General features: G+C 73.3%; 52 protein-coding genes and 5 pseudogenes (1 of these 57 only partly in view). 26 read left to right on the top strand and 31 right to left on the bottom strand.

Annotation, left to right across the window (positions count from 1 at the left end; all coding sequences use genetic code 11):
• Positions 1–356: the final stretch of a pirin family protein gene (locus AB0K51_RS23225; protein ID WP_363458590.1), read on the top strand. 604 nt of this gene lie to the left of the window's left edge; the window shows 356 of its 960 coding nt (coding positions 605–960); the start codon falls outside the window, past its left edge; its stop codon occupies positions 354–356.
• 22 nt (positions 357–378) lie between these two features.
• On the opposite strand, the gene AB0K51_RS23220 is transcribed toward AB0K51_RS23225, so the two are convergent.
• A complete protein-coding gene (locus AB0K51_RS23220) occupies positions 379–1,293 on the bottom strand; it encodes a hypothetical protein (RefSeq protein WP_363458588.1) in 915 nt (304 codons plus the stop codon).
• A 116-nt stretch (positions 1,294–1,409) separates the two neighbouring features.
• Between AB0K51_RS23220 and AB0K51_RS23215 the strand changes: the two genes are divergently transcribed.
• Complete coding sequence (locus tag AB0K51_RS23215) at positions 1,410–1,967, top strand: 1,4-alpha-glucan branching protein (protein WP_363458587.1); 558 nt, start codon at positions 1,410–1,412, stop codon at positions 1,965–1,967.
• Between the two features lie 26 nt (positions 1,968–1,993).
• On the opposite strand, the gene AB0K51_RS23210 is transcribed toward AB0K51_RS23215, so the two are convergent.
• Complete coding sequence (locus AB0K51_RS23210) at positions 1,994–2,815, bottom strand: integrase (protein ID WP_363458585.1); 822 nt, start codon at positions 2,813–2,815, stop codon at positions 1,994–1,996.
• 358 nt (positions 2,816–3,173) lie between these two features.
• Between AB0K51_RS23210 and AB0K51_RS23205 the strand changes: the two genes are divergently transcribed.
• On the top strand, positions 3,174–3,401 hold the full coding sequence (locus AB0K51_RS23205) for a DUF5302 domain-containing protein (protein ID WP_363458583.1): 228 nt from the start codon (positions 3,174–3,176) through the stop codon (positions 3,399–3,401).
• 74 nt (positions 3,402–3,475) lie between these two features.
• On the opposite strand, the gene AB0K51_RS23200 is transcribed toward AB0K51_RS23205, so the two are convergent.
• The 8 genes and pseudogenes from AB0K51_RS23200 to AB0K51_RS23165 all read right to left on the bottom strand — a co-directional run bounded on the left by AB0K51_RS23200 (position 3,476) and on the right by AB0K51_RS23165 (position 9,446).
• Positions 3,476–4,366, bottom strand: a complete 891-nt coding sequence (locus AB0K51_RS23200; protein WP_363458581.1) for an alpha/beta hydrolase — start codon at positions 4,364–4,366, stop codon at positions 3,476–3,478.
• A 70-nt stretch (positions 4,367–4,436) separates the two neighbouring features.
• Positions 4,437–5,060: a TetR/AcrR family transcriptional regulator gene (locus AB0K51_RS23195; protein ID WP_363458579.1), complete on the bottom strand. Its 624-nt coding sequence runs from the start codon at positions 5,058–5,060 to the stop codon at positions 4,437–4,439.
• Positions 5,061–5,158: 98 nt separating this feature from the next.
• Complete coding sequence (locus tag AB0K51_RS23190) at positions 5,159–6,502, bottom strand: amidase (protein WP_363458577.1); 1,344 nt, start codon at positions 6,500–6,502, stop codon at positions 5,159–5,161.
• 15 nt (positions 6,503–6,517) lie between these two features.
• The gene (locus AB0K51_RS23185) at positions 6,518–6,751 is read right to left on the bottom strand and encodes a hypothetical protein (RefSeq protein WP_363458576.1); all 234 of its coding nucleotides are present in this window, start codon (positions 6,749–6,751) and stop codon (positions 6,518–6,520) included.
• A 41-nt stretch (positions 6,752–6,792) separates the two neighbouring features.
• The gene (locus AB0K51_RS23180; protein ID WP_363458608.1) at positions 6,793–6,906 is read right to left on the bottom strand and encodes a hypothetical protein; all 114 of its coding nucleotides are present in this window, start codon (positions 6,904–6,906) and stop codon (positions 6,793–6,795) included.
• Positions 6,895–7,394: pseudogene (locus tag AB0K51_RS23175) on the bottom strand (LysR family transcriptional regulator); the annotation flags it as partial. The pseudogene AB0K51_RS23175 and the gene AB0K51_RS23180, both read right to left, overlap by 12 nt.
• A 29-nt stretch (positions 7,395–7,423) precedes the next feature.
• A complete protein-coding gene (locus tag AB0K51_RS23170) occupies positions 7,424–8,668 on the bottom strand; it encodes an MFS transporter (protein WP_363458574.1) in 1,245 nt (414 codons plus the stop codon).
• A gap of 151 nt (positions 8,669–8,819) precedes the next feature.
• Complete coding sequence (locus tag AB0K51_RS23165; protein ID WP_363458572.1) at positions 8,820–9,446, bottom strand: ATP-binding protein; 627 nt, start codon at positions 9,444–9,446, stop codon at positions 8,820–8,822.
• Positions 9,447–9,676: 230 nt separating this feature from the next.
• Here AB0K51_RS23165 and AB0K51_RS23160 point away from each other — a divergent pair, with 230 nt between their 5' ends.
• The 9 genes from AB0K51_RS23160 to AB0K51_RS23120 all read left to right on the top strand — a co-directional run bounded on the left by AB0K51_RS23160 (position 9,677) and on the right by AB0K51_RS23120 (position 20,114).
• Positions 9,677–10,522: a hypothetical protein gene (locus AB0K51_RS23160; RefSeq protein WP_363458571.1), complete on the top strand. Its 846-nt coding sequence runs from the start codon at positions 9,677–9,679 to the stop codon at positions 10,520–10,522.
• 128 nt (positions 10,523–10,650) lie between these two features.
• The gene (locus tag AB0K51_RS23155; protein WP_363458569.1) at positions 10,651–11,382 is read left to right on the top strand and encodes a YcnI family protein; all 732 of its coding nucleotides are present in this window, start codon (positions 10,651–10,653) and stop codon (positions 11,380–11,382) included.
• Positions 11,383–11,465: 83 nt separating this feature from the next.
• Complete coding sequence (locus AB0K51_RS23150; RefSeq protein ID WP_363458567.1) at positions 11,466–12,149, top strand: SCO family protein; 684 nt, start codon at positions 11,466–11,468, stop codon at positions 12,147–12,149.
• A complete protein-coding gene (locus tag AB0K51_RS23145) occupies positions 12,146–12,622 on the top strand; it encodes a copper chaperone PCu(A)C (protein ID WP_363458565.1) in 477 nt (158 codons plus the stop codon). The genes AB0K51_RS23150 and AB0K51_RS23145 overlap by 4 nt, the downstream gene beginning before the upstream one ends.
• 51 nt (positions 12,623–12,673) lie before the next feature.
• The gene (locus tag AB0K51_RS23140) at positions 12,674–14,683 is read left to right on the top strand and encodes a FixH family protein (protein WP_363458563.1); all 2,010 of its coding nucleotides are present in this window, start codon (positions 12,674–12,676) and stop codon (positions 14,681–14,683) included.
• Between the two features lie 266 nt (positions 14,684–14,949).
• Positions 14,950–16,197 carry a Dyp-type peroxidase gene (locus tag AB0K51_RS23135; protein WP_363458606.1) on the top strand — a complete coding sequence of 416 codons (1,248 nt, stop codon included), beginning with the start codon at positions 14,950–14,952 and terminating at the stop codon, positions 16,195–16,197.
• A gap of 122 nt (positions 16,198–16,319) precedes the next feature.
• Positions 16,320–17,255 (top strand): prephenate dehydratase, encoded by a 936-nt coding sequence (pheA, locus tag AB0K51_RS23130; RefSeq protein ID WP_363458561.1) that lies wholly within the window; start codon positions 16,320–16,322, stop codon positions 17,253–17,255.
• A gap of 737 nt (positions 17,256–17,992) precedes the next feature.
• Positions 17,993–19,270: a serine--tRNA ligase gene (gene serS / locus AB0K51_RS23125; RefSeq protein ID WP_363458559.1), complete on the top strand. Its 1,278-nt coding sequence runs from the start codon at positions 17,993–17,995 to the stop codon at positions 19,268–19,270.
• A gap of 31 nt (positions 19,271–19,301) precedes the next feature.
• A complete protein-coding gene (locus AB0K51_RS23120; protein ID WP_363458557.1) occupies positions 19,302–20,114 on the top strand; it encodes an HAD family hydrolase in 813 nt (270 codons plus the stop codon).
• 27 nt (positions 20,115–20,141) lie between these two features.
• Here AB0K51_RS23120 and AB0K51_RS23115 read toward each other — a convergent pair whose 3' ends face one another.
• Positions 20,142–21,980, bottom strand: a complete 1,839-nt coding sequence (locus AB0K51_RS23115; RefSeq protein WP_363458555.1) for an LCP family protein — start codon at positions 21,978–21,980, stop codon at positions 20,142–20,144.
• Between the two features lie 311 nt (positions 21,981–22,291).
• On the opposite strand from AB0K51_RS23115, the gene AB0K51_RS23110 reads away from it, so the two are divergent.
• Both AB0K51_RS23110 and AB0K51_RS23105 read left to right on the top strand, forming a co-directional pair.
• Entirely contained in the window at positions 22,292–23,014 is a 723-nt protein-coding gene (locus AB0K51_RS23110; RefSeq protein WP_363458553.1) for a FadR/GntR family transcriptional regulator, read from the top strand.
• Between the two features lie 62 nt (positions 23,015–23,076).
• The gene (locus tag AB0K51_RS23105; protein ID WP_363458551.1) at positions 23,077–24,321 is read left to right on the top strand and encodes an MFS transporter; all 1,245 of its coding nucleotides are present in this window, start codon (positions 23,077–23,079) and stop codon (positions 24,319–24,321) included.
• A gap of 108 nt (positions 24,322–24,429) precedes the next feature.
• Here AB0K51_RS23105 and AB0K51_RS23100 read toward each other — a convergent pair whose 3' ends face one another.
• The 11 genes from AB0K51_RS23100 to AB0K51_RS23050 form a co-directional block, all read right to left on the bottom strand.
• Complete coding sequence (locus AB0K51_RS23100; protein ID WP_363458550.1) at positions 24,430–25,146, bottom strand: ABC transporter permease subunit; 717 nt, start codon at positions 25,144–25,146, stop codon at positions 24,430–24,432.
• A 13-nt stretch (positions 25,147–25,159) separates the two neighbouring features.
• The gene (locus AB0K51_RS23095) at positions 25,160–26,077 is read right to left on the bottom strand and encodes an ABC transporter ATP-binding protein (protein WP_363458548.1); all 918 of its coding nucleotides are present in this window, start codon (positions 26,075–26,077) and stop codon (positions 25,160–25,162) included.
• 9 nt (positions 26,078–26,086) lie between these two features.
• Positions 26,087–26,980 (bottom strand): ABC transporter permease, encoded by an 894-nt coding sequence (locus AB0K51_RS23090; protein ID WP_363458547.1) that lies wholly within the window; start codon positions 26,978–26,980, stop codon positions 26,087–26,089.
• A complete protein-coding gene (locus AB0K51_RS23085) occupies positions 26,977–27,996 on the bottom strand; it encodes an ABC transporter ATP-binding protein (RefSeq protein ID WP_363458545.1) in 1,020 nt (339 codons plus the stop codon). Before AB0K51_RS23085 ends, AB0K51_RS23090 begins: the two co-directional genes overlap by 4 nt.
• Positions 27,997–28,168: 172 nt before the next feature.
• The gene (locus tag AB0K51_RS23080) at positions 28,169–29,242 is read right to left on the bottom strand and encodes a hypothetical protein (protein ID WP_363458543.1); all 1,074 of its coding nucleotides are present in this window, start codon (positions 29,240–29,242) and stop codon (positions 28,169–28,171) included.
• The gene (locus AB0K51_RS23075; protein WP_363458541.1) at positions 29,239–30,099 is read right to left on the bottom strand and encodes a hypothetical protein; all 861 of its coding nucleotides are present in this window, start codon (positions 30,097–30,099) and stop codon (positions 29,239–29,241) included. Before AB0K51_RS23075 ends, AB0K51_RS23080 begins: the two co-directional genes overlap by 4 nt.
• Positions 30,096–31,025 (bottom strand): hypothetical protein, encoded by a 930-nt coding sequence (locus AB0K51_RS23070; RefSeq protein ID WP_363458539.1) that lies wholly within the window; start codon positions 31,023–31,025, stop codon positions 30,096–30,098. The genes AB0K51_RS23075 and AB0K51_RS23070 overlap by 4 nt, the downstream gene beginning before the upstream one ends.
• Positions 31,026–31,059: 34 nt before the next feature.
• Entirely contained in the window at positions 31,060–32,031 is a 972-nt protein-coding gene (locus AB0K51_RS23065) for a hypothetical protein (RefSeq protein WP_363458537.1), read from the bottom strand.
• 207 nt (positions 32,032–32,238) lie between these two features.
• Positions 32,239–33,522: a hypothetical protein gene (locus AB0K51_RS23060; RefSeq protein WP_363458536.1), complete on the bottom strand. Its 1,284-nt coding sequence runs from the start codon at positions 33,520–33,522 to the stop codon at positions 32,239–32,241.
• A 118-nt stretch (positions 33,523–33,640) separates the two neighbouring features.
• Complete coding sequence (locus tag AB0K51_RS23055; RefSeq protein ID WP_363458534.1) at positions 33,641–34,528, bottom strand: LLM class flavin-dependent oxidoreductase; 888 nt, start codon at positions 34,526–34,528, stop codon at positions 33,641–33,643.
• Positions 34,529–34,538: 10 nt separating this feature from the next.
• Positions 34,539–35,156 carry a hypothetical protein gene (locus AB0K51_RS23050; RefSeq protein WP_363458532.1) on the bottom strand — a complete coding sequence of 206 codons (618 nt, stop codon included), beginning with the start codon at positions 35,154–35,156 and terminating at the stop codon, positions 34,539–34,541.
• 10 nt (positions 35,157–35,166) lie between these two features.
• Between AB0K51_RS23050 and AB0K51_RS23045 the strand changes: the two genes are divergently transcribed.
• The 3 genes from AB0K51_RS23045 to AB0K51_RS23035 all read left to right on the top strand — a co-directional run bounded on the left by AB0K51_RS23045 (position 35,167) and on the right by AB0K51_RS23035 (position 36,447).
• A complete protein-coding gene (locus AB0K51_RS23045) occupies positions 35,167–35,682 on the top strand; it encodes a hypothetical protein (RefSeq protein WP_363458531.1) in 516 nt (171 codons plus the stop codon).
• Positions 35,683–35,776: 94 nt separating this feature from the next.
• Positions 35,777–36,058, top strand: coding sequence for a hypothetical protein (locus tag AB0K51_RS23040; protein ID WP_363458529.1), 282 nt, complete (start codon positions 35,777–35,779; stop codon positions 36,056–36,058).
• Complete coding sequence (locus AB0K51_RS23035) at positions 36,055–36,447, top strand: PIN domain-containing protein (RefSeq protein WP_363458527.1); 393 nt, start codon at positions 36,055–36,057, stop codon at positions 36,445–36,447. Before AB0K51_RS23040 ends, AB0K51_RS23035 begins: the two co-directional genes overlap by 4 nt.
• Positions 36,448–36,488: 41 nt before the next feature.
• Here the strand turns inward: AB0K51_RS23035 and AB0K51_RS23030 are convergent.
• Positions 36,489–36,653 (bottom strand): annotated as a pseudogene (locus AB0K51_RS23030) (LLM class flavin-dependent oxidoreductase); the annotation flags it as partial.
• Between the two features lie 83 nt (positions 36,654–36,736).
• Between AB0K51_RS23030 and AB0K51_RS23025 the strand changes: the two are divergent.
• Positions 36,737–36,985 carry a type II toxin-antitoxin system CcdA family antitoxin gene (locus tag AB0K51_RS23025; RefSeq protein WP_363458525.1) on the top strand — a complete coding sequence of 83 codons (249 nt, stop codon included), beginning with the start codon at positions 36,737–36,739 and terminating at the stop codon, positions 36,983–36,985.
• Positions 36,982–37,383 (top strand): DNA-binding protein, encoded by a 402-nt coding sequence (locus AB0K51_RS23020; protein ID WP_363458523.1) that lies wholly within the window; start codon positions 36,982–36,984, stop codon positions 37,381–37,383. Before AB0K51_RS23025 ends, AB0K51_RS23020 begins: the two co-directional genes overlap by 4 nt.
• 73 nt (positions 37,384–37,456) lie before the next feature.
• Here AB0K51_RS23020 and AB0K51_RS23015 read toward each other — a convergent pair.
• Positions 37,457–37,654: pseudogene (locus AB0K51_RS23015) on the bottom strand (LLM class flavin-dependent oxidoreductase); the annotation flags it as partial.
• Between AB0K51_RS23015 and AB0K51_RS23010 the strand changes: the two are divergent.
• Positions 37,632–37,814: pseudogene (locus AB0K51_RS23010) on the top strand (hypothetical protein); the annotation flags it as partial. The pseudogenes AB0K51_RS23015 and AB0K51_RS23010 sit on opposite strands and share 23 nt — an antisense overlap.
• Before the next feature lie 31 nt (positions 37,815–37,845).
• A pseudogene (locus AB0K51_RS23005) lies at positions 37,846–37,971 on the top strand (DNA-binding protein); the annotation flags it as partial.
• A gap of 1 nt (position 37,972) precedes the next feature.
• Here the strand turns inward: AB0K51_RS23005 and AB0K51_RS23000 are convergent.
• The 3 genes from AB0K51_RS23000 to AB0K51_RS22990 all read right to left on the bottom strand — a co-directional run bounded on the left by AB0K51_RS23000 (position 37,973) and on the right by AB0K51_RS22990 (position 44,963).
• Positions 37,973–38,359 (bottom strand): hypothetical protein, encoded by a 387-nt coding sequence (locus tag AB0K51_RS23000; protein WP_363458522.1) that lies wholly within the window; start codon positions 38,357–38,359, stop codon positions 37,973–37,975.
• Positions 38,356–42,096, bottom strand: a complete 3,741-nt coding sequence (locus AB0K51_RS22995) for an RHS repeat-associated core domain-containing protein (protein ID WP_363458520.1) — start codon at positions 42,094–42,096, stop codon at positions 38,356–38,358. Before AB0K51_RS22995 ends, AB0K51_RS23000 begins: the two co-directional genes overlap by 4 nt.
• Before the next feature lie 224 nt (positions 42,097–42,320).
• The gene (locus tag AB0K51_RS22990) at positions 42,321–44,963 is read right to left on the bottom strand and encodes a right-handed parallel beta-helix repeat-containing protein (RefSeq protein WP_363458518.1); all 2,643 of its coding nucleotides are present in this window, start codon (positions 44,961–44,963) and stop codon (positions 42,321–42,323) included.
• Positions 44,964–45,229: 266 nt separating this feature from the next.
• Between AB0K51_RS22990 and AB0K51_RS22985 the strand changes: the two genes are divergently transcribed.
• Positions 45,230–47,134 (top strand): hypothetical protein, encoded by a 1,905-nt coding sequence (locus AB0K51_RS22985; RefSeq protein WP_363458517.1) that lies wholly within the window; start codon positions 45,230–45,232, stop codon positions 47,132–47,134.
• 107 nt (positions 47,135–47,241) lie between these two features.
• Complete coding sequence (locus AB0K51_RS22980; RefSeq protein WP_363458515.1) at positions 47,242–48,309, top strand: ParB/Srx family N-terminal domain-containing protein; 1,068 nt, start codon at positions 47,242–47,244, stop codon at positions 48,307–48,309.
• Positions 48,310–48,379: 70 nt separating this feature from the next.
• On the opposite strand, the gene AB0K51_RS22975 is transcribed toward AB0K51_RS22980, so the two are convergent.
• Positions 48,380–49,270, bottom strand: a complete 891-nt coding sequence (locus AB0K51_RS22975; protein ID WP_363458514.1) for a LamG domain-containing protein — start codon at positions 49,268–49,270, stop codon at positions 48,380–48,382.
• Between the two features lie 198 nt (positions 49,271–49,468).
• A complete protein-coding gene (locus tag AB0K51_RS22970; protein ID WP_363458512.1) occupies positions 49,469–50,416 on the bottom strand; it encodes a hypothetical protein in 948 nt (315 codons plus the stop codon).
• 290 nt (positions 50,417–50,706) lie between these two features.
• Here AB0K51_RS22970 and AB0K51_RS22965 point away from each other — a divergent pair, with 290 nt between their 5' ends.
• The 3 genes from AB0K51_RS22965 (at position 50,707) to AB0K51_RS22955 (ending at position 53,021) form a co-directional block, all read left to right on the top strand.
• Positions 50,707–51,135, top strand: a complete 429-nt coding sequence (locus AB0K51_RS22965; protein WP_363458510.1) for a hypothetical protein — start codon at positions 50,707–50,709, stop codon at positions 51,133–51,135.
• A gap of 90 nt (positions 51,136–51,225) precedes the next feature.
• Positions 51,226–52,140, top strand: a complete 915-nt coding sequence (locus tag AB0K51_RS22960; RefSeq protein ID WP_363458509.1) for a hypothetical protein — start codon at positions 51,226–51,228, stop codon at positions 52,138–52,140.
• A 68-nt stretch (positions 52,141–52,208) separates the two neighbouring features.
• Positions 52,209–53,021, top strand: coding sequence for an HAD family hydrolase (locus tag AB0K51_RS22955; protein WP_363458508.1), 813 nt, complete (start codon positions 52,209–52,211; stop codon positions 53,019–53,021).
• Positions 53,022–53,043: 22 nt separating this feature from the next.
• Here AB0K51_RS22955 and AB0K51_RS22950 read toward each other — a convergent pair whose 3' ends face one another.
• A complete protein-coding gene (locus AB0K51_RS22950; protein ID WP_363458506.1) occupies positions 53,044–53,538 on the bottom strand; it encodes a HEAT repeat domain-containing protein in 495 nt (164 codons plus the stop codon).
• The coding region (locus tag AB0K51_RS22945; protein WP_363458504.1) for an RHS repeat-associated core domain-containing protein at positions 53,535–56,058 on the bottom strand (2,524 nt) is incomplete at its 5' end. The genes AB0K51_RS22950 and AB0K51_RS22945, both read right to left, overlap by 4 nt.

The raw sequence follows: 56,058 nt of genomic DNA, 5'->3' as shown, positions 1-56,058 counted from the left end.
CCATGATCCACGGCTCGCTCACCCCGGGCGCCCAGGTCACGCTGCCCTGGCGGTCGGACTTCAACGCCCTCGCCTACGGCCTGGCCGGCTCCGGCTCCGCGGGCGCCGAGCGCCGCCCGTTCCACATGGGCCAGGCGGTGGTCTTCGGCGACGGCGACACGCTGACCGTCCGCGCCGACGAGAAGCAGGACTCCCGCTCCGAGACCTTCGAGTTCGTCCTGCTCGGCGGCCTGCCGATCCGTGAGCCGGTCGCCTGGTACGGCCCGTTCGTGATGAACAGCCACCGCGAACTCCAGCAGGCCATGGAGGACTTCCAGGCCGGCCGGCTCGGCACCGTCCCGGCCGACGAGAACTGACGGACGGTCAGCTCGTAGGGGTTCAGTCCGTCGAAGGGGTTCCGGCCGCGGCCGGGGCCCCTTCGTCGTCCTCCGGCCGCGGCTCGCCCGGCTGCTCGGACCGGAGCTGCTCCAGTTCGGCGAGGGCGGCCGCGCCCAGTTCGGCCTTGGTGGGCTCGTCGGTGGAGTCGGCGCGCAGGCCGCGCAGGGTCTCGGCGACGCGGTGCGAGACGCCGCGCAGTTGCTGGGCGCGCTCGGCGTGGATGCCCGCGTCGGTGTTCTCCACCTCGACGACCGGGATGCCGCGGGCGCGGGCGGCGGCGAGCAGGCTGTCGCCGGCCTCCGGGATCAGGGTCAGCACCGAGGCGGCGAACAGGCCGCCGGGCAGCGGCTTCGGACGGCCGATCAGGTTCTTCGAGACGATCTCGCAGGGCAGTGCGCGCTCCTGCCGCTCGGCCGCGTCGAAGGCCGCCAGCGCCACCGTGAGCAGCGCCTCGACGGCCTTGGTGACCAGCCACCTGCGGCCGGGGACCGGCGGGAACAGCTCGCGGATCCGGTCCACCTCGCGGTCCACCACCACCCCGGGCAGGAAGTCCAGGCTGCTGTGGCAGCGGATCTCCAGCACCCGGCTCCAGTCGACCTGTTCGCCGTCGAAGCCGACCTGCTCCGGCCCGATCGACACCTGGCCGAGGCCGTCCAGCAGGTGCAGCAGCTTCACCGCCGGGCCGGGCACCCGCGGCAGCCGGGCCACCAGGCCGGCCAGCGAGACCTCCCAGTCCTCGGTCGGCGGGACGTCCGGTCGCGGGTGGGTGTCCAGGGCCCGGCGCGCCCAGTCGCCGCCGGCCTTGGTGCGCGCCGAGGCGACCGCCTCCGACACCGCCCCGAGGGCCGCACCGGCCCGCCGCCCGACGCCCTCGGTCACCCGTCCGACGCCCTCGGTCACCCGCTTGATGCCCACGGCCCCCGCCTCCCCCGCTCCGCCTCCGCCCGGTCGTCCGCCGGGTAACGCTACCCCGGCGGACGGCACTGCCTAGGCTGGGCGGGCAGGTCGCGTACGACGACGGGAGTGTTGAGATGGCGACGATCCACCGCACCACGATGGAGCCCACCAAGCTGGAGCTGCTGGTCGACTGGCTGCCCCGGCAGGAGTGGTACCGGACCGACGGCGCCGGGGAGTTGGAGCGGGCCGGCGGGTTCCGGCTGGACGATCCGGCGGGCGAGGTCGGCATCGAGCTGATGGTCGTCACCGACGGGCGGGCCGCCTACCTGGTGCCGATGTCCTACCGCGGCGCCCCGCTGGACGGCGCTCCCGCGCAGGCGCTGATCGGCACCAGCGAGCACGGCGTGCTGGGCACCCGCTGGATATACGACGGCGAGCACGACCCGGTGGTGCGCGAGCAGCTGGCCGCGCTGCTGGGCGGCAAGGCCGAGCCGCAGATGCAGAGCGAGAGCGACCGGCCCGACCCGACGGTGGCGGTGGGCGCCGTCCCGGCGTCGGTCGCCGGGGTGGCGCTGCGGCGGGTGCTGTCGCCGGGCGCCGGGGAGCCGGCCGCGGGCGAGGTGGTGGCCGGGTACACCGCGCCGGACGGCTCGGCGGTGCGCGCCGTGTTCGCGGCGGCGGTCACGGGCTGACGCTCCGCCAGCAGGCCGACGGCGCGTCAGAGGTGCGCGTAGAGCGCCGAGGCGTCGTCGTGGGCCTTGCCCCGGGGCCAGCGCAGGCAGTCGGGGTCGGTGCGTTCGGCGGCCCGCACCTGGGCGATCAGCTCGGCCGGACCGGCCTCGGCGAGCAGGCGTAGGGCGTCGGCCCAACTGCCCAGCCCCAGGCGGTCGGTGAAGCGGGCCGCACCGTCCGAGAGGGCCGCCACCCCGCGCAGGACCGCCAGGTCGGCGAATCCGGTCTCGGCGTGTTCGGCCGCGCGCGGGGTGGCGGCGGCGATCCACGGCCCGTGGCCGGTGTTGCGGGCGGCGCGGACCGCGGTGGCGTACCGCAGGTACAGCTCGGCGCGTTCGGCGGTGCCCGGGACGGTGGACCAGATCTGCCGGCGCAGGCCGTCCGCGCCGGGCCAGCGCTGGTTGTCACCGATCACCCGGGGCGGCCCGTCCGCGGGGTGCAGCACCAGCAGCGAGTCGCCGAGCGCCAGGTACTCCAGCGCCCCGTCGGCGATCCGGGCGGCCACCACCATCGCGGCGGGCGTGTTGGGGTTGGCCAGGTCGCAGCGCCCGCCGTGCAGCGCGGCGGTCTCGGCGATCGCGTCGGCCAGGCACTCGGCGATGCCGCGGTCGACGCGGTCGGTGAGCCGGGCCAGCAGCTGCACGCCCAGTCTGCGCACGTACCAGGCGATCCCGTGGCGGCAGCCGGACTCCAGCGAGGCCGGGGCGCTGGAACCGTCCAGCAGCACCAGGGCCTCCGGGGTGGCCACCGCGAAATCCTCGTTCGCCCGGTCCGGGCGGCGCGCCTCGACTGCCAGCTCTACCCGCATGGCCACCAGTCTGCGACCGGCCCACGGGCGCGGAACAGGGGTCGGAACGTGATCCCTTCGCGGGGGTATCGCGAAGGGATTCAGACATAATGGGCGAAAAGGCTCGGAACTCGCGTCGGGAGAACCCATGGTCTGGCAGTTCTTCGTACTGGTGATCGCCTCGATCGGCTTTCCGATCCTGGCGCTGCTCTACCTGATCGGCGGCCCGCACTACCGCGACGAGCACCACTGACCGGCGAGGACGCCGCCCCCACACCCCCTCCGCGCGCCCTCCACCGGAGGGAAATGGGCTTCAGCCGCCCCGACCGGCATGGCAGGGTGGGCACCAGCACACCAGCTCCCGTCCAGGAGGACCCCAATGAGCAGCGAAACCGCCGCCGAATCCGCCGACTCGGCCGACCCCGCGGAGACCCCCGCCGAGGCCGGGCAGGACGACGTGAAGGCGAAGTTCCTCGCCGCCCTGCAGCGCAAGGACGGCGGATCAGGTCGCGGCGCGGGCAGCGGCCCGGGCGGCGACTCGAAGATCCACGGCGCCCACGGGGCGGCGGGCGGCAAGCGCACCTTCCGCCGCAAGAGCGGGGGCTGACACTCCGTCGGGGTACCAGCCGGGGCCGGGTCCGCATGGTGCGGAGCCGGCCCCGTGGCGTGTCCCGGTGGTCGTCAGGCCGCCCGGACCGGGGCGGGTTCGGCGAGGAAGGCCAGCGCGTTGTCGACGACGGTCGGCTCGGACAGCACCCGGTTGTGGCCCAGGCCCCGGGTGGTGATCAGGCGCAGTTGCTCGCCGTAGGCGTCGCGCAGCCGGTGCGCCTGCGCGAGCGGGACCATCCGGTCGCCCTCGTCGTGGAAGGCGAGGATCGCGGCGCCGATCTCCTCGGGCCGGTGGGCGGCGTCGAAACGCTGCCAGAGTGCCTCGACCTCGGGGAATAGCACCTGCTCGGTGCGGCGGACCAGTTCGCCCTTCAGCCGTGCGTTCAGGCCGAGTTGGGCGGCGAAGCCGTTCACCACGAAGTCGAAGTCGGCCACCCCCGCGACCGCCACCAGGCGCTCCGCCTTGATCCCGTCGCGCAGCGCGAGGAACGCGCAGCACACCCCGAAGGAGTGCGCCACGATCGCCTCGAACGGCCCGTGGCGCTCGGCCAGCTGCCCGATCGCCTCCCGGTAGTCGAGGATCGTGCTCGCCCGGCCGCCCGAGTCGCCGTGCCCCGGCGCGTCGAAGCCGATCGGGCTCATCCCGAGGTCCAGCAGCCCCTGCACGTACGGTGCGAAGCGCGAGGTCCGGGACTGCCAGCCGTGCAGCAGCAGCACCGGCCGGCCGCCGTCGCCCCACCGGTACGCCACCACCCGGCGGCCGTTGACGGCGAGGGTCTCGGTGGCGGCGCGTTCGTGCACCTCGCGTTCGGCGGGGCGGACGCGGCCGCGGCGCAGCGGGTGGCGGAAGAGTTCGAAGGCCACCCGGCCCGGGACGGCGGGGGCGATCAGGGAGGTGGCGTTCAGCGCGGTGCGCACGGCGGCGCGGGCCGCGGCGCTCGGTAGTGCGGCTTTGGATGCCATGCGCAGATATTAGCACGATCGTTCGTTCAGTTTTATGAGCGTCGGTGCGGACCTGCACGGGCCTGCCCGGCTAGGCCGGCGTGGCGAGGAGAAGGAGGCGGCGGATGGCGCGGGCGGTGCGGTCGTAGCGGGACGGGTCGTCGTGCAGCACGGAGTGGACGTTCGCACTGTCCATCAGGCTGGTGAGCAGGAGGGCGAGTTCCTCGACGTCGGTGTCCGCGGCGAGGTCGCCGGTGGCGACGGCGGCGCGGAGCAGGTCGGTCATCTGCGCCTCCCAGTCGAGGGCGGCGGTGGCCAGCGCGTCGCGGACCGGGCCCGGCTGGGCGTCGAACTCCGCCGTGACCGAGTAGAAGAAGCAGCCGCCCTCGAAGACCCGCCCGCGGGAGTACGCGATCCACCGCTCGCACAGCGCCAGCACCTGGCCGGTGCCGGCCGGGAGGTCGAGGACCGGGGCGATCACGTTGTCGTAGAAGATCCGGCGGGCCGCGCGGACGGTGGCGAGCTGCAGCTCCTCCTTGGAGCCGAAGCCCGCGAAGACGCCGCTCTTGCTGAGCCCGAGGTCGGTGGCGAGGCGGCCGATCGACAGGGCGCCGAGGCCCTCGACGGACGCGATCTGCACCGCCCTGCCCAGGACCGCCCGCCGCGTCTCGTTACCCCGCTGGACCCGCCCGTCGGTGGAGGAGCTGACGACCACTGGACACACACCTCCGCGAGACGGCTTGCCCCGCCAGGGTACGACGACGGGTCTTCCGACTCGTACGGTTCCACCCCTCGCCGTGCCGCCCGCGGGCGCTAGTCGGCCATGTGCTGGAGGTGGGCGGCGGTGTGGAGGAGGGCTTCGTCGGCGTGGGGGTGGGCGATGAGTTGGAGGCCCAGGGGGAGGGGGGTGAGGGTGGTGGGGAGGGTGAGGGCGGGGAAGCCGGCGTGGCTCCAGGGGAGGGAGAGGGCGGGGGAGCCGGTGGAGTCGAGGCCGAGGGGGGCGGGGCCGGGGGCGGCAGGGGTGGCGAAGAGGTCGAGGTGGTGGTCGGACATGGTGCCGGTGAGGCGGTGGCGGAAGCCTTCGCGGGCGGCCAGCGCGGCGAGGTAGTCGGCGCGGTCGACGTCCTGACCGCGGCGGATCGCGGCGGCGGTCTCGGGGCGCAGCAGCGCGCCGAAGCGGTTGACCAACTCGCCCAGGCGGTGGGCCAGTTCGTAGTGGTGGATGACGGTCGCGTGGTGCGTGAGGTCGTCCAGGTCGGGGAGCGCGTCGACGTGGCGGACGGTGACGCCGAGGTCGGCGAGGTGGCGGGTGAAGGCGGTCAGGGCGTCGGGGTCGACCTGGTCGAGGTAGCGGCCGGTGGGGACGCCGAGGACGGGCTGGGCGTTCGGGGCGCCGGCGGGCGGGGACCAGTCGTCGCAGAGCAGGGCGGCGGCCAGCTGCAGGCTGGGGAGGTCCGCGGTGAAGCAGCCGACGGCGTCCAGGGTCGGGGAGTTCGGGAGCAGGCCGGTGGTGGGGATGCGGCCGTGGGTGGGGCGGAAGCCGAGGACGCCGCAGTAGGCGGCGGGGCGGATCACCGAGCCGAGGGTCTGGGTGCCGAGGGCGAGCGGGAGCAGGCCCGCGGCGACGGCGGCCGCGGAGCCGCTGCTGGAGCCGCCCGGGGTGTGGGTGAGGGCGCGGGGGTTGCGGGTGGGGCCGGGGGCGGTGAGGGCGAACTCGGTGGTGACGGTCTTGCCCGCGATCAGGGCGCCGGCCGCGCGCAGCCGGGTCACCGCGGCGGCCTCCGGGCCGGCCAGGACGCCGGGCGGCAGCGCGGAGCCGGCGTGGGTGGGCAGTCCGGCGACGTGCAGGACGTCCTTGACGCCGACGGCGGCGCCGTACAGCGGGAGGTCGGCGGGGTCGCGGGCGGCGAGGTCGCGGGCTTCGGCGGCCAGCCGGCGGTAGCGGCCCGGTTCCGGGACGAAGGCGTGGACCGCGGGGTCGAGGCGGTCGATCCGGGTGAGCAGCCGCTCCACGTGGGTGGGCAGGTCGAGGCGGCCGCTGCGGAGGTCGGCGACCTGGTCGAGCAGGGAGAGCGGGGGGAGGACGGCGGCGGCCGGACCCGGGTAGGGGTCCGGCCGCGGGGGGCGGGGCTCGGTGGTGCGGGAGGTGGCGTTCATGGCCGTCGTTGCGGGTCAGGCGGAGTGCTCGTCCGGGAGGTAGGGAGCCTCGCGGAGGAAGAGGGCCCCGCAGGTGTGGCAGTTGTGGTCCGGGTCGACGGTCCAGCGGGCGGCGTCCTGGACCGGGGCCCCGGCCTCCAGTTCCCTGCCGCACAGGGCGACCAGGTCCGCGTTGCGGACGATGTGCCAGCTGACCACGGAGTCCGTGGCGCCGGTCGGGCCGGTCTCGGCGCGCATCTGGTGCATCATGATCACCATGGTCCGCCGACCGGGCATACCCGGCAATTCGATCAGTCGGCGGCCGGCGGGGTGAGGGTGCCGTGCAGGCGGAGCCGGGCGATGCCGCCGTCGGGGAGGACGTCGAGGCGGACGTGGGTGGTCGGGCGCGGGTCGGCGGTGGTGATGTCGTGCCAGGGTCCTTCGGTGCCGTAGATCCACGGCTGGCCGGCCAGGTCGGAGAGCCTCAACTCCGGTGCGGTGGCGAGCGGGTGGTCGGGCGGGAGGGCGGCGTCCAGGACGTCGGCGAGCAGCCGGGTGCGGACGAAGCGGGAGTCCTGGGGGCTCGGGAGTTCGGCGGAGAGTTCCACCGCCAGGTCGACCTCGCCGGCCGCCAGCAGGCGGTGCGCCTCGGCGGCCTCGGCCTCGGTGACGCCGCCTGTTCCAACTGGCCGAATATCCGGTCGGCGTGGGCCAGCAGCGGCCGGGCCGCCGGGGTGAGGCGCACCCGGCGGCCGTACGGCTCGACCATAGGGGCGCCCACCTGCCGGGCCAGCGAGGCGAGTTGCTGGGACACGGCGGAGGGCGTCAGGTGGAGGTGTTCAGCCGCGGCGGTCACCGTGCCGTGCTCGTCGAGTGCGCGCAGGACGCGAAGGCGGCGCAGGTCCCGGTCCATCGGGCGATGGTACGGGCGGCGGTGGCGGGTCAGGTGGTGGAGCGCAGGGCGCGCCAGGCGGTGAGGGTGGCGAGCAGGAGGGCGGCGCCGGAGATGGCGAAGCCGGTGCGGGCGCCGATGTGCTGGGCGACGGCGGTGACGGCGAGGCCGGTGAGCGGGAGGGTGCCGGTCATCGCGGTGCCCCAGAGGGACATCACCCGGCCGCGCATGCCCGGGTCGGAGCGGAGCTGGGCCAGCGTGTTGGCGCTGGCGATGAACCAGATCGAGGTGAGGCCGATGCTCGCCAGGCCGAGCAGGGCGAGCGGGAAGTTCGGGGCGAGCGCGGTGGCGAGGACGGCCGCCGAGGTGGCCAGCGCCAGGGTGCGGACCCGGCGCGGGGTGGGGGCCGGGGCCGAGGCGGCGAGCAGCGCGCCGGGCAGGCCGCCGACGCCGAACGCGGCGACCAGCAGGCCGTAGCCGCCGCCGTCGAGGTGCAGCGAGCGGCTGGCGAGGGTCGGGACGGTGAGGTTCATCGCGAAGATCAGGCCACTGGCGGCGGACATCGGCAGCAGGCCGCGGATCAGCGGCGAGCGCCGGGCGTACGAGAGGCCCTCGCGGGCGCCGGCCTTGGGGCGCTCGGCGGCGCGGCCGGCGGGGTCCGCGGGCCGGGCCGGACGGAGTTTCAGCAGGGCGGCCAGCGGGGCGGCGTACGCGAGGGCGTTGAAGGCGAAGCAGAAGGCCGGTCCGCTGAGGGTCAGCAGGGCGCCGGCGGCGCCCGGGCCGAGCACCCGGGAGGCGTTCAGCGCCACCTCCCAGAGGCCGACCGCGCTGGCCACCGACTCGGCGCCGACCAGGTCGACCACGAAGACCTGGCGGGCCGGGGCGTCGACGGTGGCGACCAGGCCGGAGCACGTGGCGAGGGCGAGCAGCAGCCAGAGGTGGAGTCCGCCGAGCGCGGTGAGGGTGGCGAGGGTCAGACCGATCGCCATCATCAGGCCCTGGGTGACCAGCAGCAGGCGGCGGCGGTCGGAGCGGTCGACCAGCGCGCCCGCCCACGGGCCGAGCAGCAGGGTGGGACCCCAGGTGCAGGCCGACAGGAGGGTCAACCAGACGGCGTCGTCGGTGAGTTCGAGGACCACCCAGGAGAGCGCGACACCCTGGGCGAGGGCGCCGGAGGCGGAGGTCAACTGGCCGAGGAACCAGATGCGGAAGTCGCGTCCCTGCAGCGCTTGGCCCATCCGGGCCAGGCCCCTGCGGGTCGCGGACGTGGGCTCGGGCGCGGCGGTGGTGGTCATCGTCCCTCCGGGTGGGTGGACTAGACCATAGCCGTGGAGGGTGGGTGCGGGGCTAGGGGTTTCGCAGGACGGACACGTCCGACCGGGCCGCAGCGGGCTGGTTGGCCGAAAAGCACGGGGTCGGTGGTCGGCCGAGAAGCGCGAGGTCGGGTCAGGCGCTGCGGAGCAGCGGGGTGTCGTCCCGCCAGGTGAGGATCTTGTCGAAGCTGACGGTGGCTCCGCGCAGCGGGTGGTTGCGGAGTTGGACGTGGTCGGTGAGGGCGTGGATGAGGAACAGCCCGCGGCCGCACTCGGCGGTGAGGTCGGGGACGGTGTCGGGGGCCGGCGCGGGGAGGTGGGGGCGGCCGGGCGGCAGGACGTGGGTGTCGTAGGCGGTGGGGCGGCGGGCCGCGGTGAGGACCCGCGGGGGGAGGGTGGCGCGGCCGCGGCGGGTGCGGCGGGGGGTGGCGGGGCGGGCCCGGCCGGGGACGCCGGTGGGGCGGCGGGGCGCCGGGGGGTCGGCCGTCGCGCAGGTGGCGGGCAGGCCGGGGCCGGTGTCGGTGACCTCGATGCGCAGGCGGTTGCCGGACAGCGCGGCGGTGACCTGGAAGGTGTCGCCGGGGCGGGCCGGGCCGGTGTGCTCGACGGCGTTGGCGCAGGCTTCGGTGAGGGCGACGCCGAGGTCGAAGGCGACCTGGGGGTCGACGCCCGCGGAGTCCATGGCGCCGAGCAGGATGCGGCGGGCGAGCGGGACGCTCGCGGGGTCGCGCTTGAGGTGCAGAGTCCACCAGATGTCCACGGGAGATCCCTCCTGGCTGCGGCTCCACATACAACTAGCTATCTCCTCGGCTACGCGCGGTGAACCGTCCGCACTCACCGGTACCGCTCGTTCGGCGGATGGACTGGTCCCGCCGGTTGTGCCGATCGGCGCACGGTGGTCCGCGCGCGCCGGTCGGGTTCGCGCCAATGCGGACGGCTTTCGGCCCCTGCCCCGGGGGCCGGTGTAGGCGGTGAGATGATGGCCCGGCCATGACTGACCTGACCGCCGCCGCCCGCCGGGGAGCTGTCGTCCCCGCCGGGCGGGCGACTACGGCCGCCTGGGATCTGCGGGTGCTGCGCGCGGCGCCGTTCGCGCTGGTGTGCACGGTGGTCGCGGCGGCGGGGCACGCGTGGGTGGGCGGCGGCGAGGTCGCGCCGGACACCCTGCTGCTGGGCTTCGCGGTGGTGGCGGCGTGCGCCGCGCTGCTCGCCGGGCGGGAACGCTCGCTGGGGGCGATCGCGGCGGCGCTGGGCGCCGGTCAGCTGGGACTGCACCTGCTGTTCCACTGCCTCGCGGGCGGCCTCGGCGGCGGCTTGACGGGCCTGCCGATGGCGGGCATGCAGATGGCCGGAAACAGCCCCTCGGACGGGCTGACCGCCGTGGCGGGCCGGCTGCTCTGCAACGACCTGCCGGGCGACGGGCTGACCGTGGTCCCGGTCGACACCACCGCCGAGCAGGTGGTGAGCGCGGCCGGGCTGGACCCGGCGGCGTACACCGCCGTGGCGGCGCCGCACGCCGGCGGCTGGCTGGGGATGACCCCCGGGATGCTGCTCGGCCACCTGGCGGCCGCGGTGCTGGCGGGCTGGTGGCTGCGGCGCGGCGAGGCCGCGCTGTGGCGGCTGCTGCGCGCCGCGGCGCTGACCGCCCGCGAGTGGGCGGAGCCGCTGCGCACCGCGGTGGCGCTGACCCTCGCGCTGCTGCTCGGCGGCCTGGGCGGGCGTCCGGGTGCGCCGCGGCGGGCCGGACGGGCGGCGGACTGGCCGCTGCCGGTGGCAGTGGCGCTGCGGCACAGCGTGCTGCGGCGAGGACCGCCGAGGGCGGCGTTCGCGCGCTGACCGGCTCCGGGTGAGACGGGGTCGGGGCGCGCAGAGCTGCGCCGTGCCCGCGAAACGCGCGGCCGGCGTCACGTACCCCTTTCCCCGTCGCGCGGCCTCCGCGCGCCCCCTTTCCCAGGAGACCCCTGATGCGTTCGCTTTCCGCCCGTCGCGCCGTCGGCACCCTCGCGGTGGCGGCCTCCGCCCTGCTGGCGTCCGCCGTTCCCGCGTTCGCGCACGTGACCGTCCAGCCGGGCAGTGTCCCGCAGGGCGGCTACACCGCCGTGGCGTTCCGGGTGCCGAACGAGAGCGACACCGCCTCCACCGTGAAGCTGGAGGTCAGCCTGCCGATGGACCACCCGATGGCCTCGGTGCGCACCCAGCCGCTGCCGGGCTGGACCGCCACCCTGGAGAAGTCCAAGCTCGACAAGCCGCTGGACTCGCACGGCCAGCAGATCACCGAGGCGGTCTCCAAGATCACCTGGACCGCCGACGCCGGCACCAAGATCGCCCCCGGTCAGTTCCAGGAGTTCCGGGTGTCGCTGGGCGCCCTGCCCACCGACACCGACAAGCTGACCTTCAAGGCGCTGCAGAGCTACGACAACGGCGAGGTCGTGCGCTGGATCGAGGAGGCCAAGGACGGCCAGCCCGAGCCGTCCAAGCCCGCCCCGGTGCTGAGCCTGACCAAGGCCGCCGCCGCGGCCCCGTCCGCCGCCGCCGACCACCACTCGGGCGACGCGGCGGGCGGCACCGACACCGCCGCGGCCGCGAAGTCCGACGACTCCACCGCCCGCACCCTGGGCGTGGTCGGCATCGTGGTCGGCGTGATCGGCGCGGCGCTCGGCGTCGCCGGGCTGCGCCGCCGCACCCCGCAGTCCTGACCCCCCGTCAGGCGGGGCCGCGCCCGCGGCCCCGCCTGACGTCCCGGCTCCCCCGCACCACTCCGCACGGAACGGAAGAACCCTTGGCATCCCAGCGCAGCACCCGTCCCCGCCTGGCGGCCGCCGCCGCCCTCGCCCTCAGCACCGTCCTCGTGCTCTCCGCCTGCTCCTCCTCCGGCGGTGGCGGCGGTGAGGGCGGCACGGCCGCCAAGGTCAGCAGGGAGGCGCCGACCAGCCAGTACCAGGGCACGGTGCTGAAGAAGAACTTCGAGAAGCCGGACCTGCAGCTCGCCGACACCTCCGGCCAGCCGTACGACCTGAAGGCGAAGACCGCCGGGAAGACCGTGCTGCTGTTCTTCGGCTACACCAGCTGCCCCGACGTCTGCCCGACCACCATGGGCGACATCGGCGTGGCGCTGTCCAAGCTGCCCGCGGAGGAGCGGCAGAAGTTCGACGTGGTGTTCGTCTCCACCGACCCGCAGCGCGACACCCCGCAGGTGCTGCGCACCTGGCTGGACTCGATGGGCAAGGACTTCATCGGGCTGACCGGCGACCTGGAGAAGGTGAAGGCCGCGGCCAAGCCGCTGGGCATCCTGGTCGAGGACCCGGTGGTCAACGCCAACGGCTCGGTGACCTCGACGCACGGCGCGCAGGTGCTGGCGTTCCTGCCCACCGACGACAAGGCGCACCTGCTGTACATGGCGGGCACCTCGGTGGAGACCTACCGGCACGACCTGGAGCTGCTGGCCAAGGGGGTGGCGGTGTGAGCCGGTCGTTCCGGCGGACCGCGCTGATCGGCTCCGGGCTGGCGGCGGTGCTGACCGCGGGCACCGTGGTGGTGGCCTGCCAGTCCTCGGACGGGTCGGCGGCCGCGCCGCGGCTGTCGGTCGCCGACCCGTACATACCGCTGCCCGCCACGCCCGGCGGGATGGGCGCCGGGTACCTGACGGTCCGCAACGAGGGCGGCGCGGACCGGCTGTTGAAGGTGACCAGTCCGGCGGCGGCCTCGGTGACCATGCACCGCTCCACCGACAGCTCGATGGAGGAGGTGACCGCCCTGGAGGTGCCCGCGCACGGCACGCTGGACCTGGCCCGCGGCGGCACCCACCTGATGATCATGGACTGGGCGAAGCCGCCGGCCCTCGGCGAGGAGCTGGAGCTCGACCTGCAGTTCGCCAAGGCCGGCACGGTCGTGGTGAAGATCCCGGTCAAGCCGCTCACCTACCGGCCGGGCGACTAGAAGGCGGATGACGTGGCAGACGGCGCGGTGACGAGGAGAGGCGGGCACGTGGTGACGGTGGCGAGGCGGTCCGGCGGCGGTCGGACCCGGCGGGGGGTCGGCGCGCTGCTCGCCGTGCTGGTGGCGGCGGTGGCCCTGGTGTTCGGCGGGGCGTCGGTGGCGTCCGCGCACGCCACCCTGGAGAGCACCGACCCGACGCAGAACTCGGTGGTGGCGACCGCCCCCGCCGCGGTGACGCTGACCTTCAGCGAGGGCGTGTCGCTCTCCGCGGACTCGGTCCGGGTGCTCGACCCGCAGGGCAAGGCCGTCGACGACGGCAACCCCGGGCACGTCGACGGCAAGGCCGCCACCGCCCGGGTGGCGCTGCGCCAGGGCCTGGGCAACGGCACCTACACAGTGGCCTGGCGGGCCGTCTCGGAGGACTCCCACCCGGTGGGCGGCGCCTTCACCTTCTCCATCGGCGCCCCGTCCGACACCTCGGTCAACGCCTCCGCCGTCCAGGGCGGCAAGGCCGAACCGGCGGTCGGCTTCGCCTACGGCCTGTCCCGGACCGTCGCCTACTGCGCCTTCGCGCTGCTGGTCGGCGCCGCCGCGTTCGTGCTGGCGATCTGGCCGTCCGGCGCGGCGCAGCGCGGCGTGCAGCGGCTGCTGATGACCGGTTGGGTGGCGCTGCTGCTCTCCACCGTCGCGGTGCTGATGCTGCGCGGCCCGTACGAACGCGGAACCGGACTCGGACAGGCGCTCGACCTGTCGCTGGTGCGGGCCACCCTGGACGAGCGGATCGGCACCGCGCTCGCCGCCCGGCTGCTGCTGCTCGCCGCGGCCGGGGTCTTCCTGTCGCTGCTGGTCGGGCAGTTGGGGCTGCAGGCGAAGCCCGCCGTGCCCACCGCGCCCGCACCGGCCGAGGAGTCGGGGCTGGACGCGGAGGAGGCCGAGCTGCGCCGGCTGGAGCAGCGGGCCGCGGAGCGTCCGCAGCACGACACCCGGCTCGGGCTGGGCCTGGCCGGACTCGCGCTGGCCATCGCGCTCGCCGCGACCTGGGTCGGCGCGGACCACTCCTCGGTGGGCATCCAGGTCGCCCTCGCGCTGCCGCTGGCCGCGCTGCACCTGCTGGCGATGGCGTTCTGGCTGGGCGGCCTGGCCACCCTCGCGGTCGGCCTGCGGCACGGCCTGCCGGCCGCGGCGGTCAGCCGCTTCTCGCGGCTGGCGTTCTGGGCGGTCGTCGTGCTGGTGGTCACCGGCGTCTACCAGTCCTGGCGCGGCCTCGGCTCATGGAGCGCGCTGGTCGACACCGAGTACGGGCGGCTGCTGCTGATCAAGACCGGCTGCGTGGCGGGGATGGTCGGCGTGGCCTGGATCTCCCGCGCCTGGACCGCGCGGCTGCGGGTCGCCGACGAGGGCCTGACCGTCGTCCCGGCGCCGCAGAGCCAGGAGCCGGCGGCCGCGGCGGAGGCCGGGGACCCGCTGCGGGCGGCCCAGTTGGCGCGCCAGCAGGCGGTGCGCGAGCGGGCCCGCGAGCAGGTCGCCGAGGGCGCGCCGGCCCGGGCCGGACTGCGGCGCAGCGTGCTGGTGGAGACCGCGGTGGCCGTGCTGGTGCTGGTCGTCACCACGATGCTCACCAACTCCCCGCCCGGCCGGGTCGCCCAGGCGGTCGCCGCGCAGCCGGGCGGCGGCGCGACCGCGCCGGCCGCGGGCGCCTCGGTCGTGCCGGGCCGCACGCAGGAGCTGAAGCTCCCGTACGACACCGGCGGCCGCACGCCGAACGCCAAGGGCACCGCGACGGTCACCGTCAACCCGGTCGGCACCGGCCCGAACGCGGTGACGCTGAAGCTGGCGGACGCCACGGGCCAGCCGGTCGAGGTGCCGGAGGTCCAGCTCGCCTTCACCCTCCCGGACCGCGACCTCGGCCCGCTCCCGGTGACACTGAAGCCGGAGGGCACCGGCAGCTGGTCGGGCACCGCACAGCTACCGCTGGCAGGCGTGTGGGTGGTGTCGGTGACGGTGCGGTCATCGGACATCGACCAGGTGACGGTTACTCAGCAGCTGAAGGTCGGGCAATGAGAGAGGGCCTGCGGCGCAACGACGCCGACGAGACGGTCAGCGGCGGAGCCGCGGGCGGCACGGGGCAGGGAGAGAAGAGCCAGGGCCTGCCTCACGACGAAGCGCTCAGTGGGCAGCGGGGTGCGGAGGACGGCGGAGCCGCAGGCGGCACGGGGCAGGGAGAAAAGGGCCAGAGCCTCCCGCGCGACGAAGCAGTCAGCGGGCAGCGACGCGCGGGCGGCGGCGGAGCCGCGGGCGGCACGGGGCACGGAGAGAAGGGCCAGAGCCTGCCGCGCGGCGAAGCGGACGGTGAGGGGCGGTCGGTTTCGCGGCGGGCGGTGCTTGGTGGGGCGGGGGCTGGGCTTGCGGTGGGGGCCGTGGGCGGGGTGTGGGGCGGGCGGGCTTCGGCTGCTGCGCCGGCGCCGGCGCCGGCGCCGGTGGGCCTGGGGGCGGGGCGGGTGGCGTTCCACGGGGTGCGGCAGGGCGGGATCGTCGAGGCCGGGCAGGCGTGGGTGGAGTGGGTGGCGTTCGACCTGCTGCCCGCGGCCGGGCGGTCCGGGCTGGTGACGCTGCTGCGCGGCTGGTCCGCCGCGGCGGAGCGGATGGCGGCGGGCGAGCCGGTGGAGCAGGGCGAGAACCAGATCGCCCTGGACGCCGGACCGAGCTCACTGACCGTCACCTTCGGCTTCGGCGCGACGCTCTTCGACAAGACCGGCCTGGCAAACCGCCGCCCCGAGCAGTTGGCCGCGCTGCCCGCGTTCCCCGGCGACGCGCTGGATCCGGCCCGTTCGGACGGCGACCTGTGGGTGCAGGTCGGCGCGGACGACGCGCTGGTCGCGGTGCACGCGGTACGGGTGCTGCGCCGGCTGGCGGCGGGGCTGGCCGCGCCGCGCTGGCAGATGTCGGGCTTCGCCCGTACGCCGGGGGCGGCCGCGCGTCCGGTGACCGGGCGCAATCTGATGGGTCAGATCGACGGCACCAACAACCCGAAGCCCTCGGACCCGGACTTCGCCGCGAAGGTGTTCGCCACCGGCCCGGGCTGGCTGGACGGCGGCAGCTACGTGGTGCTGCGGCGGATCCGGATGCTTCTGGACGACTGGGAGAACCTGCCGACGGACCGTCAGGAGCGGCTGGTCGGGCGCCGCAAGCGCGACGGCGCCCCGCTCTCCGGCGGACCGGACGCGGGCGAGCACACCGCCGTCGACCTGGCCGCGACGAATCCCGACGGCACGCTGGCGATCGCCCCGGACGCGCACGTCCGGGTCGCCGCGCCCTCGGTGAACGGCGGGGCGGCGATGCTGCGGCGCGGCTTCTCCTTCCACGAGGGACTGCTGCCGGACGGCTCCCCGGACGCGGGGCTGCTGTTCGCCGCGTTCCAGGCCGACCCGGCGCGCGGCTTCGTCCCGGTCCAGCAGCGGCTGGCCCGCGGCGACGGCCTGTTCCGGTTCCTGCGGCACGAGGCGAGCGCACTGTTCGCGGTGCCGCCGGGCGCCCCGGCGGGCGGGTACGTCGGGCAGCCGCTGCTGGAGGGCTGATCCGCCGCGGGTCGTCCGGCGGCCTGCTCGCTGGGCGGAACGCGGCACGGCCGCGCGGCGGAAGTGGCTAAGGTGGCAAGCCGAGTCCTGCTCTGCACCACGCTGTTCGTTCGGAGGCGGTCATGTCGGCGACCCGTTACACCTACCTCGGTCCCGCGGGCACCTTCACCGAGGCGGCGCTGCGTACGCTGCCCGAGGCCGCGACCCGTGAGCTGGTGCCGGTCGCCTCGGTGTCGGCGGCGCTGGATGCGGTGCGGGCGGGCGAGGCCGCGGGCGCGATGGTGGCGATCGAGAACTCGGTGGACGGCGCGGTGACCACCACCAGCGACGAGCTGATCAACGGCTCCCCGCTGATGATCTACCGCGAGGTGCTGCTGCCGATCTCCTTCGCGGTGCTGGTCCGCCCGGGCACCGCGCTCGGCGACGTCAAGACGGTCACCGGCCACCCGGTCGCCCAGCCGCAGGTGCGGCACTGGCTGGCCGCCAACCTGCCCGACGCGCAGTGGGAGTCGGCGGCGTCCAACGCGGAGGGCGCGCGGCTGGTCCAGGAGGGCCGCTACGACGCGGCGGTGGCCGGCGCGTTCGCCGCCGAGCTGTACGGGCTGGACGTGCTCTCCGACGAGATCCACGACGCCGCGGCGCCGACCACCCGGTTCGTGCTGGTCGGCCGTCCCGGCCGGGTCTCCTCGGCGACCGGCTGGGACAAGACCTCGATGGTGGTCTGGCTGCCGGACGACCACCCGGGCGCGCTGCTGGAGCTGCTGCAGGAGTTCGCGGTGCGCGGCATCAACCTGATGCGGATCGAGTCCCGGCCGACCGGCGAGGGCATGGGCAACTACTGCTTCGTCTTCGACTGCGAGGGCCACCTCAGCGAGCGCCGGGTCAGCGAGGCGCTGATGGGCCTGAAGCGGATCTGCCCGCAGGTGCGTTTCCTCGGTTCCTATCCGCGCGCCGACCACGGCACCGCCGCGCCGCTGCGCCCGGGCACCTCGGACCTGGACTTCGCCAACGCCGCGGACTGGCTGTCGCGCTGCCTGGACGGGCGCGGGGAACTCTGAGCGGCTGCACCGCGGTGTGACGCCACCGCGGTGTGTTGATCGTTCGGATCGCAAGGAACCGAATCCGGCCGGAACGGGATCGAAAAGGAACCCGTTTCGTTCATTTTCGACACGCCGGAAGGTCACCTGCCCGGACGAGAACCGTTCACCGGGCGGGTGTGAGGCCACCGATCAGGCGGGGAGCGGGCCATGGGCTTCATCCACAGGGCCGCGCCCGGCATCCACAGGCGGAGTTGTCCCCAGGTTGGGGGTAGTTATCCACAGGACTGGGGACGAGTCGACAAACCGGTAAAGACATCCCCAGTGCCGGTCAGATCATCAGCTAGGGGCACAGGGTGGACTAATCGCACCAGAGTCACCCCTGCGCCAACAAATCACCTGTGCGAGCGAGCGAATTCCCTCACTCGGGAAGCCGAATCGAGGTTTGAAACATGGAATTCTCGGTTCAGCACCCGGCGGACCGGCGGTTTTCCACTGTCCACAGCCCCTCGCCCGAGCCTGTGGATAACTCGTCCACCGGGCGATTGTCCACCTGGGTTATCCACAGGCCGACCGGAGTTATCCCCAGGCCTCGGACGGCTTTCCCACACCCCCGCCGCCACCGGCCGGGCACAGGATGCCAGATTCCGGGACAGAAAGCGACATACCCGCCCAAGCTTCACCTGGCCGGAACCGCGCCGCTCCGGCCGCCGAGCGGCGGTCCCGGAGCGCCCCCGCTCCCCCGGTAGGCTGGATCCGTGATCGACCTCCGCCTGCTCCGTGACGACCCCGACCGAGTGCGTGCCTCGCAGCGCTCCCGTGGCGAGGACGTCGACCTGGTCGACGCCCTGCTCTCCGCCGACGAACGCCGCCGCACCTCCGGCACCCGCTTCGACGAGCTGCGCGCCGAGCAGAAGCAGCTCGGCCGGCAGGTGGCCGCCGCCAAGGGCGAGGAGAAGGCCGCGCTGCTCCAGCGCACCAAGGAGCTGGCCGCCGAGGTGAAGGCCGCCGACGCCGCACAGGGCGAGGCCAAGGACGAGGCCGAGCGGCTGCTGCGCTCGCTGGCGAACCTGATCGACCCGGCCGCCCCGGTCGGCGGCGAGGAGGACTTCGTCACCCTCGAGGAGATCGGCACCCCCCGCGACTTCGCCGCCGAGGGCTTCGAGCCCCGCGACCACGTCGAACTCGGCCAGCTGCTCGGCGCGATCGACACCGAGCGCGGCGCCAAGGTGGCCGGCGCCCGCTCCTACTACCTCACCGGACCCGGCGCGCTGCTCGAGCTCGCGCTGGTCAACATGGCGATGGCACAGGCCTCCGCGGTCGGCTTCACCCCGATGATCACCCCCGCGCTGGTCCGCCCGGCCGCGATGGACGGCACCGGCTTCCTCGGCCAGGCCGCCGAGAACGTCTACTACCTGCAGGACGACGACCGCTACCTGGTCGGCACCAGCGAGGTCCCGCTCGCCGCGTACCACATGGACGAGATCCTGGAGGGCGACCGCCTCCCGCTGCGGTACGCCGGCTTCTCGTCCTGCTTCCGCCGCGAGGCGGGCACCTACGGCAAGGACACCCGCGGCATCATCCGGGTCCACCAGTTCGAGAAGGTGGAGATGTTCGTCTTCACCGCCCCCGAGGACGCCGAGGCCGAGCACCGCCGCCTGCTCCAGTGGGAGAAGGACTTCCTCAACGCTCTGGAACTCCCGTACCGGGTCATCGACGTCGCCTCCGGCGACCTCGGCGCCTCCGCCGCGCGGAAGTTCGACATCGAGGCATGGATCCCCACCCAGGGCAAGTACCGCGAGGTGACGTCCACCTCCAACACCACCGAGTACCAGGCCCGCCGGCTGTCCATCCGGATGCGCGACGAGAACGGCGTGCGCCCGCTCGCCACCCTCAACGGCACCCTGGTCGCGGTCCCGCGGGTGATCGTCGCGCTGCTGGAGAACCACCAGCGCGCCGACGGCTCGGTGGTCCTCCCGCAGGCCCTGCGCCCCTTCCTCGGCGGCCGGGACGTCCTGGAGCCGGTCAGCAAGTAAGCCCGCCCCCTCCCCCGGAGACACCTCGCACATGAGCACCGACGCCCTGCCCTACCGGCTGGTCGCCACCGACCTCGACGGGACGCTGCTCACCAGCGCCGAGACCGTCTCCGAGCGGACCCTGCGGGCGCTGGCCGCCGTCACCGCGCGCGGCGCCCAGCACATCATCGTCACCGGCCGCTCGGCCGGCTGGACCCGACCGGTGCTCGACGAGATCGGCTACACCGGGATAGCGGTCTGCGGCCAGGGCGCCCAGGTGTACGACGCCGGGGCGCACCGGCTGCTCACCTCGGTCACCCTGGACCGGCAGCTCGCGGCGATGGCGCTGGCCAAGATCGAGGCCGAGGTCGGCACCCTGGCGGTGGCCGCGAACCAGGACGGGCTGGACGGCGAGGTGCTGGCCGGGCCCGGCTACCGGCTGAAGATCGGCGCCGAGCTGCCGGTGCGCCCGGTGCCGCCGGAGGAGCTGCTGGCCTCGCCGGTCAGCAAGCTGTACATCCAGCACCCCGAGTTGACGGACGATCAACTCGCTTCCGCGGCCGAGGCGGTGGCCGGTCAGCTGGTGGGCGTCGTGATGGCCGGGGCGGGCATCGTGGAGCTGCTGCCGCTGGGCCTGACCAAGGCCACCGGCCTGTCGATCGCGGCCCGCCGGCTCGGCGTCACCGCCGCGCAGACCATCGCGTTCGGCGACATGCCCAACGACGTGCCGATGTTCCGCTGGGCCGGCCACGGCGTCGCGATGGGCAACGCCCACGAGCAGCTGCGCGCGGTCGCCGACGAGGTGACCGTCAGCAACGACGAGGACGGCGTCGCCGTCGTGCTGGACCGGGTCTTCGGGCGGTAGCCGCGGCGCCCCTCGCGGGGCGCCGGGTCACCCGTAGCTGACGTTGGAGCAGGGGTCGTCGTCCGCGGAGCGGGCGTCGTTGGCGACCGAGCTGGGCAGCGGGCCCGGGGCGGTGGTGCCGGGGGCCGCGCCGCCCGCGGAGGCCGCGTAGTCCTTGCCGAGCACCAGGGCGATGCCGGCGCTGGAGGAGGCCTCCAGGGTGGAGCCGGGAAAGAGCGCGGCGACGGCCTGGGCGTTGGTCTTCTGGCCGGGGCCGTACTGGACCACGGTGGTGGAGTGGTTCTGGTTGCTCGCGTTGGTGGTCGCGGTGACGGTGAACTTCGCGGCCTTGAGCGCGTCGGCGGCCTTGGTGCTGAGCCCGGCGGTGGTGGTGCCGTTGTAGACGCCGACCTTGATGCCCGCGCCGTTGGCCGACGGGACCGCCGGGGCGCTGGAGGCCGGCGCCGCGGGACTGGCGGGGGCGCTGGCCGGGGCGGAGGCGGCGCCGCCGCTGGCGTCCTGGCCGTCGAGGGTGCGGTCGGCCTTGAGCGCGGCCCAGAGCTGTTCGACCTCGGGGTGGTTGAGGCCGATCCGCTCGCCCTCGTAGTGCCAGGGGGTGGTGAGGAACTTGACGTCGTGCAGGTCGAGGTTCTTCATCGACATGGCGAAGTCGAGCAGCTTGGCGGCGGAGTCCAGTCCGGAGTCGACGACCAGCGACTTGGTGGCGGCGTCGGCGAGGGGCAGCAGGGTGGTCGGGTCCATGCCCTTGGACTTGACCTCCTTGATCAGCGAGGACATGAAGGCCTGCTGACGCTTCATCCGGCCGACGTCGGAGCCGTCGCCGATGCCGTGCCGCAGCCGGACGTAGTCGAGGGCGGCCTGGCCCTCGACCTTCTGGGTGCCCTTGGGGTAGATCTCCTTGCCCTTGCGGGGCAGGTTCGGGTTCAGGTCCTTCTCGTAGATGGCGTTCGGCAGGCAGACGTTGACGCCGCCGACCGCCTTGGTCATCGCGGCGAAGCCCTCGAAGTTGACCACGATGGTGTGGTCGACCCGGATGCCGGTGATCTTCTCGACGGTGTTCTGGGTGCAGGCCGGGTTGCCCGCGTCGGTGTTGCCGACCGAGAAGGCGCTGTTGAACATCACGTTGTTCTGCGGCTTGGTCCAGGTCTTGTTGGGCAGCATGCAGGCCGGGATGTTGACCAGGGCGTCGCGCGGGAAGGAGACGCCGACGGCGTGCTTGTGGTCGGCGTAGACGTGCAGCAGGATCGTGGTGTCCGAGCGGGCGCCGCCGTCCTCGCCGCCGGCCAGGCTCTTGTTGTCGCCGGCGCGGGAGTCGGAGCCGATCAGCAGGATGTTGACGGGCGTGCGGCCCTGGGCGTCGGCCTGGGCGGCGTCGGGGCGGTCCTTGCTGAGGCCCTCGTCGCCGAACGAGGTGATGTTGCCGTTCAGCTTCAGGTAGATCGCGCCGCCGGCGGCGATCACGGTGGCGACCGCGCCGACCGCGATCCAGGCGACCAGCTTCTTCTTGTTGCGCGGCTTCTTGCGGCCCTGCGGGCCGCGGCCCTGCGCGGCGCGGCGGGCCTCGGCACGGCCGCCGCCCCCGGCGGCTGCCGGGTCGGGGCCACCGTTCGGGGAGCGCGGCGGGGTGCCGGGAGTGCGGTTGCCGGAGCGGGGCGGGGTGGCGGCGCGGCCCTGGGCGGCGCGGCGGGCCTCGGCGCGACCGCCGGAGGGGACGTCGTCGTGGCCGCCGGAGCGGCGGCGCGGCACACCCGGGGTCGGCACGTCGTCCCGGTGGGGCGCGTCCTGACGGTACGGCTCACCCTGCGGGGAGTCGTTCTCCCACCAGCCGGCGTCCGCGTCGGACGCCCCCGCCCTCTGGCCTGCCATACGTACACCCTTCACCGGAGGCGGCCGCTGGGCGCCTCAGCAAACGCTCCGTCTGCTCAGCGGACGGATGAAGCTTGAGAGCGGAGCATATAAAGGGATCATTTCCGAGTCACGGCCTGGGTTCCCTCTCCGAGGATGGGAACGCCGTGTGCGGAGCGCCGGTTCCGGTCAGCGGACCAAGGTTGCGGAAAACCGGGGAGACACAGCTCACTTCGGGCTCTCCGGAACCTCGGAGGGCCGGTTGTAGGATGACCGGGCAAGCGGTTGTAGGATGACTGCCGTCGACGAGGCGTGGAGAGGGGTGTCCGGACGTGGGTGAGGGACTGCAGGCGGCCGGGCGGCGTTCGCTGGTGGACGCGGCGATCGAGCAGCTGCGGGAGCAGCTCGCGGCGGGGGCGTGGCCGGTGGGGTCGCGGATCCCGACCGAGCACGAGCTGGCGGAGCGGCTGCAGGTGGGGCGCAACACCGTACGGGAGGCGATCCGGGTGCTGGTGCACGCGGGGATGCTGGTCTCCCGGCAGGGCGAGGGGACGTTCGTCCGGTCGACCAGCGACCCGGCGGCGGTGCTGCGCGGGGTGCAGCGGTCGGGGGTGCGGGACGTGCTGGAGGTGCGGGCCGCGCTGGAGACCGAGGCGGCGCGGCTGGCCGCGCTGCGGCACACCGCGGCGGACCTGGAGCGGATGCGGGCCGCGCTGGCCCGGGAGGCCGCCGTGATGGCGGCGCACCCGGAGCGGGCCGGCCGGGAGGACACCGTCGAGCACGACCTGGAGTTCCACACCGCGGTGGTGGAGGCGGCGCACAATCCGGCGCTGACCGAGGTGTACCGCTACTTCGGCGCCTCGGTGCGGGAGTCGATGCGGGCGGCCTTCGGCGACCAGGAGATGCCCGAGGTGGTGATCGCCACCCACGAGGCGCTGGTCGCGGCGATCGAGAGCGGGGACCCGGACCGGGCCGAGGCGGCCTGTCGCGAGCTGCTGGCCGAACCGTCCGCGGCGGTGGAGCAGTTGCTCGCCGAGATCGCGGCGCGGAAGTGACCGGCCCGCCAGCCCGCGCCGTCCCCGTCCCGTACCACCCGCACAGAGAGCTTGCCCCTGCCATGTCGGTCACCCGTGCCGCGCAGCCCGTCCTCGATCCGAGGACGGGCGTCCGAACCGCCCGGTTCGCCCACCCCGCCCTGCTGCTGGCGGGGATCGTGCTGGTCGCGTTGAACATGCGGGCCTGCCTGGCCGCGATCTCGCCGATGGTCGACGAGATCCAGCGGACCTTCGGCCTGTCCGCCGCCGCGAGCGGTCTGATCACCACCGTTCCGGTGCTGTTCCAGGGCGTCGGCGCGCCGCTGACGCCGCGGCTGACCCGGCGGTTCGGCACCGAGCGGGTGGTGCTGGGCGCGGTGCTCGCGCTGGGCGCGGGCGTGCTGCTGCGGGTGCTGCCGTCGGTGGCGGCGCTGTACGCGGGGTGCATGGTGATCGGCGTGGCGATCGCGGTGCTGAACGTGTCGATGCCGGGCCTGGTGAAGCGGGAGTTCCCGCACCGGGCGGCGGCGATGACCGGGGTGTACTCGACCACCATGCTGGTCGGCGCGACACTGGCGGCGGGCCTGTCGGTGCCGCTGGAGCACGCCCTGGGCGGCGGCTGGCAGGCCTCGCTGGGCGCCTGGTCGCTGCTGGCGCTGGTCGCGGCGGTGGCCTGGCTGCCGCAGGTGCTGAGGGCCCGTCAGGAGCACACCGCGCCGCTGCGGGTGGCCCCGGCCGCGACGCCGGCCGCCCCGGCGGGCAACCCGTGGCGGTCCGGGCTGGCGTGGCAGATCAGCGCCTTCATGGGCATCTCCTCGCTGCTGGTGTACGTGATGGTGGCGTGGCTGCCGACCGTGCTGGCCGACCACGGGATGCCGCGCGGCGAGGCCGGCCTGGTCTTCGCGTTCAGCAACCTGGTGCAGGTCGCGGGCGCGTTCCTGGTGCCGCTGGCGGCGGGCCGGATGACCCGGCAGCGCGGGCTGGCGGCGGCGATGGCCGTGCTGAACGGGGTCGGCCTGGCCTGGCTGCTGCTCGCCCCGGTCTCCGGCGCCTGGTTCTCGGCGGCGGTGCTCGGCCTGGCGCAGGGCGGTTCGCTCGGCCTCGGCCTGGCGTTCATCGTGCTGCGCACCGACAGCGTGCTCGGCGCGGCGCGCCTGGGCGGGATGAGCCAGGCGGTGGGCTACCTGGTGGCCGCGGCCGGTCCGGTGGGCGCGGGCGCGCTGCACCAGCTGACCGGCGGCTGGGACGCCACCCTGCTGGTGATGCTGGCGCTGGCCGCGGTGGCCGGCGTGGCGGGCTGGGGCGCGGGCCGCAACCGGACGGTCTGACGCCGCGTCAGGCGCGGGGGATGCGAAACGGCGGGGAGCGTGGGTGCTCCCCGCCGTTTCGCGTGTCCGGCGGGCTGTTCGCCGCCGTTGCGGGTGTCCGGTGGGCTACTACTCCTCGCCGCTGAGGGTGAGGCCGGCGAGCTTGACCGCGGCCAGCGCGGTGGCGGCCAGGCTCACCAGGATCAGCAGCGGCACCGCGACGGAGAGCGCCACCGGGGCGGTGACCATGCCCTCCCCCGCGACGGTGTGGGCCAGCGAGAGGCCCCACTGCTGCACCGAGAGGGTCTTGGCGCCCTTCACGTAGTTGCCGACCAGGCTCTCCCAGATCAGCGCGTACGCCAGACCGGCGATCACGGCGTGCCGGGTGACCACGCCGAGCAGCAGGAACAGCGCGCTGTAGGCGGCGCCGGAGGCCAGCGTGGCGACCGCGTAGCCGAGGGCGACGTTGTCGGCCGAGCCGTAGACGATCAGCCCGGCGAGGTAGGTCGGGACGGCGGCCAGCAGCCAGGTGGCGCCGATGGCGACCGCCAGCTTGGTGGTGATGATCTGCCAGCGCGGCAGCGGCTTGGACAGCAGGTAGACGATCGAGCCGTCGTCGATCTCGGTGGCGATCACGCCGGTGCCGGTGATCAGGCCGAGGATCGGGACGAGGGTGCCCAGGGCGAGGGTGCCCAGGACGCTGTGCGCGAGGTCGAGCGGGTCCTGGTCGGAGTTGCCGGCGACCAGCGCGATGACCAGCAGCAGGACCGGGACGGCCAGCAGGACCAGGACGCGCCGGCGTCCGAACAGGCCGCGGGCGGTGAGCCTGGCGACGGTGGTGTTCATCGGGTGTGGCCCTTCAGGACGAGACCAGGTAGGAGAAGACGCTTTCCAGCGACTCGTCGGCCGGGGAGACGGTGTACAGCCGGATGCCGGCCTCGCGGGCGACCTTCGGCAGCAGGGTGGTGAAGCCCTGGAAGTTGATCGCCTGGATGCGCAACGCCTTCTCGGTCCAGTCGAGTTCGATGCCCGCGGTGGAACCGTCGGCGATCAGCGCGGCGGCCAGCCGCCGGTCGTCGCTGGAGCGGACCAGGTAGCGGTGCGGGCGGTCGGTCATCAGCCGGCGGATCTCCCGGAAGTCGCCGGAGGCGGCGTGCCGGCCGGCCACCACCACCTCGATGTGCCGGGCGAGTTGCTCGACCTCCTCGAGGATGTGCGAGGAGAACAGCACGGTGCGCCCGTCCGCGCCGAACCGGCGCAGCAGCTCCATCAGGTGCAGGCGCTGGCGCGGGTCCATGCCGTTGAACGGCTCGTCGAGGAGCAGCACCGCGGGGTCGTGGACCAGCGCGGAGGCCATCTTGACGCGCTGCTTCATGCCCTTGGAGTAGGTGCCGGTCTGCCGGTCCTGGGCGTACTCCATCTCGACCAGGGCGATCGCCCGCTGAGCGGCGGCGCCGGGGTCGGCGAGGCCGTGCAGTTCGGCGTTGGCGAGGACGAACTCCCAGCCCGTCAGGTAGTCGTACATCGACTCCCGTTCGGGGACCAGGCCGATCTGGCGGTACACCTCCTGGTTGCGCCAGATCGCGGCGCCGTCGAGGGTGACGCTGCCGGAGGACGGGGCGAGGAAGCCGCTCATCATGTGGATGAGGGTGGACTTCCCGGCGCCGTTGGGGCCGAGCAGGCCGGTGATGCCGGGTCCGATGGTCATGGTGACGTCGTTGACGGCGACCACGTTCCCGAACCAGCGGGAGACCTTGTCGATGGTGATGACGGCCATGGCTGCCTCTCAGACGTTCCGGTAGCGGCGCAGCAGCAGGCCGTAGCAGGCGGCTGACACGGCGGCGAGGACGGCGGCGAAGACCGCCGCGCCGAGGCTGCCGGGGGCGTGCAGGACCCCCGGGTTGTCGGCGAGGCCGAAGAGCTGGTTGACCAGGGAGGAGACCAGCTGGGACGGGGAGATCAGCAGCGCCCAGGACGCGGACTGGTCCGGGACCGGCTGCGCTCCGCCGGACAGGCCGTAGAGGATCAGCGCGATGGCGCTGGTGATCATCAGGGTGCCCATGATGGCGGCGACGCCGAAGCCGCGGCGCGGGGTGGCCGCGGCGATCAGCAGGCCGATCGCCGCGTACAGCACCGCGTAGAGCACCGCCGCGACCAGGCCGTACAGCAGGTGGGTGGCGTTCTCGCCGGTCGGGAGGCCGGCCAGCAGCGCGCCGATGAACAGGATCAGCAGCGGCAGCACCAGCAGCATCAGCAGGGCGCTGACCATCGCGGCGGCCTTCGCGTTGACGTAGTCGCGGCGGGTCAGCGGCCGGGAGAAGTACAACGGCACGACGTGGTGCCGCAGGTCACGGGACATCAGGACCGGGGCCTGCGCGGCGAGGAAGATCTGCGGCAGCACCCCGAAGCCCGCCAGGTACTGCGGGTAGTCCATCGGGAACTTGGGCATCCCGACGAAGACCGCGATGGCGACGATCGCCACCGCCGGCGCGGCGAAGCCGCCGACCAGCAGGAACGGCAGCACCTTGGACTTGCCGGAGCGGCCGAGGCCGAACGCGGCGCGCAGGCTCTGCACGTACAGCGAGCGGGTGGCGTAGCCGCGGCCGAGCCGGGGGCCGGTGTACGGGCGGTAGCCGATGTCGTGGATGACGCCGGTCTGGGCGTCGGCGTGGGTGGTCATGCGGGCTCGCCTCCGGCCGGCTGCTCGACGACGGCGCGCTCGGCGTCGTCGCGCGGATCGGTGCTGTCGACGACGTCCGCGTCGTCGGGGGCGTCGGTGCTGAAGATCTCGGCGACCCGGTGGCGGCGCTGCTCCAGCCGGACCAGGCCGAGGCCCAGGTCGTCGACGGTGTCGCGGACGGTGTCGTAGGTCTCGTCGCCGGCGAGTTCGACCAGCAGCACCCGGCTGCCGTCGGCCCGCACGCTCAGCCCGGCGGTGGTGAGCCGCTCGCGCAGTGCGGCGTCCGCGTCGAAGGACAGGTCGCCGGGTCGGTCGGTGACCTCGACGGCGAGCAGCTGGGTGGCCTCGGTGAACGAGGCGGTGGACGACGAGCGCAGCAGCCGGCCGCCGTCGATCACCACCAGGTGGTCGCAGGTGCGCTCCAGCTCGCCGAGCAGGTGGGTGGTGACCAGCACGGAGATGCCGAAGTCGGCGTGGATCCGGCGGATCAGCGCCAGCATCTCGTCCCGGCCGACCGGGTCGAGGCCGTTGGTCGGCTCGTCCAGCAGCACCAACTGCGGGTCGTGGACCAGGGCCTGGGCGAGCTTGACGCGCTGCTTCATGCCGGTGGAGTAGCCGCCCATCGGGCGGTAGCGCTCCTCGTACAGGCCGACGTGGCGCAGCGTGTCGGCGGTCCGCTCGCGGGCCGCGGAGGCCGGCAGGCCGGACATCCGGGCCATGTGGACCACGAACTCGGTGGCGGACACGTCCGGGGGCAGGCAGTCGTGCTCCGGCATGTAGCCGACGCGTTCGCGGATGGCCGGGCCCTCGGTGGCGATGTCCAGGCCGAGCACCTGGCCGGTGCCCTCGGTGGCGGGGGACAGCCCGAGGAGGATCTTGATGAGAGTGGACTTGCCCGCGCCGTTCGCTCCGACCAGACCGACCACGCCGGGCTCCACCTCAACGGTGAGCCGGTCGAGTGCGGTGACCCGGGGGAACCTCTTGGTGAGGCCGTCCGTCTTGATGACTGTGGACACGGGCTCAACGTATCCCTGCGCAGGTGTGCGGGGGAATGCGCTGGGAAGCGGAGCCTTCCGTCCCACCACGGGATGACCGTCCGGGCCCGACCCCTAGGGGTTCCGGAGCCGGGCCCGGAAATCGCGACCGGTCTGACGCCCCGTCAGCCGGCGCGCCACGTCGGCCGCACGGTCAGCCGAGCATGGCGCTCTGCAGGGCGATCACCTGCCGGAACGCCTGCGTGGGCACGCCGTGCGGGTTGGTCATCTGCACCACCGCGACGACGTCGCCGACCTGCACCCAGGCCACCCGGCCGGTGGGCGTGCCACCGGACTTGGCGTCCGAGAGCCGGGCGGCGACCTGGGTGCCGGACGCGGTCGGGTACTGGGTGTCCAGGTCGATCCGCGCGGACTCGATGTCCCGGGTCGAGGACAGGCCGGCGGAGCCGCCGAAGAAGTCCACGGCCTCGTACGAGGAACCGAACTTGAGCAGCCGCAGCTCGGTGCGGGTGCCGTCCTTGGCGGTCCAGCCCTGCGCGGCGGCGGCCCGGCAGGCGTCCGTGGTCAGCCGGTTCGCGTTGGCCGGGTCCTTGGCCAGCATGGTCTCCGCGTCGCACGGCACCCAGCGGCCCGCCATGACCGGCTGCGCCGGCTTCGTCGCGGCCGACGCGGTGGCCGCACCGCCTGCCGACGCGGACGTGGCGGTGCTCGGACTGCCACTCGGGGCTGCGGCCGGGGAGCCGGTGGCGCTCGCCGACGGGGCGGCGGACGGGCCGGTACCGACCGCGCCCTTGGGCAGCGGGAGCAGCAGCGCCCGCAGGTCGGCGGCGTGCGTCTTGCCCCGGGTGTCCTGCGGCGCGGGCGCGCCCGACGGCAGGGGCGGCAGCGCCAACTCCGGGAAGACGTACCGCCCGTCGTTCGGTGTGGCCAGGCCGGGCAGCTCGGTGCGCTCCGGCTGGGTCACCGCGACGGCCGTGGCCGCGCCGGTCGCCAGGGTCAGCAGGACGGCCGCGCCGAGCTGCCACAGCCGCTTGCGGCCGGCCTTCGACGCAGCCGGCCGCCCGGCGGGGTCGCCCTCGGGCACGGGCTCGCCGGCCACCGCCTCGACCTCGCCGATCGCGGTTGCCGCGGCTCCCCCGGCGGGGGCGGGGGCGACGTCGGTGGCCGGGGCGGCGTCGGTGGCCGGGGCGGCGTCGGTGGCCGGGGCGGTGTCGGTGGGAGTGGTGTCGGTGGGGGTGGTGTCGGTGGGGGTGGTGTCGCTGCTCATGCGGAGGCTCCCGGTCGGGCCAGTCGGTCCAGCTGCTGACGGAACAGGTCCACGACCTTGTTCTGGTCGAGGGGTGCCAGCCCGGAGACCTCCATGGTCACCAGCAGGTCGCCCTCGGCGGAGAAGCAGTGCACGTAGTCGAGTTGGTCGCCCGGCCGCAGCGGCGGCAGCACGCAGCGCGCGCCCGGGTGGCCCGGGACGTCCGGGCCGTGCCGGAACACGCCGGTGTCGTCGACCATCGCGCCGTACAGCTGGCTGGTCTGCGACACCGCCTGCTGGTTGAACTGGTCCAGGTAGAGCTCGACCAGCATGCTGTTGTCGCCGGGCACCAGGGTGCGCACCCCGGAGCCGAGGAAGTGCAGGTCCTCCCAGGCCTTCTTCACCTGGTCGCGGTACTTCTCCGGTACGTCGGCGAGGTTCTTCTCCAGGCGCTTGGCCAGCTGCTCCTGGCCGAGTTCGCTGTCGTGGCCGAGCGCGCCGGCGTCCGGGCCGAGGCGGTACGCGCCCGGCACGGGCAGCAGCAGGTCGCGCAGGCTGCCGAAGTGGTTGCCGTTGGACTTGGCACCCCAGGCGGCCGACGGGCTCGCCGAAGGCTGCGGCGCGGTCGGCGCCGCCGCGACGACCGCCTTGTCGTCCTTCGCGTAGTGCACCTGGATGATCGCCTCGCCGATGCCGACGCCGACCAGCGCCGCGGCGACCACCGCGGCGGCGGCCTTCAGCACCGTGCGCTTCGGCTTGGGCGTCACAATGTCCTTGTTCTTCAGGGACGTTGACGACTCGACGGGAAGTTCGGCCGACGCGCCGGTCGGTTCGACGGCCGGTTCGACGGCCGGGGTGGGGGATTCGATGTCGGTCACGCGAGTCGCTCCCACTGGCGCTTGGCGAGGTCTTCGAGCTGGGCCCGGTCGACCGGGTTCTTGGCGTACACCTCGACGTTCATCACCACGGTGCCCTTACGCGCCAGGACCTGGCCGTAGTAGTACTTCTCGGTGCTGTCCGCGTAGTGCAGCGGGTCGTCCAGGACGGCCACGACGCTGTCCGGGTTGCCGGCGAGCTTGCCGACCTTGGTGTTGCCCGCGCGGTAGTCGTTGGCCGCGGTGATCGCGTTGTCCGCCGAATCCGGGGCGTACTGGACCAGCCGGATCCGGTACTCGACGTCACCGGCCTTCCAGGCGACCACCGCGGAACGGCGGAAGCCGTTCGCCAGCAGCTGCTTGAAGATCCGCTGCGACTCGCCGTACGACTCGGCGGTGTCGGCGGTCGTCATCCAGCCGCCGTCGCCGGCGTTCTCCTTCCACTCCTCGGTGCCGTCCGGGCGCTTGAGCAGCAGTTCGCGCAGGTCGCCGTCGATGTTCAGCGGCTGCGGGGCCGCGGCGGCCACCACCGCCGGGTCGACCCGGTCGGCCGGGTAGGACAGCTTCGGCGCGGCGATCCGCGGCAGCGGGGTGGCGGGGCGGGCGGCCTGGATCGCGTACCCGACCGTGCCGCCGAGCACCGGCCCGGCCAGCACGGCCACCAGGAACAGCGTCCCGGTGCCGAGCTTGCGCCGCTTGCGGGCCGGTTCGGCGCCCGCCTCGATCAGTTCGGGCTGCGGGAACAGCACGACCGGCGGGGCGAACGGGTTCGGCTCCGCAGGCGCGGCGGCGGCGGGCAGGGCGGTGGACGGCGGCGCGAACGGGTTCGGCTCCGCGGACGGGGCAGTGGCGGGCGGGATCGTGGTGGGCGGCTCGGGTTGTGCGGCGGCCGCCCCGGGCACGGCGGGGCCCGTGGGTTCGGTGCTCAACTGGTGCTCCTGGAAGAGAAGTTCGGGACGGCCGTCAGCCGTTGGCGAGCCGGTCGCGCTGACGCTTCACCACGTCGGCGAGCAGCGCCTTGTCGGGGTCGCCCTTGACCTGGACGGAGATCTCGTAGACCACGTCGCCGACCGCGCCGACACCGATCAACTCGCCGGTGTAGGCCTGCTGTTCGGGCTTGAAGATCCAGCCCTTGGCGCCGCCCCCGCCGTCGACGGTGAACGAGTCGCCCTTGTAGCTGGTGCCTTGCGCGTAGCCGTCGGCACGGTCGGTGCGGCCGAAGTGCTTCAGCTCCACCCGGACCTGCAGCTTGCCGTCCCGGGTGCGGTAGGTGCGGGTCGCCGCCTCCTTGAAGCCCCAGGAGTCCAGCATGCCCTGGACGTCGGTGCCGTCGGAGTAGCCCGCGGCGATCTCGTCCATCGTCATCATCGAGCCGTCCGGCGAGCCGTACGGGTCGGCCTGGTCCGGCACCGGCAGCAGGAAGTAGCGCAGGTCGCCGCTGTGCTTGCCGCCGGAGACGCTGCCCTGCAAGGTGCTGGCCGGACGGGGTGCCACGCTCGGGGTCGGCGTGGGCGTGGGCGTCGGGGTGGGCGTCGCGCTGGCACTCGCACTTGCGCTCGCGCTCGCCGCGGGGGCGGCCGGGGCGGCGGCCACCCGCGGCGCCGGGTCGGGCTTGCCGACCGCGACGGTGACCGCGGCGCTGGTCGCGGTCACCGCGAGCAGCCCGGTCACGGTGAGGGCGATACCCAGCGCCCGGGGCAGCCGACGGACCGTCGGCGCCCCGAGCGCGACGGGCTGCGCCTCGACTGCGGGGTGCGCCTCGACTACGGGGTGCGGCTCGGTCGCGCCGGGCTGCGCGTCGGAATCGGTCAGCTGGTCGGTCGACTGGTCGGTCGACGGGTCGGTCGGCTGGTCGGCCGACCGCTGGTCAGACGGACGGTCAGACGGGCGGTCAGACGGGTGGTCAGACGGGTGGTCGGCGGACGGATCGGGCACGGACAAGGGTCTCCCCCCAAAGTTCACAGGAAAGTACCCGCGGGCGGGCGGACCGTCCCCCCGGTCGGCCCGTGCGTCATCGTCACCACGCGGTGCACGAATTATGAAAGCCCTGTGTCTCCGTCAACAACACGGTTCTGCGGCACAAAAACCCGTATTCGGCGACCAATCAGACACGTCGTGACCGAACCGCAACGCCACGACCCGTCAGGTCGGCTGGCCGGGCGTGCCGGGGGCGCCGCCGGGCGGGGTCGGCTGCCCGGGGTCGGTGAGGCGGATGCCGGCGGCCTCGGCGAGTGCGAGGTCGAGTCGCTCGTTGCGGATCCGGCGGTCCATGTACAGCAGGCCGTTGGCCAGCGGGGTCAGCGGCAGGGTCGCCATCACGCCGAGCAGGCCGAGGACCGCGCCGATCACCACGAGCACCGCCAGCGCGCCGCTGCCGGGCAGGTCCGGCGTGGGCACCGAGGCCGGGTCGGTGGAGAACTCGCGAGTGGGCGTCATGACGTTCACGGCGATGGAGAACGGCGAGGTCAGGAAGCCCACGGCGGCGCGGCCGACCGCGGCTACCGCCAGCGGGATCAGCAGGCTGCGCCACCAGTTGCCCAGGTTCAGCCGCCAGGCCCGCCGGATCGAGCCGGTGACCGTGGACTCCTCCAGCACCAGGACGGCGACCTGCGGCACCAGTCGCACCGCGACGTAGACCACGACCCCGAGCAGCGCCATGTCCACCGGCACCAGCACCAGGAACAGCTGCGGGACGTCGGCCGCCGCCGCGATCGCGGTGCCCGCCACCGCCACCGCCACCCAGGCCAGCAGCATCGAGCCGTACAGCAGCGCCTGCGAGCCCAGCACCCGCCACAGCCAGGGCCGGGCCTCCTTCCAGGCCTGACCCGCCGTCATCGGGCGTCCGATCGCCGCCGACCGCAGCACCACCGTCGAGACCGTCGAGGTGACCACGTACATCACCGCGATCACCAGCACCCAGACCAGCGCCAGCCCGCCGAGCGACCAGAGCAGCCGCACCACCGCGTCCTGGCTGCCCTCCCAGTTGTCGTCGTCGGCGGCGTGCCGGAAGACGTCCGAGAGCGGTGAGACCGCGGCCACCGACAGCGCGATCACCGGGACCGCCGCGATTCCCGCCACCACCAGCAGCGGCAGGTAGATCGCCTTCGCGTAGCGGCGCAGGGTGTCGAAGACCGCCCCGAAGATGTCGCCGAAGGCCAGCGGGCGCAGCGGGACGGTGCCGGGCTTCGGCGCGATCGGCACGAACGCCCAGGCCCCGCCGCCGCCCTGGCCCCAGCCCTGGTGCCCGTATTGGCCGTACTGGCCCTGCGGCGGCGGCTGCTGGCCCCACTGCTGCCCGCCCCAGGGCTGCTGGCCCTGCTGATGACCCGGCGCTCCGGCCTGCTGACCGTTCTGCCGGCCGTGCTGCTGTCCGCTCTGCTGACCGCCGTCCTGCGGTTGCTCCGGACTGCCGCTGTCCGCGCTCATCCCCGTACCCCCTCCAGAGGCCCGCCGATCCCGTTGATCGCGTGCGACGCAGAGCCTAGGACTCGCGTCGCACCAGGTCACCGGCGGCCCCCGGGTGGGTGCGGAACCGGATGGGGCGTCAGCCGAGTTGGGCCAGGCCCTCGGTGGCGATCCGCTCGAACACGGCGAGGTCGTTGGCGAAGATCGAGTCCGGCACCGGCCAGTGCACCACCAGCTCGGTGATGCCCAACTCCCGGTAGGTGCCCGCCCATTCGACGAAGGCGTCGAGTGACTGCAGCGGCTTCTCCACGGTCGAGCCCTGCAGCAGCACCTTCTCCAGCGTCGCCACGTCCCGCCCGGCGGACTCGCAGGCGGCCGTCAGCTTCGCGAGCTGCTGCGCGATCACCGCGGGCGCCTGCTCCACCGGCACGTCCGCCGGGCCCTTGGGGTCGCCGTACGTCACCCAGCCCTGCCCGTACTCCGCGGCCAGCTTCAGCCCGCGCGGTCCGGTCGCCGCCACGTAGAACGGCACCCGCGGCGTCTGCACGCAGCCCGGGATGTTCCGCGCCTCGACGGCGGAGTAGTACTGCCCCTCCCGGGTGGTCGCGTCCTGCCGCAACAGCTCGTCCAGCAGCGGCACGAACTCGCCGAACCGCGCCGCCCGTTCCTTCGGCGACCACGCCTCCTGGCCCATCGCCGTCGCGTCGTACCCCGTTCCGCCGGCCCCGATCCCCAGCGTCAGCCGCCCGCCGGACACGTCGTCCAGCGTGATCAACTCCTTGGCGAGAGTCACCGGGTGACGGAAGTTCGGCGAGGTCACCAGCGTCCCGAGCCTGATCCGCTCGGTCACCGTCGCCGCCGCCGTGAGGGTCGGCACCGACCCGAACCACGGCTCCTCGCGGAAGCTCCGCCAGCTCAGGTGGTCGTACGTGTAAGCCGCATGGAAGCCGAGTTCCTCGGCCCGCCGCCACACCTTCTGCCCCTCGCTCCACCGGTGGATGGGGAGGATCACCGTACTCAGTCGCATGGCCCCGACCCTACGCGCGAGCTGCTGCGGGTGAGGTTTCGGCAAGGCCGAGGAACGGTATCCGTACGCCCGCTAGCGTGGCGCCGTGGACACGGATGCACGCTTGCGCGCTGATCTCGTCGAACGCAGTGCCGAGCTGAAGGGCGCATTGGTTGCTTTCGGGCAGAGCGCGCGCTTCGACCGGTGGCTGACACCGCTGCTGCTGGAGGCCGCCGGCCCGGAACGGGAGTTGGACGAGACCGAGGCGATCCGGATCATCGACCACTGCATCCTGCGGTACCGCCTGCCGGACGGTTCGACCGTGGTGGACTGGTTCGTCGCAGGACGGCGGGACCTGACCGAGGTCGAGCGGGAGCTGCTGCTCGGCTGGCGTGACCCGGTGGAAGGGATCTTCGAGATCCGGCGGAAGGACGACGGTGCGGTCGTCCTGCTGAACCTGGTCGACGACCTGGAGTACCGCACGTACTCGAATGTCGGGCGAGCCGCCTTTCGCGGAGTCTTCGAAGGAGGGTTCCTCCTCACCTGCCTGGTTCCTCTCCTCCCGGCCGAGGGAGCCTGGCTGGTTTCCGGGGCCATGGAGTACTACCCGAAGGCCAGTGCCAACGAGATTGCCCAGGCCGCGCTCCAACTGGCAGCCAGTGAGCCCCGCCGCATCCGAGGATCTGCTCAACGCCTACTACCGGCACCGGCAGGAGGCCACCCTCGCCGCGCACTCCGCCCCTGCACGGGGCAGGCGGCTGCCCGGGCTGGACTTCCCTGCCTTCGAGCTGCCACCCGACCTCGCGGACGCGGACACCGTCGGCGTCATCTACGACGAGATTGACGGGCTGAACTTCTACGCGGACTACGGGATGCTGCGGGACCTGTTCGCCGACCCGGACCTGACGGGCCGCAGGAAGCACCAGGACCTGCTGCGCACCTACCTACGCGAGGACTCGATCACGCCACTGCCGATCCGCCGCCTTGCCGCCGCCCACCCGGACACGGTCGACACTGTCTTCCGAAGGCTGCTGCGCAAGCCCGGATTCGCCTGGGCCGAGCACGGCGAGGAACTGCTGCGCCGACGCAAGCCCTGGTACTACGCACAAGAACCCCGCCCCGGCGTCTCCGTGATCGGCGAGCGCCTCGCCGAACTCCTCGCCGGTCGGCGGTAGTACCGGGCGGCGCGCTGCCGTCGGGTGCACCCGAAACTCCGGAATCCGGAGCGCCGGCGCACAGGATTCACAAGTGATGTACTACACTTTTCCCATGGATACCCCTCGCGCCGGCAAGACCCGGGTCACCAGCGTCTCCTTGCGCGCCGAGACGCTGGAGGCGATCCGCGCGCGCGCCGGGAAGCAGGGCGTCTCCTCGTACATCGAGGAGGCCGTGCAGCGCCAGCTCCAGCGCGAAGCCATCGACGAGTACGTCGCCACCGCCGAAGCGGAGCACGGCCCTGTTGATCCGACCGAGGTGGCGGCCAGGGCCGAACGCATCCGAGCCCACCATGCCGCCCATCGCGACAACTCGGCTCCGGCGGACGCCGCGTGAGCGGCACGCTCGTTCTCGACAGCGAAGCACTCTCCAAGCTCTCCCGCCGCCACCGTGACATGACGGTCTGGCTGGACGTCGCCCGCACCCTCGACCTCCTGGTCGTCACCAGTGCAGCGACCCTGGTCGAGGCCCGCGATCCGAAAGTGCCGCAAGCCGCGTTCGACCACGCTGTCTCGCTGGCCAAGGTGCGTCCCGTCACGGAGGAGATCGCACGCGCCGCGAGCAAGCTCCTCGCGACCGAAGGGTTGCACGGCCACAAGTACGCCGTCGACGCGATGCTCGCAGCCACGGCCCACCTCGAACGCGGCGACGTCACCGTGGTCACGAGCGACACCGACGATCTCCGCCGACTCTGCCACCCGCGGGTGGCAGTCGAGCCGATCTGAGCACCCCTCCCGACGACCTGCCGCGTCTTTCCAGCTCAGGCTGTGATGGGTGAACGAGGCTTGACCGAGGTCACCAGCGTCCCCAGCCTCATCCGCTCGGTCACCGTTGCCGCCGCCGTGCGGGTCGGCACCGACCCGAACCACGGCTCCTCGCGGAAGCTCCGCCAGCTCAGGTGGTCGTACGTGTAAGCCGCATGGAAGCCGAGGATCACCGTACTCAGTCGCATGGCTCGACACTATGCCGCCGAAAGCCCGGCCGGAGTATGCATACCGGCAGTATGCTTGCTTCATGGCGGCTACCACGCGCATCACGGTCACCCTGCCCACGGAGCAGGTGGCCGAGCTGAAGAAACTCACGGACAACATCTCCGGATACGTCGCGGAAGCGGTGGCCCGGCAGATCAGGCATCAACTGGTCGCAGAAGAACTCCGTCAGTACGAGGAACAACACGGCGCGTTCACGGACGAGGAACTCGCCGCCGCGCACGCGAGGATCTTCGGTTCGTCCGAGCCGGGCAGCGGAGCGGCTGCCGCGTGAGTGTGCGGATCGAGACCGCCGTGCTGGACTCCCAGGGAATGTCCGCCTGGATCTCGCAGGACCGGGACGTGCTCGCGATGATCAAGGCTTTCCACTCGATGGGGGCCGGCCTGGTCATCGGCGCCAACACCATCGTGGAGATCTCGCACGCCAGGGCGAACACCGCCCGCCTGAACTGGGTGCTTTCACAGGTCAGGATCGAGCCCGTGACCGAGCACGCGGCCAGAGCCTCCGCGGCGCTTCTCAAGCAGGGCGGTCTGCACGGTCACAAGTACGCCATCGACGCCACCGTCGCCGAGATGGCGCTCCGCCAGCCAGGCCCGGTGGCCATGTTGACCTCGGACGTCGACGACATGGCCAAGCTCTGCGGTGACCGGGTCCGGCTCATCGCGATCTGAGCCGACAGCGGGTCAGGGCGTTCATGACCCGCGTTCCCGCAGGTCAGTGCGTGATGGGTGAACGAGGCTTGGCCGAGGTCACCAGCGTCCCCAGCCGCATCCGCTCGGTCACCGTCGCCGCCGCGGTGAGGGCGGCACCGACCCGAACCACGGCTCTTCGCGGAAGCTCCGCCAGCTCAGGTGGTCGTACGTGTAAGCCGTATGGAAGCCGAGTTCCTCGGCTCACCGCCACTCTCCCGACAGCCCAGGTGGACGAACTCAGGAATCTCACCGACAACGTCTCCGGGTATGTCGCGGAGGCAGTAGCCCGCCAGATTCGGCACCAGCTGCTCGCGGACGATCTTCGCCGTTGTCGGGATGAGCAGGGCGCGTTCACCGACGAAGAGATGTCCGAGGCGCACGCCAGGATCTTCGGTTCCGCCGGGTCGGCGGGTTCGGCGAGCGCCACGGGACCGAACGCTTCTGCTGAAGCAGGCCGGCCTGCACGGGCACAAGGACGCGACCGACGTGACCGTGGCGGAGATGGCGCTGCGGCAGCCGGGGCCAGTGGGCGTGCTCACCTCGGACGTCGACGACATGGCCCGACTCTTCAGAGCTGGTACGGATAGAGCTCCAGCGTGCGGGCGCGGAGCGCGATGGTCTCGCCGATGGCCGGCCAGGACACCGGGGCGGCGAGCTCGACCAGGAGGATGTCCGTTCCGACGCGGAGGCTGAGGACGGGGTCGTCGTCCTCGCCGACCGCGACCACCACGCCGGTGACGGCCAGGTCCTGGGGGCCCACGCCGCTGAGGGATCCCGGTCCGGGTGCGTGCGGAGCCCAGCGGTCGACCGCCTCGGGGATCTCCAGCTCGACGTCGTACGAGCCGATCCGGGCGGCATCCTCGCCCCTCCACCGTCCGACCGCCTCGCCGACCGCGCAGGAGAAGGCGACGGTGCCCTGCGCCGGGTCGACGACCTCGGTGACCTGCACTCTCATTTCAGCGGAACCCTGACCATGGTGTTGCCGATCACCCACGTGTTCGAGGGTGCGTGCCAGTCCCACGTCTCCATGTGGAAGTGGAACTTCGTCGGTTTGCTGTTCATCTCGTGAGGCCCCAGTCGGATGCTCCGCCGGCCGTCGGCCGACACGATGCGGTGCGGGTCCGGGAGGCCGGTTCGCGGGTGAATATTAGTGTGCGGTCCGGGGCCGAGGAACTTGTCCCACGCCGCTTCGACCTCGGACGGCTTGAGCGGCTTGGGAGCCGTCACCTCCGGTAGTTCGATCTTCGTCTCGGGCGGTGCCGGATTGTGGTTGTGGGGAGAGAGTCCGAGCGGATCGGCCCAGGTCAGCGGGTTGTGGACGTAGCTGTCGGGGTTGGGCGCGGGGCCGAGTCCGAGCGGGTCGGGACTGGTGTACCGGCCGGTCTCGGGATCGTAGTAGCGGTGGACGTTGTAGTGGAGCCGGGTCTCCGGGTCGAAGTACTGCCCGGGGAAGCGCAGCGGGGTGTAGGTCGTGCTCGCCGCCGACCAGCTCGTGCAGCCCCACAGCGTCGTGGTGGCGCGCCAGGCGATGGTGTGGTCCGCCGTGTCGATCAGCTCGGCCGGAGCCCCGACCAGGTCGGTGACGATCGCGAAGAAGCGGCGGTCGACGTGTTCCTGCGAGGCGTCGGCGGTCGTGATGGTCTCGGTCTGGCAGATCGGGTGGAGACCGCTGTGTTCCCAGCTCAGGGTGTGCGGCCCGGGGAGATACGGAGCGACCGTGGTCTGCTCGACCAGGGTGTGGTCGTCCCAGGTGAAGTCGGTCCGCTCCACGACCGTGCTTCCGTCGTCGTCGAGGCGCTGCTTCGCGATCCGGCGGCCGAGCGGGTCGTACAGGTAGCGCCACACGGTTCCGTCGGGCGTGGTGACGCGGGTGAGCCGATCGTCGGCGTCCCAGGTGTAACGCCAGGTGTCGGGCTTCCTGGACAGCCGGGTGACCTGGCGCAGGGTCGTGCGGCCGACGGCGTCGTACTCGTAGCGGACCCGGCCGGCATCGGTGAGCCGGGTGTCGCGGTACACGCGCGTGCCCAGCGGGGCCGCGCCGGCCCCGGTGGCGGGCCACTCGGCGCTGGTGATGTTCCCGGCCCGGTCGTAGGCGTAGGACTCGGTCCACTCACGGGCCTGCACACCGGTGACCCGACCCGCCTGGTCCAGTGCGAAGGTCCTGGTGCCGGAGATCGCGTCCTCGACGGCCTGCAGGCTGCCGTCCGGGTAGTAGGCGTAGCTGCGCTGTTGGAGACGGGTGCCTCCCGTTTCGACCGTCTGCCCGGTGCGCCGGTGCCGACGGTCCCAGGTGGTGGAGATGAGCAGTCGTCCGCCGATGCTTCGCGCGACCTCGTGCCCCACCGTGTCGTAGCCGAACCCGATCTCGCCGTCGGGGGTCGCGAGCGCCGAGGGCCGGCCGGCAGCGTCGTAGGTCCGGGTGCTGGCATGGCCGGCCGGGGTGCGTCGGGTCAGTGAGCGGCCGAGGACGTCCCGGGTGTGGGTGACGGTCCGTCCGTTGACAGTCTCCGAGAGCAGGTTGCCCACGGCGTCGACCGTCCGGGTCAGCACGGCGTCGGGGTTGTCGGCGGCGATCAGGTTTCCGGCCGGATCGTAGCCGAACGTCGTCGTGCGACCTGCCGAGTCGACCCGCACGGCCCGGCCGAGCAGGTCGTAGGTGTGATGCGTCCGTGCGCCGTCCGGGCCGGTCCGGGTGAGGAGCTGGCCGGCGGCGTCCAGCTCGTAGGTGGTGGTGCGCCCGCCGAAGTCGGTCTCGGCGACGAGGCGCCCGGCGGCGTCGTAGGCGTAGGTCCACTGCCGGCCCAGCGCGTCGCCGACGGCGATCAGGCGCATGTCGGCGTCGTAGTGGAAGGTGTGGCGGGCACCGTCCGCGGTGGTCCGGGCGGTGAGGACGTCGAAGTGCGTGTGCTCGAGGACCGTGGTTCGGCCGAGCCGGTCCGTGTGCGTGAGCAGGTTGCCCTCGCCGTCGTAGGTCCAGCTCTCGGCGGCCCCGTCCGCCGTGGTCCGGGTGAGCGGACGGCCTTCGGAAGTCCAGGTCAGCCGGGCGACCGCGCCGAGGGGGTCGGTGATGGCGACGGTGAGTCCGAAGGCGTCGCGCTCGTAGCGGGAGACGCCGCCCAGCGGGTCGGTGACCTCGACGGGTAGGCCGGCCGGGTTGCAGCTGATCAGCGTGGTGTGGCCGAGGGCGTCGGTGATGGTGGCGAGGTGGCCGTCGGCGTCGTAGCCGTACCGGGTGGTGGCGCCGAGGGGGTCGGTGTCGGTCGTGCGCAGCCCGGACCCGTCGTAGGTGTGGTGCCAGGTGGCGCCGCCCGGCTGCGTGACGGTCGTGGGGAGGCTGAGTCCGTCGAGGTACGTGGCGGTGCTGTGGTGGCCGTCGGGGCGGGTGATCCGGATCAGGTCGCCGGCACCGTCGTACTCGTAGCGGGTGGTGCGGCCGAGGGGGTCCGTCTCGGCGAGGAGGCGGTCGTACTCGTCGCGTTCGGTGCGGGTGGTGTGGCCGAGCGGGTCGGTGATCGCGGTGATCTGGGCGTGTTCGTTGACCAGGTAGGTGGTGGTGTGGCCGAGGGCGTTGGTCTCGGTGTGGGTGGCGAGACCGGTCGTCGGGTCGGGTTCGGAGTAGGTGAAGCGGAATCGGAGGTTGCCCTCGGCGCCGCCTTCGTCGGTGACCCGGTCGTGTGCGTCGTAGGCGTACAGGTACTGGGAGTTGTTGCGGTCGGTCCACGACAGGATGCGGCCGTCGGCGTCGTTGGCGAAGCGCATCGCCTTGCCGCTGGAGTTGTAGACGGCGGTGAGGTGCCCGTCGGTGTAGCTGTAGCGCATCAGGAGGGCGTCGCCGCCGCTGTCGCTCGCTCCGGCGAGGCGCAGGGCGGTGATGCGGTCGGCGTCGACGGTGACGAGGAGGCGGTAGCCGCCGGAGTGGGTGATGGAGAGCGGGACGCCGTCCTCGTCGTAGGCGAGGGTGTAGTGGCGGCCGTGCCGGTCGCGGACCTCGGTGAGCAGGGCCTCCGTGCCGTCGGGGGTGGGCGTGAAGGTCTTCACCAGGCCGGTGGCGGGGTCGGTGACGGTGAACAGGCCGTCTTGCAAGGCGAGTTCGTGGCGGGATCCGGCCGAGGCGTATACCGGGTCGTCGCCGGGCTCGGGGAGCGGGTAGGCCTGGGTGATCCGGTCGGCGCGGACGTGGACCACTCCGTCCTCGTCGAGTTCGAGGCGCTCGTCGAAGGGGCAGAGCCACTTCGGGCCCATCCAACGACCCGTCAGCAGCCCCGACTCGAAGCTGCGGGTGAACAGCAGCGGCAGCGAACCCGGCAGCGAAGCGTCCGCCTGGTCGATGAACATCCGCCCGGTCGCCATGTCGACCGGCTCACCACCCGGGCAGCGCGAGTCGTGCCGACGGCCTTCGGTCCGCGGCGACTTCACCTGCTCGCGGCCGCGGCCCTTCGGATGCGAGCCGCCCCGGCGGCCGAAACCGCCGCCGGAGCGGGGGTGGTTCAGGCCCTTGCCCTCGCCCTTGAAGATCTTCTCGAGGTCCTTGGCGTGCTTCTCCTCGATGTCCCGGACGTTCTTGGCGACCTTCTTCATGTTGTCGCCCGCATGCCGGTAGAAGTTCTTCAACGCCTTCCCGGCGTCCTCCGCCAGCGTCTTGCCGAGCTTCTGCGCGCCGTCCTCCAGCGCCTTGACGATCTGATTGCCCATCAGAACCAATCCCCCGAATTCGCACTCGCAGACGACCGTAGTCGACGGCGCAACGGAAGAGTGCGGGTTTCAGAGTGCAGGCCGCGTCGCCGTCGAGCCGGTCTGAACGCCTGCGCCTGCGCCAGAGCTCTTGTCGCGGCGGCACCGACCGGGTTGTGGCGACGGCCGGGTGCCGTCTCCTGGTGGGGAGGGGCACCCGGCCGTCGGGGGTTCGGTGTGGTGGGTCAGTGGGTGGGGTCGATGAAGTAGCCCTGCTCGTCGACCACGATCTGGACGGGGCCGAAGCTGCCGTTGTCGATCCTGACCCGGCCGTCGGCCACCGGGACGGAGACCAGGTTGGGGACCGTGCGGCCGGGGGTGAAGTTGAGGTTGGAGGCGGTGGGGCGGGTCCGGCCGTCGGGGTAGGCGGTGAGGAAGCCGGTGTCCCGCGGTTCGGTGACGGTGACGTTGAACAGCACGCTGACCGGCCACTTGTCGCCCAGCGGCAACGACGGGTAGATGCTGATGCCGTCCTGCGGGGCGACCGCGCCGGCCGAGCGGTTGAGGCCCGTGCCGTCCCGGGTGTCGGCGACCCGGACCGGGCTCTGCGGGATGTAGCTGAGGGTGGCGCCGCTGTCCGGGGTGCCGTAGTAGCCGGCCAGGTCGGCCACGACGTGGACGGTGCCGAAGCTGCTGTTGTGGAGGTCGATCCGGCCGTTGCTGACCGGCACGGTCACCAGGTTGGCCACGGTCAGCCCGGGGGTGAAGTTGAGGCTGGACGCGTTGGGCAGCAGCTGGCCGTCGGGGAACGCGGTCAGGAAGCCGGTGTCCTGGGGTTCCGTCACGGTCACGTTGAGGACCGCGGCCTTCGCGCCGGCCGGGATGCGGTCCGACAGGTTGACGCGCAGGTACTCGCCGACCGCCATCGGCCGGGCCGCGGAGGCGCCCAGGCCGGAGCGGGTGTCGAGGACCCGGGTCGGCGCCAGCGGCTTGAAGCCGTAGCCCTTGTTGCTGTAGTAGCCCGCGAGGTCGGCGATCACGTGCACCGTGCCGCTGCCGGTGTTGTGGAAGCGGATGCCGCCGCCCTCCACCGGAACCGTCACCAGGTTGGGGACGGTCTGCCCGGGCGTGAAGTTGAGGTTGGACGCGTTCGGCAGCGACCGGCCGTCCGGGTAGACGGTGAGGAAGCCGGTGCCGGTCGGCTCGGTGACGGTGACGTTGACGGTCACCGCGGTCAACTCGGCGGCCGGGGTGCCGTCGACGCTCGTGATCGGCAGCAGCAGGTCGCCGCCCGGGGCGACCGGGGTGGTGGTCGGGGTGCCGATGCGGTTGCGGGTGTCCAGCAGCCGGGTGGGGGCGACCGGGGTGTAGTCCGCACCCACGACGACGCCGCCGTCGGGGAAGCTGACGCCGGTTCCGGTCCGGAAGCCGTCGGTGCTGACCGCGATCCGCACGCCGTGGTAGCCGGCCCGCTGGAAGGTGTGCCGGACGGTGCCCTCGGTGGTGACCACGGGGAACGGCTCGTCGTCGAACTGGTAGGCGAAGCTCGCGCCGGTCGCGCCGTAGGGCGCGCCCGGGTAGCCGGCGCCCGGCACCGAGGCCTCGACCTCGAGCGCCCCGCCGCCGGGGGCCTGCACGATCCGGGGGCTGCCGGACGATGCGGCCGCCGCCGCGAACTCGACCGCACCGCGGTCGGCGTAGGCGGTCTTCCCCGCGCCCGTGTTCGGGACGGCCGGGACGTCCTGGTGCGGTGCGCCCAGGTAGTCGACGGCCAGTGCGCCGCGCGCGTCGGCGTCGGCGGAGTCGATGGCCGGCGAGGTGGATGCGAGCGGGTACCAGCTGATGTCCCCGCCGACCGCGTCCGTCAACTGCGGTGCGGCGGAGAGCTCGTGGGCACCCTGTCCGGTCGCCGCGGTGAGGGCCGCCGGGGTCGGGTAGACGGTGCCGCTCCAGTTGTACGGCGCTCCGCCGCCGGTCGGGTCGACCAGGTTGTAGTCGACCCCGGTCGAGTCCGCGGAGTCGGCCGAGACGGATATCGCCGTGGAGGTGAACGGCGCCGGGCAGGCCGCCGGGGCCTTCGGCGACCCGCCCGCGTTCTCGACGATGTTGTTCTCGATCGAGGAACCCACGGAGGCTCCGGCCAGCGCGATCCCCTGGCCGCACGGGGCGATCACGGTGTTGCCCGTGACCGTGGTGCCGGGGGCGTCCGTGGCGAGCACGCCCGTGGCGGCCCGGCCCGACCCGGACAAGGCGGTGATGGTGCTGGCCGTCACGCTGGTCCCGGACACGCCCGCGTCGACCTGGATCGCGGCCGGACCGCGGTCCACCACGGACACCTGGCGGACGGACACCGTGCTCGACGAGCCGGTCACCCGGACACCGGCCGCGTTCCCGTGGGCGGAGCCCTGCTCGATCGCGACCAGGTAGGAGTCGGACACCCGGAAGGCGTCCGCTCCCGAACCGGCGAACGCCGTGAACCCACGGAGCGTCACATTGCGGACGCCGGAGACCGAGACCGCCGGAACCGACGCGGTGTCGGAGAAGACCCGGACCATGCCCTGAGCCGTGTTCTCCGCGACGAAGGTGATCGGCGCAGCATCCGTGCCGGACCGGCTGATCCGGAGCTGCTCGTGGTAGCTGCCCGGCTCGACCCGGACGGTCTGACCCGGTGCGACCACGGCCGCGGCCGCGGAGACGGTGCAGAACGGCTGCGCCGCGCTGCCCTGGCCCGCGTCGGAGCACGCCGCCTGGTTCGCCACGTACAGGGTGCTCGCGGACGAGGCCATCGGCCCGGTCGTCGTCGCCCCGGCCGGCACCATCGCGGTAGGCACCCCGGCGCCCACCAGCAGAACGGTGACGGCGACCCGGGTCGCGGTCAGTCTTCGCAACTGTGCTCCTTCTGAACACTCGACGGCGGCAGGCCGTACGCGTGCAGAGGGTAACAGCCGCCACCGGCACGAGAGATGGCCCCCTCCGCGCTGTGCGACCAGGGCTGATCCGGCGCTCCGTCAGCTGGCACCGGTGTCGGGCGTCGGCGAACCACTTTGCCCAACCGTGATGCCGGCGGCCCGGCCGGCGACGGTCGGTGCTGGTATGAATCATCAGCCGGTGACGTCGTCCCGGCGGGTTCCTTTCGTTTCATCAGGGGTGGCACTTGGACCGGGTTGTGGGCTCGCCGCGTCGTTCGGGCGCGGTACGCCGGTTGGCGTTGGGGCTGGCGGGCGTGGTGACGCTCGGCCTGACGGTGGTCGGGGGCACCGGGACGGCCACCGCGCAGGGGGCGGCGGTGCCGGTTCCGTCGCCGGGTGGGAAGTTCGTCAAGGTGGAGCCGCACCGGATCCTCGACACCCGGTCCGCGGTCGGGGTACCGGCCGCGGGGAAGGTCAAGGGCGGGGCGAGCATCCGGGTGCCGGTGGGGCTGCCGGCCGGTGACGTGAAGGCCGTCGTGCTGAACGTGACGGTCACCGAGCCCTCCGAGGACAGCCACCTGACGGTGTATCCGGACTGGACGACGCTGCCGACCGCGTCGAACCTCAACTTCACGGCGGGGCAGACCGTCCCGAACGCGGTGACGGTGCCGGTCGTCAACGGGTACGTCGACTTCTTCAACAACTCCGGCAGCACACACGTGGTGGCGGACCTGGCCGGCTACTACACGGACAGCCAGGCGATCACCGGGTCCACCTACGTACCGCTGAGTCCGGCGCGGATCCTCGACACCCGGCCGAACGGCGCGGTGGGCGAGGGCGTGACGCGCAACCTCAAGGTGGCCGGGGCGGGCGGCGTGCCGGCGGCCGGGGCGACCTCGGTGGTGCTGAACGTGACGGTGACCGACACCACCGCCGACAGCTTCCTGACGGTCTTTCCGCACGGCATCACCCGTCCGAGCACGTCGAGCCTGAACTGGACGCCGGGGCAGACCGTCCCGAACCTGGTGACCGTCCCGCTGGGGGCGGACGGCAGCGTGGACCTGTTCAACCACATCGGCTCGACCCAGGTCGTGGTGGACGTCTTCGGCTTCTACCAGGCCGCTCCGAACGGCGCGTCGTACTCGGCCACCGGCCCGAAGCGCATGGTCGACACCCGCTCCAGCGGGAGCTTCCACACGCTGGACGCCGACGGCACGATGAACCTCCCGGTGGCCACGGGCGGTCTCGGCACCACGAAGGTGGCCGCGGTCGTCCTCAACGTCACGGTCACCAACCCGACCGCCGACAGCTTCCTCACCGTCTTCCCCGGCAACGGCACCGGCCGGCCGACCACCTCGAACCTCAACTTCCGCCCGGGGCAGACGATCCCGAACATGGTGATCGTGCCGGTGGACGACTCCGGAATGATCAACTTCTACAACCACCTGGGCACGGTGGACGTGGTCGTCGACATCTTCGGCTACTTCACCCTCCCGGAGGGCGGCCCGACCGCGCTGGGCCTGGGCACCAACGGGCCGAACGTGGCCTGCGCCGCCACCGCCCCGGGAAACTGGCTCCCCAACGCACTGAGCGACGTCCAGGTGTTCGCCACGCCGCCCGGCCTCGCCGGTAACGGGGCGAGCCCGTGGCTCCAGGTGGTGCTCACCGCCCCGGACGGCAGCACCAGTTCCTACTCCAGCACACCGGTCGCCGACCACTTCCAGACGGGCGTCTCCATCGGGAAGCCGACCTCGGGCTCGTACAGCTTCTACACGTACGAGACGGACGGGACGCGGGTCTCCGCGCCGAGCAGCACCTGCTACTTCCGGGTGGACGCCGACTCGCTGATCACCGGCGTGACCGTGGCCTCCAACGGCGTGGACGGCCAGATCTTCATGCAGCAGCCGCTGACCTTCACCTTCGGCGCCACCTCCACCGGCAGCACCGAGGGGAGGACGATCGCCTCCTTCCACTACGCCCTGGACTCCAGCACGGCGCCCGACACCCTGGTCCCGGCGACCAACGGCACGGCCCAGGCCGTCATCAACTCGGGCAGCTGGGGCACGCACTCCGTGTACGTGTGGGCCGTGACCGCCTCCGGCTGGCGGAGTCAGCCGACGATCTACACCTTCTACACCCGCTGGCAGTAGCGCGCCCCGACGCCCGGCGTTCGTCCGGGCGTCACGGGCGGGTGGGCGGGTGTTGGCGGGGCGCTGACACCCTCGCGGGTCACATCCGCGTTGCCGCAAGGAGTGTCATGCGATTCAGACTCCCGTCCGCCGCACCGGTGCTGGCGGTCGGTGCAGCACTGGCCACCGTCGTCGCCACGGCTCCGGGTGCGTTCGCCGCGCCCGGGGCGCCGGGGACCCGTCCGTCGTTCTGCGGGCACGACAACCGGCACACGCCGTTCGCGCAGTACCTGTGCGCCCAGGAGGGCGACCTGCTGGACGTGCGGATCGGCGACGTGCACCCGACCCAGCCGTCGCTGGGCTTCGACGAGGTGTACTACAAGCTCGGGCGGTACACGCTCGGCAAGGACGCGGTCAACAAGAAGTTCGACGACTGGTGCGAGGCGGACGGCCGGGTACAGGCCGCGGCGGTCCAGCCGGGCGCGCGTCTGGACGACCCGTCCTCGTTCACCTGTGCGCTGCCGGTGGGCGGCGAGACGGCGGACAGCACCGCCGCGATGAAGACCGTGGTGATCGGCCCCGGCGGCGAGCCGTTTTTGACGGACGGTCACCACACCCTGACCTCCTTCTTCGAGACCCCGGACGGCGGCGCCGACCTGCACGTCCGGCTGAAGGTGCTGGCGAACCTGAGCACCCTCACCAAGAAGGACTTCTGGGCGGAGATGCAGACCAACAAGTGGGTCTACCTCCGCGACCCGGAGGGCAACGAGGTCACGATCAACAAGCTGCCGACCTCCGTCGGGCTGGCCGACTTCAGCGACGACAAGTACCGCAGCCTGCTCTACTTCGGCCGGGACATCGGCTACACCCAGAACACCGTGCCGTTCCAGGAGTTCTACTGGGGCAGCTGGATCCGTGACGCCGCGCCGGTCGACCTGACGGCCTGGGACCAGACGGACCCCGCGAGCTACCTGGCCGCCGTCAAGGGCACCACCCAGGCGATGGTGGCACTGCCCAAGGACGCCGTGGTGGACAGCGGCTTCACCGCCGGCCAGCTCGGCGCGCTGGACCAGTGGAACGCCGGCAAGGCCGCCAACAAGGGCGAGTTCGACAAGCTGGGCAAGCCGTACTCCGACGCCAAGCCGGGCAAGCTGGCCTACGCGCTCGAGTACAAGAAGGTCAACGGCCTGGGCTGACCTGGAGGTTGGACCGACGGAGGGGACCGGCGCGGCGCGCGCCGGTCCCCTCCGCGTGCGGGCCGGCGGGTCAGGGCTGGAGGAGGACGGCGGCGGGGGCCGGGTCGGGGGTGCGGGTCTTGGTGAGGCGGGTGACCTGGTCGGCGGTGAGGGCCTGGCGCCAGAGGCGGACGTCGGTGATGCCGCCGTTCCAGGCGTCGGCCCAGTGGGCCTTGTAGCGGGCGCGGCCGAGTTCGAGGGGGCCCTTGGCGGGGAGGACGGCGGGGGCGGGGGTGGTCTGGGCGAGGGTGCCGTCGACGTAGAGCGAGATGGTCTTGGCCTTGGCGTTGTAGACGCCGGTGAGGGTGGTCCAGCGGCCGGTGGCGGCGGGGGCGGTGGAGAGCGCCATCGCGGTCTTGCCGGCCTCGTTGGCGGTCTGGACCTTGAAGACCCAGCGGTTGCGGGTGGCGGCGGAGGAGTCCTCGCGGCCGAGGTAGTAGGCGAAGAACTGCTCGCCGTTCTGCGACAGCGCGGCCTTGGGGTCGCTCGCGGCGTCGTTGCGGACCACGGCGGAGACGGTGAAGTCCTTCGCGGTGTCGATCCCGGCGTCGGCCGCCTCGGCGTAGCCGTCGCCGTTGCCCGGCAGCAGCAGGGCGGTGCCGTCCCGGCCGTCGGCGGGGCCGAGCTTGGCGGCGCTGCCGGGCTGCAGTCCCTCGGGCTTGGCCGCGGACTCCGCCTTGTCGGCGGGCTTGGCGGCGGCGGTGCCGGAGGGCGCGGCGGCGGAGGGCGCGGCGGCGCTCCTGGCCGGTTTGGCGGCCGGTGTTCCGTCGGAGTGCTGGGAGACGACCACGGCGACGGTGATCATCGCGCCGACCGCGACCAGGGCGCCGCCGCCGAGCGTCAGGCCGAGCATCCGCTTGCGGCGGGCCTCCCGCTGCTCGGCCTCGGCCATCGCCTCCCAGTAGGCCGCGTCCGGCCCCACCGTGACCGGCCTGACCTGAGTCCCCGCACCGCCCGCTGCACGCCTGCCCGCCACGTTCTCCCCGTTCCCCGTTCGGCTTGCTTCGTCGGCGGAACTCTAGGCGGCGCGGTTCGAACACGCGAACTGCGGGGGGCGCGACGCCCGTCGGCCCCGCCGCCGAAGGAGGCGACGGGGCAGGGGAGTTGACGGGCAGTCGGCTCAGTCGCGGGCGGCGGCCGCGCGGCGGCGGGCGGCCACGGTCACCACGCCGGCGCCGAGCGCCACCAGGACGGTGCCGGTGATCAGCAGCGGGGTGGAGGAGGAGCCGCCGCCGGTGGAGGCGAGGTTCTGCGCGACCGCGGGGGTGCCGACGGCGGTCGGGGTCGGGGCGGCGCTGCTGACCGCGGCGGCCGGGACGGCGGCGGCGGTGGTCGGCGCGGTGGCCGGGGCCTTGGTGGTGGGGGTGGACGCCGGGGTGGTGGGCTGCTTGGTGGCGGGGGTGGTCGGGGCCGGCGCCGGGGTGGTCGGGGCGGGGGCGGCCGGGTGCACGATCGGCAGCACGTAGTGCAAGTCGACCTGGGCGCCGAGGTAGATGTCGACCTGGGTCTGCGCGGCGTTGGAGTGGCCGGTCACGGTGAGCCGGAACAGGAACCGGGTGGCGTGGCCGTCGTCCAGGTGGGTGGCGAGCGAGGAGTAGTCGGCGCGCAGCACCGGGTCGCAGCCGGGCTCGAGCGGCAGGCTCTTCCAGGTGCCGCCCTGCATGACCTCCAGGGTCAGGTCGGACGGCTGCAGGATGCTCGCGCCGGTGCCGTCCTCGTGCTCGTTGTAGAAGGCCAGGAAGGGCTTGGCGTCCTCGATCGGCGCGCCGGTGGAGTTGCCCAGCTCGATGCCGAACTCGACGCCGGCGCCGCCCGCGGTGACCGACTTCGGCATCTCGGGGAGGAAGTCGCTCTTGGGGAACTTCGGCGTGGTCTGGTCGGCGGCCTTGACCGCGTTCGCGTCCTTGACGGCTCCGGTGACCGCCTGGCTGACGGTGGGGGTCTCCGGCTCGTCACCGCAGGCCCAGGCGGTGGACGCGCCGCCGAGCACCGGGAGGGTGGCGCCGAGCACGGCGACGGCGGCGAGGGTGGCGAGGCGGGCGCGGCGGGAGCGGGTGCGGACGGACATCGGAGTTCCCCCAGGGACGGATGGTGAGCGGCGTGGGCGGCGTCCGCTCGCTCGTTCCCGGCGGGGTCCGGCGGACGCTGTACGACAATCATGGCGAGCGGATATCCCGCGCCGATCATCGCTCTGTCACCGAACAGAAACAGCCGGACGTACCCCTACCATCGCACCCTGCCAGCGGATTTGTCGCCGCGTCAGGTGCGCGTGACGCACGGTCGGCCGAGGCTGACGGACCTGCGGCGCGACCGGCGCGGCTGCCTGGACCAGATACCGGGAGGGGGTATGGTGGCGGGGTGCAGCGGACTGGGCGGACCCCGGTACCCGCCGGGTCGCGGACGGCCGCCCGGTGGGCGCTGCTCTGCGCCCTGCTGCTCGGCCTGTTCCTGATGCACGGCAGCCCGACCGGCGCGGCCGGGTGCCATCCGCAACCGCCCGCCGCGGCGGGCGAGTCGTCGCCGCACGCCGCGACCGCCGGAGCGGACGAGCGCACGCCCGCAGCGGCGGCCGCGCCGTACCGCCCGGGTCATGCCGGGGCGGCCAGCTGCGTGTCCACGCAGGCCCGGGACCACGCTCCGCTGGCCGCGCCCGGGCCCGCCACGGTGTGGACCGGGGCCGTGGCCCTCGCGCACCCCCGGGTGCGGCCGGCGGCGGACGGGCGGGGCCGGGCGCCGCCGGAGGGCGGGCGGGAGCTGCTGACCAGGGTCGGCGTCGCCCGCAGGTGAGGGCGCCACCCGGTCGGGCCGACGGCCCGGGCGGGCGCCGCGTCCTGTCCGCGACCGCGCATCCGCGCGCGCACCCTGGAGCGATCTCCCATGACCAGCATGCTTTCCACGACCCGGACGACCCCCTCCCCCCGCCGCCGGGCGCTGGCCGCCGCGGCCGCGGCCGTGCTCGCGCTGACCCTGACCGCCTGCGGCAGCGGCTCGATGGCCGGCATGGACCACGGCGACACGAAGCCGTCCGCTGCCGCGTCCGGCCACGACATGGCCGGGATGAGCCACGGCCCGGACGGCATGGCCGGTGCGGCCACCGACGGCCTGGCCGCCGAGCAGGGCGGCTACCGGCTGGACGGCGCGCTGTCCGGCAGCGAGTACCGGTTCACCGTGACCGGGCCGGACGGCAGGGCGCTGACCGCGTTCGAGCCGGAGCAGACCAAGCCGATGCACTTCTACGCGATCCGCTCGGACCTGTCGGGCTTCCAGCACCTGCACCCGGTGCTCGGCCAGGACGGCGGCTGGACGGCGCCGCTCGCCGCGCTGGAGCCGGGCGACTGGCGGGTGTACGCCTCGTTCGTCCCCGGCGCGGGCAGTGGCAAGGGCACCGGGCTGGTGCTCAGCCGCACCGTCACGGTGCCCGGACAGGCGACGCCGGTGCCGCTGCCCGCCGCCGCGGCGAGCACCACGGTGGACGGGTACACGGTGACCGTGGCCGGTGCGCCGAAGGCGGGAGTGGCGGGCGAGTTGACGGTGACGGTCGGTCGGGACGGGCAGCCGGTCACCGACCTGCAGCCCTACCTGGAGACCTACGCCCATCTGACCGCGTTCCACACCGGCGACCAGGCCTTCGCCCACCTGCACCCGCAGGTGAAGGCCACCGGTGCGGGCGGCGGTCCGACCCTGCCGTTCCACGCCGAGCTGTCGAAGGCCGGTGACTGGCGGCTGTTCCTGCAGTTCCAGACCGGCGGGACGCTGCACACCGCCGCGCTGACGCTGAACGTGGCGCCGTGAGCGCCGGTCCCGCCCCGGTCGGTGCCGGGGCGGGACCGGATTCCGCACAGGTGCGCGAAGATGGACCGATGAGCCCCTCGCCGCGCCCCCGCCTGATCGCCACCGACCTCGACGGCACCCTGCTCGGGTCGGGCGGCACGCTCTCCGCCCGCACCGCGGCGGCGCTGGCCACCGCCGAGGCGGCCGGTCTCGAGGTGGTCTTCGTCACCGGCCGCCCGCCGCGGTGGATGCAGCAGCTCGGCCCGCACATCGGCGGCCACGGCGTGGCGATCTGCTCGAACGGCGGCGCGGTGGTGGACGTCCACCGCGGCGAGCTGCTGGAGACCTTCCCGCTGCGGCCGGACGAGACGCTCGCCGTGGTCGAGCGGCTGCGCGCCGAACTGCCGGGCACCGCGTTCGCGTTCGAGTTCCCGGGCGGGTTCGCGCGGGAGCCGGAGTACACGGTGGTGATGTGGGAGTCCGACAAGGAGCACCCGGTCGCCCCGGCCGAGCAGCTGGTCGCCGAGGGACGGGTGGACGGCCTGTTCAAGGTACTGGCCAAGCACCCCGACCTGGCCCCGGACGAGTTCCTGGACCGGGCCCGGGCGGCGGTCGGCCCGCTGGCGGAGATCACCCGCTCCAGCCCGATCGCGCTGGTGGAGATCAGCGCCCCGGGGGTGACCAAGGCCAGCACGCTGGCACGCTGGTGCGCGCAGCGCGGCATCGACGCGGCCGAGGTGGTGGCCTTCGGCGACATGCCCAACGACCTGGAGATGCTGGCCTGGGCCGGGCAGGCCTACGCGGTGGCCAACGCGCACCCGCTGGTGCTGGCCTCGGTCACCCGGCACACCGTCAGCAACGAGCACGACGGCGTCGCCACGGTCATCGAGACGCTGGTCTGACCGACCATCACCGGACGCACCGTCACCGGGTGCGCCGGGTGACCGCCTTCGCCGCCCAGCGCTGGACGTACTCGTCGCCGTGCTCGGCGATCCGGGCGAGCGCGGCGGTGGCCTCCGGGGTGTGGATCGCCTCCAGCGCCCACACCGCCTTGACGCCGACCTGGTTGAACTCGTCCCATTCGTGCTCGGTGCGGGCGATCCGTTCGAGCAGCGCGATGGTTCCGGGATCGGGGAGGTCGGCGAGCACCTCGAGGGCGTCCTCGTTCGGCACCTCCCGGGCGCCCAGGGCCAGCGCGGCCGTGATCGGCGGGAGGTAGGACGGGTCCGGGTGCGCCGCGGCGACCAGCAGGAAGAGCTCGAACTTCCCCCAGTCGCCGGCGGCCCGGGCGGCCTCCAGCCCGGCGGCGGTCGCACCGGTGACCCCCTGCAGGTCCTTGACCCGGTCACGGCGCTCCTCCCAGGGCACCGACGGGTCGCGCAGCAGGGCTTCGATCTCGTCCGGGGTCACCGGGCTCACCAGTCCTTCGTCTCGTATCCGAGGATCCGCCCGTTGAATATATCCACCGACTTCTTGCGCAGGCCGAAGTTGAGGAAGCCCTTCTCGGCCTTGATGTGCACCCGGTCGGCCTGGCCGCGGCCGAGGATCGGCAGGTCGGCCAGGCCCTTCTCGCGGATCGCCTGCGAGGCGGGGTCGTCGCGGGCGCCGGCGGCCAGCAGGGCGTCCCGGGTGCCGGCCTGCATCTCGAACTGGACCAGGACCTCGTAGTCCTCGGGGTGACGGGCCGCCAGTTGCCGGATGTACGCCTCGTCCTGGGTCACGAAGGTCTCGCCGAACTTCGGGTACAGGCCGCCCTCGGCCTTGAGCTGCTTCTCGTACTCGGCCCGCGACATGCCGCGGTAGAAGACCTCGGCGTCCTCGTGCGGGGACAGGCCGAGCGGGTCGATCCAGGCGTGCGGGTTGCGGACGTAGGCGTCCGGGTTGGACGAGGGCGCGAGGCCGAGCGGGTCGGGGCTGGTGTAGCGGGCGGTCTCGGGGTCGTAGTAGCGGTGCAGGTTGTAGTGCAGCCGGGTCTCGGGGTCGAAGTACTGGCCGGGGAAGCGCAGCGGCGTGTACCCGCTGCTGTCGCCCGCCCAGACGGTGTTGCCCCAGAGGGTGGCGGTGGCGCGCCAGGCGACGGTGCCGGCCGGGTCGACGAGTTCGGTGGGGGTGCCGACCAGGTCGGTGACGATGGCGAAGAAGCGCCGGTCGACCTGCTCCTGGGTCGCGATGGTCTCGGTCTGGGTGAGCGGGCGCAGGCCCTTGTGGTCCCAGCTGAGCGTGTAGGGGCCGGGCAGGTAGGGGGCGTGGGTGGTCTGCTCGGCGAGGGTGTGGCCGTCCCAGGTGAAGTCGGTCTGCTCCAGGACGGTGGCGCCGTCGGCGTCGAGGCGCTGCTTGGCGGTGCGCCGTCCGAAGGGGTCGTACAGGTAGCGCCAGCGGGCGCCGTCGGGGGTGGTGACCTCGGTGAGGCGGTCCTCGGCGTCCCAGGTGTAGCGCCAGGTGTCGGGCTTCTTGGAGAGCCGGGTGCGCTGCCGCAGGGTGACCCGGCCGGCGGCGTCGTGCTCGTAGCGGACCTTGCCGGCGGCGGTGAGCAGGGCGCCCTCGTACGCGCGCGGGCCGACGGCGTCGCTGGTGGCGCCGGTGGCGGGCCACTGGGCGTCGGTGAGGTTGCCGGCCGGGTCGTAGGCGTAGCTCTCGGTCCAGTTCTCGGCGCGGACGGCGGTGACCCGGCCGGCCGGGTCGAGGTCGAACTCCCGACGTCCCGTCAGCTGGTCGTCGACGGCGGTGAGCTGGCCGTCCGGGCGGTAGTCGTAGCGGCGGGCGCCCAGGGCCGGTTCGCCGGCGGTGCGGCCGTGCAGGGCCTGGCCGGTGCGGCGGTGGCGGGCGTCCCAGCTGGTGGTGAGGGTGAGCTGCGCGCCGACGGTGCGTTCGATCTCGCGGCCGGCCGCGTCGTAGCCGAAGCCGAGGTCGCCGCCGGGGGTGCGCAGGGCGGTCGGGCGGCCGGCCTCGTCGTAGGTCCAGCCGCTGGTGTGCCCGCCGGGGGTGGTGCGGGAGGTGCGGCGGCCGAGGGTGTCCAGGGTGTGGGTGAGGGTGCGGCCGTTGACGGTCTCGGCGAGGACGTTGCCCAGTGCGTCGACGACGCGGGTCACCTCCGCGTCCGGGTTGGCGGCGTGCACCAGGTGTCCGGCCCGGTCGTAGCCGTAGCTGGTGACCCGGCCGGCGGTCTCGGTGGCGACGAGCCGGCCGAGTTCGTCGTAGCGGTGCGCGGTGCGCTGCCCGGCGGCGTTGGTGTGGGCGACGAGCTGCCCGGCCGGGTCGAGCGTGTACTCGGCGCGGCGGCGGGCGAAGTCGCTCTCGGCGATCAGCCGCCCGGCCGGGTCGTACTCGTACTCCCAGCGCTGGCCGAGGGCGTTGGTGACGGCCACCAGCTGCATGTGGGCGTCGTGGGTGAAGGTGATCCGGGCGCCGTCGGGGGTGGTGCGGGCGGCGAGGGTCTCGAAGTGGGTGTACTCGTAGGTGCTGACCTGGCCGAGTTCGTCGGTGTGGGTGAGCAGGTTGCCCTCACCGTCGTACACCCAGCTCTCCACCGTCCCGTCGGGGGCGGTCCTGGTGGCCGGACGGCCGTCGGCGGTCCAGGTCAGCCGGGTGACGCCGCCGATCGGGTCGGTGATGGTGCGGGCCCGGCCGAAGGCGTCGCGCTGGTAGCCGACGGTCCGTCCGGTCGGGTCGGTGGACTCGACGGGCAGGCCGGCGGGGTTGCAGCGGATCCGGGTGGTGTGGCCGAGCGCGTCGGTGACGCTCTCCAGGTGCCCGAGCTCGTCGTAGCCGAACCGGGTCACCGCGCCGAGCGGGTTGGTGACCGAGGTCCGGCGCCCGTGCTCGTCGTAGGTCTGCCGCCACACGACGCCGCCGGGTTCGGTGACGGTGACGGGCAGGCTGAGGCGGTCGGTGTAGGCGGCGAGGGTCTGCTGGCCGTCGGGGCGGGTGACGGCGATCAGG

Origin of the sequence: Kitasatospora sp. NPDC049285 (assembly GCF_040678815.1) — a bacterium.
Taxonomy (GTDB): Bacteria; Actinomycetota; Actinomycetes; order Streptomycetales; family Streptomycetaceae; genus Kitasatospora.
The sequence above is the reverse complement of the archived record's forward strand: the minus strand, read 5'-3'. Positions and strand labels throughout refer to the sequence as shown.

Coding starts and splice junctions, on each gene's coding strand:
- AB0K51_RS22980 (WP_363458515.1), top strand. CDS start 47,242: ATGCGATTCAGACTCCCGTCCGCCGCACCGGTGCTGGCGGTCGGTGCA.
- AB0K51_RS23190 (WP_363458577.1), bottom strand. CDS start 6,502: ATGAACGCCACCTCCCGCACCACCGAGCCCCGCCCCCCGCGGCCGGAC.
- AB0K51_RS23040 (WP_363458529.1), top strand. CDS start 35,777: ATGGATACCCCTCGCGCCGGCAAGACCCGGGTCACCAGCGTCTCCTTG.
- AB0K51_RS23120 (WP_363458557.1), top strand. CDS start 19,302: ATGAGCACCGACGCCCTGCCCTACCGGCTGGTCGCCACCGACCTCGAC.
- AB0K51_RS23000 (WP_363458522.1), bottom strand. CDS start 38,359: ATGAGAGTGCAGGTCACCGAGGTCGTCGACCCGGCGCAGGGCACCGTC.
- AB0K51_RS23095 (WP_363458548.1), bottom strand. CDS start 26,077: ATGGCCGTCATCACCATCGACAAGGTCTCCCGCTGGTTCGGGAACGTG.
- AB0K51_RS23080 (WP_363458543.1), bottom strand. CDS start 29,242: ATGAGCAGCGACACCACCCCCACCGACACCACCCCCACCGACACCACT.
- AB0K51_RS23205 (WP_363458583.1), top strand. CDS start 3,174: ATGAGCAGCGAAACCGCCGCCGAATCCGCCGACTCGGCCGACCCCGCG.
- AB0K51_RS23100 (WP_363458550.1), bottom strand. CDS start 25,146: ATGAACACCACCGTCGCCAGGCTCACCGCCCGCGGCCTGTTCGGACGC.
- AB0K51_RS23060 (WP_363458536.1), bottom strand. CDS start 33,522: ATGAGCGCGGACAGCGGCAGTCCGGAGCAACCGCAGGACGGCGGTCAG.
- AB0K51_RS23155 (WP_363458569.1), top strand. CDS start 10,651: ATGCGTTCGCTTTCCGCCCGTCGCGCCGTCGGCACCCTCGCGGTGGCG.
- AB0K51_RS23215 (WP_363458587.1), top strand. CDS start 1,410: ATGGCGACGATCCACCGCACCACGATGGAGCCCACCAAGCTGGAGCTG.
- AB0K51_RS23115 (WP_363458555.1), bottom strand. CDS start 21,980: ATGGCAGGCCAGAGGGCGGGGGCGTCCGACGCGGACGCCGGCTGGTGG.
- AB0K51_RS22955 (WP_363458508.1), top strand. CDS start 52,209: ATGAGCCCCTCGCCGCGCCCCCGCCTGATCGCCACCGACCTCGACGGC.
- AB0K51_RS22970 (WP_363458512.1), bottom strand. CDS start 50,416: ATGTCCGTCCGCACCCGCTCCCGCCGCGCCCGCCTCGCCACCCTCGCC.
- AB0K51_RS22960 (WP_363458509.1), top strand. CDS start 51,226: ATGACCAGCATGCTTTCCACGACCCGGACGACCCCCTCCCCCCGCCGC.
- pheA (WP_363458561.1), top strand. CDS start 16,320: ATGTCGGCGACCCGTTACACCTACCTCGGTCCCGCGGGCACCTTCACC.
- AB0K51_RS23185 (WP_363458576.1), bottom strand. CDS start 6,751: ATGATGCACCAGATGCGCGCCGAGACCGGCCCGACCGGCGCCACGGAC.
- AB0K51_RS23160 (WP_363458571.1), top strand. CDS start 9,677: ATGACTGACCTGACCGCCGCCGCCCGCCGGGGAGCTGTCGTCCCCGCC.
- AB0K51_RS23170 (WP_363458574.1), bottom strand. CDS start 8,668: ATGACCACCACCGCCGCGCCCGAGCCCACGTCCGCGACCCGCAGGGGC.
- AB0K51_RS23210 (WP_363458585.1), bottom strand. CDS start 2,815: ATGCGGGTAGAGCTGGCAGTCGAGGCGCGCCGCCCGGACCGGGCGAAC.
- AB0K51_RS23090 (WP_363458547.1), bottom strand. CDS start 26,980: ATGACCACCCACGCCGACGCCCAGACCGGCGTCATCCACGACATCGGC.
- AB0K51_RS23105 (WP_363458551.1), top strand. CDS start 23,077: ATGTCGGTCACCCGTGCCGCGCAGCCCGTCCTCGATCCGAGGACGGGC.
- AB0K51_RS22995 (WP_363458520.1), bottom strand. CDS start 42,096: ATGGGCAATCAGATCGTCAAGGCGCTGGAGGACGGCGCGCAGAAGCTC.
- AB0K51_RS23055 (WP_363458534.1), bottom strand. CDS start 34,528: ATGCGACTGAGTACGGTGATCCTCCCCATCCACCGGTGGAGCGAGGGG.
- AB0K51_RS23200 (WP_363458581.1), bottom strand. CDS start 4,366: ATGGCATCCAAAGCCGCACTACCGAGCGCCGCGGCCCGCGCCGCCGTG.
- AB0K51_RS23025 (WP_363458525.1), top strand. CDS start 36,737: ATGGCGGCTACCACGCGCATCACGGTCACCCTGCCCACGGAGCAGGTG.